This window comes from Achromobacter ruhlandii, from assembly GCF_902859695.1.
GTDB classification, from domain to species: domain Bacteria; phylum Pseudomonadota; class Gammaproteobacteria; order Burkholderiales; family Burkholderiaceae_B; genus Achromobacter; species Achromobacter ruhlandii.
The window spans coordinates 1-56,762 of sequence record NZ_CADIJL010000034.1 but is presented as its reverse complement, the minus strand read 5'-3'; the positions used below and the strand labels follow the sequence as shown (position 1 = coordinate 56,762).

The following is a 56,762-nucleotide window of genomic DNA, read 5'->3' as shown; positions in this document are numbered from 1 at the left end:
CGGAATTCGAACGCGCCGCCGCCATGACGCGCAACGCGCGTGAACGCGAGATGCTGCTGGCCCGGGCGCGGGGGCTGCCGGCGGCGGACTGAGCGCCGCCGCGCCCCCTCCCCCATCCCGGCGGCCGCGCGCCGCGCCCGCCCGGCAGGCCCCCACGCCGCCGGACACGCCGGCGCCGGACGTGCTTAAATCCCGCCATGGCCTCCCTCCAGCCCTCCGCCGGCGGCCTGCCCGCCGCCTCCGACGCGCGCCCCGAGCCGCCGCTCGCGGGGGTGCCGCAGGCCTTCGACCATCCCAACGACCGCGCCGAATTCCGCCGCCCGGCGCACCGCCCCGGCATCGAGCTGTACCGCGCCCACATCATTCGCCACGCCTTCGAGCCGCACACCCACGAGGCCTATGGCCTGGGCGCCATCGAAACTGGCGTGGAGCGCTTCCGCTACCGCGGCGCCGAACATCTGGCGCCGCCCGGCTCGGTGGTGCTGATGAACCCGGACGAACTGCACACCGGCCGCGCCGAGACCGCGGGCGGCTGGCGCTATCGCATGGCCTATATCGACCCGGACGTGGTCGCCGAAGTGGCCGGCGAGGCCGGCTGGTGGTTCGATTGCGCGGTGGGCCATGACGCCGCCAGCGCGCAGCGCGTCACCGCCCTGCTCGACGCCCTGTGGGGCGCGCGCGAACCGCTGGCGTTCGACAGCGCGCTGCACGCGTTGCTGGCCGAGTTCCGCCGCCATGCGCGCGTGCCGGCGCCGCCGCGGCCCGAAGGCGCGCCGCGCTTCGCGCCGGTCATCGACTATCTGCGCGCCAATCTGGCGCGCCGCCTGACGCTGGAGGAGCTGGCCGCCGTGGCTGGCCTCAGTCCGTTCCACTTCCTGCGCAGCTTCCAGGCCCAGTACCACGCCACGCCGCAGCAGACGCTGATGGCGCTGCGCCTGTTCGAGGCCAAGCGCCTGCTGGCCGCCGGCGAGCCGCCCGCCCAGGCCGCGCTGGCCGCCGGCCTGACCGACCAGGCCCACCTGACCCGCGCCTTCACCCGCCGCTACGGCGTCACGCCCGCCCGCTACCAGAGGCAGGTGCGCGCCTGAGCCGCCCGGCGCCGGGCCGCGAATCGGCTGCCGCGCCGGGCTGGCGGCCCGCAGCAATCTGGTACAAGACCGGCCGCCCCGGCCGCCGCTAGACTGCCCCGTCTATCAAATACCCGTTGGGAATCTTCATGTGGGCAGGAACCTTGTACGCGCTGGCGGCCGGACTGATGTGGGGGCTGGTGTTCGTCGGCCCGCTGCTGCTGCCGGAATACCCCGCCGCCCTGCAATCGGTGGCGCGCTATCTGGCTTTCGGCCTGATCGCCATCCCGCTGGCCTGGCTCGACCGCAAGGCGCTGCGCCAGCTCAGCCGCGCCGACTGGATCGAGGCCCTGAAGCTGGCCGCCATCGGCAACCTGCTGTACTACCTGTGCCTGGCCAGCGCCATCCAACGCGCCGGCGGCCCGGTGCCCACCATGATCATCGGCACGCTGCCGGTGGTGATCGCCATCTGCGCCAACCTGCGCAACGCGCGCCGCGACGGCCGCCTGCCCTGGAAGCGGCTGGCGCCCTCGCTGGCGCTGATCGCGCTGGGCATCGCCTGCGTCAACCAGGTCGAATTGCAGGCGCTGCGCCAGGAGGCCGACGCCGACCTGTCGCGCTACGCCATCGGCGCCGTGCTGGCGCTGGGCGCCGTGGCGTGCTGGACCTGGTATCCGCTGCGCAACGCCGATTGGCTGCGCGACCATCCGGGCCGCAGTCCGCGCACCTGGGCCACCGCCCAGGGCGTGGCCACCCTGCCGCTGGCGCTGGCCGGCTACGGCCTGCTGTGGGGCGGCATGGCCGCCACCGGCAGCGGTTTCGATATGCCGCTGGGGCCGCGCCCGCAGGTGTTCCTGGGCCTGATGATCCTCATCGGCCTGTTCGCCTCGTGGCTGGGCACGCTGTGCTGGAACGAAGCCAGCCAGCGCCTGCCGACCGCGCTGGCCGGGCAGTTGATCGTGTTCGAGACGCTGGCGGCGCTGGCCTACGCCTTCATTCTGCGCGGCAGCATGCCGCAGCCGTTGACGCTGGCCGGCATCGCCCTGCTGATGATCGGCGTGCTCAGCGCGGTGCGGGTCAAGCCCGAGCCGCTGCCCGCATAGACGGCGTCGGCGCTCAAGCGCGCGCCGGCAAGCGGACAAGGCCGCCAGGCCCTAGAATGCGAGGCGCTTTTTTTTGCGCGATCCAGGACCTGGATGGACCTGGATGCCATCACCCGGATCGGGACCATGGCCTGGCGCCGCCGGGCCGGCCGAGCGGGACGCAGATCGATACCACACGCCTTCATGAAAACAACAACGATTGCCCTGGCCGCGCTGGGATTTTCCGCGCTGGTTCAAACTTCGCCTTCCCATGCCGAGAACATCAACGGCAGGAATCTGTTCCAGCAACGCTGCGCCATGTGCCATGGCGCGGACATCAAGGGAAGCGGGCCGCTGGCCAGGAAAAGCAACCCGCCCACCCCGGATCTGACCACCGCCGCCTTCAGGAAGCGGCTGATCGACTATCCGGGCGTCATCGTGTCCTCGGTGATCCTGCGTCCCAACGTCGACCTGATTCCCAGGACCTTGCGCGAAAACGGCGTGAAGGTGCCGCCGCACGCCTGGACGGTCAAGGATTTCCGCGACCTGAATGAATACATGACCGGCGTGATAGCCAAGAGCCGCTGACGCATGATCCGCCGCCCTCGCCGACGCGCGCCGGTGGCAATGCCATGGCGGCGCGCGCACGACCGCGGCTAGATGATCTCCGACAGCCGCCGCAGGTCGTCGATGACCTCGAACGCGCCTTCGTCCAGCAGGCGCTTGCGCTGGTCCGGCCCGTTGTGCGAGGCGCCGATGTAGCCCACCGCGCGCATGCGCGCGGCGCGGGCGGCGCGCACGCCGGGCACGCTGTCCTCGACCACCACGCACTCCAGGATCGCGGTGCGCATCTGCCGCGCGGCGAACAGGAACACGTCCGGCGCCGGCTTGCCATGCGACACCTGCGCGGTGCTGAATACGTTGGGCGCGAATTCCTCCCACAGCCCGACCAGTTTGAGCGCCGCCTCCAGCTTGGGCGGCGTGCTGCTGGAGGCCACGCAATACGCCATGCCGCGCTGGCGCAGGGCGGCCAGGGTCTCGCGCACCCCGGGCAAGGCGCGCAGCTCCTGGCGGAAGGTGTCCTGCAGCCGGTCGGCGTACTGGCGCGGAAAATCCGCCGGCAAGGCGCGCGCGTTCTCGTCCTGCAGGATCTGCCACATATCGGCGTCGGGAATGCCGGCGAATCGCCGCGCCGCTTCCTGCGGCGTGATGGCGATGCCGTGTTCGGCCAGCGCGCGCGACTGGGCGCGGGCCGCGATGATTTCGCTATCGATCAGGACGCCATCGCAATCGAAGATGACCAGGCGCGGGGCGGGCGTAGGCATGGAGACTCCAGCGGGAACAATGCCCCATGATAGGCCGTTCGCATGACAGCCGCCGCATCGGCGCGCCGCGGCCGGATCCCGCCCTTACAAGCGGGCGCCGTGCAGCCGCCGCAGGCGCCAGGCGATGGCCACGCCGCCCAGCGCCGCCGCCGCCACCACCAGCGAGGCCTGCGCCCAGCCATAGCGGTCGATCACCCCGCCCACCGTCACCGGCCCGATCACCTGCCCCAGGTTGCTGCCCATCATCACCAGGCCGACCGTGGCCGCCGTCAGCGCGGGCCGCGGCGCCACCCGCGGCGCGGTGCCCAGCAGCGTCGCCGGGATCAGGCCGCCCACGGCCGAGAACAGCACGCACAGCAGGAAGGTCGGCATCGCCGGGAACACCGAGCGGAAAATCAGCAGCGCCACCCCGCCCATCGCCACGCTGGCGCAGGCGATCAGGGTCGAGCGCCGCCAGCCGCGCGACAACAGCACGCCGGCGCCCAGGTTGCCGATGATGTTGGCGGCGCTGGCGGCCGCGCTGTACAGCCCGGCGGTGGCCAGCGGCAGGCCGAGCTTGTCCATCAGCAGCACCGGCAGGAAGGTGAACAGCGCGAAGAACATCAGGCTGTAGAGCGTGAACGAAGCCGCCAGCAGCATCGGGCCGGCCGCGCCCAGCGTATCGGTGGTGTCCTGCCGCAGCCCGCGCCAGGACAGGCCGGCGCCGGCGGGCGTGGGCGGCGCCAGCGCGGCGACGCAGGCCAGCGCGATCACGGCGGCCGCGCCGGCGCACCACCAGTAGGCGTGCCAGTCGCCGAAGGCCTGCGAGGCCAGCATCGCGATCGCCATGCCCGCCGGCATGTAGCAGCTCCACAGCGCGAAGGCCAGGTCGCGGCTGGCGGGCAACACCAGGCGCTGCAAGGCCGCCGGACCGGCCACCGTGATCAGCAGGAACCCCAGGCCCTCGACCACGCGCGAGGCCAGCAGCACGGCATAACCTGGCGCCAGCGCGCCCGCCGCCGTGCCTGCCGCGACCGTCGCCAGGCCCGACAGCAGCATGCGGCGCGCGCCGAAACGCGCGATCACGCCGCCCGCCGCGATGCCGCCCAGCACGCCCAGGATCGAGAACACCGCCGTCAGCGTGCCGATCGACGCCAGGTCCAGCCCCAGGTCGCGCCGCAGCAAGGGCGCCGCGATAATCACCTTGCCGACCTGCAACGACGCCACCACGCCGGCGCCTACGATCGCCAGCACCGCCCCCCAACGGGTCGCCGCCGGCTGGCCGGCCCGCGCCGCGCCCTCCATCTTGTCCATCCGTGCCTCTCCTCGCTTGCAATGCCGCCAGCATGCCGGCCGGAACCGATTCTGATAAGTGATAATCTTTTGATGGAACCGATCTTGAAAATAGATCAGGACGCACGATGATAGACGCCCTCACCCTGGACCAGCTACGCGTGTTCGCGGCCGTGGCCGACACCGGCAGTTTCCGCGCCGCCGCTCGCCAGCTGGCGCGGGTGCAGTCGGCCGTCAGCCATGCCATCGCCAACATGGAAACGCAGCTGGGCGTGAAGCTGTTCGACCGGGGCGGCCACCGCCCTGTCATGACGCCGGAAGGCCAGGCGCTGCTGGCCAATGCGCGCGACATCCTGCTGCGGGTCGACGCCATGCGGGCCCGCGCCCAGGGATTGGGCGAAGGGGTCGAGCTGGAACTGTCGCTGGCGGTGGACACCCTGTATCCGATCGCCCAGGTCGGCGCCGCGCTGAACCGCCTGCGGGCGGCCTATCCGTCGGTCGCCACGCGCGTCGCGGTGCTGCCGCTGGGCGGACCGATCGCCGCGCTGCTCGATGGCAGCCACCAGTTGGGCATCATCGCCGGCGAACATTTCCGCCATCCGCGCATCGCCATGCAGGCGCTGTCGTCGGTGCAGATGGTGGCGGTGGTCGGCGCCAGCCATCCCCTGGCCGCGCGCGTAGCCGACGGCGCGGCGCTGAGCGCGCCCGATCTGGCCGATCACCTCCAGATGGTGCAGATCGATCCGTCCACGCTCAGCGCCGGCCGCGACTTCGCGGTGCTGTCGCCGCAGACCTGCCGCGTCAGCGGCCAGGACACCAAGCATGCGCTGATCCTGGCAGGCCTTGGCTGGGGCCGCCTGCCGCTGTGGCTGGTGGCGCGCGACCTGGCCGAAGGCCGGCTGCTGCGCCTGCCCACCGGCAGCCTGGGGCGCGGCAGCCAGGTGGCCACGGAGGTCTACCTGGCGCATCGCATCGACCAGCCGCTGGGCCCGGCGGCGCGCACGCTGGCGGCGGCGCTGGCGGGGGACTGAGCCGGCGCGCCTTATCGGCGACAAGCGCCCGCCTACAGCGCCCGGCGGCGCACCGACGCGCGCGCCGGCGACTGCCCCGCCCACCTCGGCGCCGACCATCGAAAGCGCGCGATCCCGGGCCCGCCCGCCTCAGGCGCGCGGCGGCTGCGCGTAGCTCACGCCCATGCCGGCGCGCACGTCGTTCTGGATGCCGTATGGCGGGATGGGATAACGCAGGCCATTGGCCGACAGCGCCTTCATCCCTTCGATCGCCATGGGCAGGTAGCGCGGCGGCAACGCCATCAGCATTTCCTCGTCCGGCACGCCGCCGTAGCGGCGCTCGGCATAACAGGGCAAGGACAGGCTGGGCTCGCCGGTGGCCAGCGCCCGCCCCCAGGAGTCGGCACAGGCGGTCTCGCCCACCACGCTCCAGTCGAAGCGCCGGTAGTTTTTCCACTGCAGGCCATTGACCAGGATGATCATCTGCCCGGGCGTCGCATAGATCAGGCAGATGTCGGGCGGATCGAGCCGGCCCGAGGCCAGCGGCGACACCACCATCGCCCGGTACCTGCCCGCCGGCACGCAGGACAGGGCCCCCTGGCGGGCGCGGGCGTCGGCCTCGGTGGCGTGCCACACGCCGACGTACTCCTTGCCGCTGCGCCAGGCCTCGTCCTGCGGCCCCAGGCCGATCACCGCGCGGCACTGCGCGCCGACCAGGTCGTCGCCGGTGATGCCAACGGTCCAGCCCAGCCGCGCCGCCATGCCGACGATCTGGTCGGTGGTATGGGTGGCCTTGGGCCGGCGCAGCCCCTTCACGCCGGCCAGCGCCGCCTCGTCCTCGTACAGCTTCATGCCGATGACCGTGGTCTTGAGCCGCAGCAGGCGGTTCAGGTCATCGACCAGCGCCGCCCAGTCGCGCGGCGCATCCTGCGTGGTCACTTGGGTTGTCTCTTCCATGCCCGTCCTTTGGACTTGTCGTTGGAACGGGCAAGACTACACGAGCGCGGCGCGCGCGCGCCAACCTGTGCGGCCGCAACCGCGCCGCCCGCGCTCAGGGGCGGCAGGACTTCATCAGGTACTTCGGCGATTCCTCGTAGCCCTGGCGGTAATAGAAGCGGTGCGCGTCAGTGCGGCGCTGGTGGCAGTGCACCTCGATGCGGTCACAGCCGCGCGCCCGCGCCAGCGCCTCGGCCGCCTCTTCCAGCGCCCGGCCCACCCCGCTGCCGCGCGCCGCGTCGCTGACACAGAAATAGGTGATGCGGCAGAAATCCCCGGGCAGCGCCAGTTGCGCCATGAAGTGCAGGCCGATGAAGCCCAGCAGCCGGTCGCCCTCCTCGGCCACCAGCAGCTCGGCATCGCGGTGCCCCAGCAGGCGTTCGATCTTCCCGGGCACGAAGCCCTCGGTGCCGGGATAACCCAGTTGGGCCAGCAGGTCAGCGATATCGGCGGCGTCGCCGGCCTGTGCATTGCGGATGATCATGGCGCCTCGCGCAAAAGCGTGGATGCTAGGCTGGCACGATGTCGCCGCGATGACCGCGCCCGGCCCCGCGCGCCGGGGCGTCAGACGCGGTTGTCATCCTGCCGCAACATCCCGAACAACGCCTGCACCGCCGGCGAGCCGGCCGCGCCCGGCGCCGCGGCCAGGGCAAAGCGCCGCAGTACCGGCGCGGCCAGCGGCAAGACGCGCAGGCCCCGGCGGTTCTCCGGCAGCGTCAGTTCCGGCACCAGCGCCACGCCAACGTTCTCGCGCACCAGCGCAAATGCGCTGGCCCATTCCATCACCGTGGCGCGCACATCGGCCAGCGCCAGCCCGGCGTCCGCCGCCACGCTGCCGGCATGCACGCTGCAACCGCCGGTGGCCAGCACGAAGGGCTGCGCCACCAGTTGCGCCAACGTCACCGACGCGCCGCGCGCCAGCGGATGCGCCGCCGGCAGCACCGCCACCCAATCGTCCTCGCCGAGCGGACAGGTGGCCCGGCCGGGGGGAGGATTCAACACCACGCCCACGTCCACGGTATCCGCCGCCAGCAGGTTCTCGATCTCGCTGTCGCTGGCTTCCAGCGGCACCACCTCGATGGCCGGATGCAATTGGCGAAAGCGCCGCAACACCGGCGGCAGGATGGTCGAGAACACCATCGGGAAACTGGCCAGCCGCAACACCCCGCCGGGCGCGCCGGACGCCTCCTGCGCCAGCGCGCGGATGCGGCCCAGCGCGGCCAGCATGACGCGCGCCTCCTGCGCCACCCGCAAGCCCAGCGCGGTGGGCAAGCTCTGGCGTCGCTCGCGGGTGAACAGCGGCGCGCCCAGGTGCTCTTCCAACTGGGCAATGGCCTGGCTGGCGCCCGACTGCGTCATGCCCACCTGTTTCGCGGCGTGCGTGATGTTGCCGGCGTCCACCACTGCCAGCAACAGCCGCCAATGGATCAGGTTCATCATGGCATCAGTTCAACTTATTTCATGTTTATGAAGCAGTAATTTTACGGATACTTCGGTAATAGGCATCCTGACGCTTCCCCCTTCCTGGAATGCCTTGCATGAAGCTCTACTACGCCCCCGGCACCTGCTCGCTGTCCCCCCACATCGTGCTGCGCGAACTCGGCCTGTCTTTCGACCTTGCGCGAGTCGACAACCGCAGCAAGCGCACCGCCGACGGCGGCGACTTCCTGGCCATCAACCCCAAGGGCTACGTCGCCGCGCTGCAACTGGATGACGGCCGGGTCCTGACCGAAGGCCCCGCCATCGTCCAATACCTGGCCGACCTGCGGCCCGAGGCTGGCCTGGTCCCGCCCGCCGGCAGCTGGGCCCGCAGCCAGTTGCACGAATGGCTGAACTTCATCTCGGCGGAAATCCATGGCGGCTTCGGTCCGCTGTTCAATCGCGATCTGCCCGAGGCGGCACGCGCGTGGTGGCAGGCGCGGCTGGAAAAGCGACTGGATTACGTCGCCGCCGCCCTGCGCGAGCGGCAGGCCCTGGTACAGGATCGCTACGGCGTGGCCGACATCTATCTGTACTCGGTGCTGCGCTGGGCGCCGCAACTCGACGTGGACCTGACGCGCTGGCCTGTCTTGATGGAATTCCAGCGCCGCGTCGAAACCCGCCCTGCCGTGCGAGCCGCGCTGGCCGCGGAAGCGCAGGGTTGAGCGGCAAGGGAACGGCGCGCCATCGCCCCCACTAGCCGCCTGGCCTGCGGCGCGCTATGCCCCGATGGTGCGCAGCGCCCGCTGGCAGATGCGCTGCGTCGCCGCGACCGGGCTGTGCGTCAGCCAGCGCGCGCACACCCGCCGGACCCAGTCGGGCTGGTCCTTGCTGGCGTCGTTCAACCAGTTCGCCACCGAATCCTGCACATAGACCGCCGGATCGGCGCGCAGCGGCTCCAGCAGCGGCAGCGCCCGCCCCGGATCCGCCTTGAGCGCGGCGATGTGCGCGCACCAGACGCCGCGTGGCCGCAGCGCCTCGCTGGCAAAGCGGCGCAGGCGCTCGGACGGCAGCGCCGTCCAGGGTTGCAGTTGCGTGATGGCCGCGTCCAGCTCGGCCGTCAACGCCGGCCGCAGCGCCAGCCAGGCCCATTCGCGCACGCCGAAGTGCGCGTCGTCGGCCAACGGCCGGATGCGCGCCAGGCGCTGCGCCAGCGGCACATCCGGCGCCGCCCCGATCATGAAGCAGGCCCAGCCGCGCGCGGTGTCGGACGCCTGCGCCGCCATCTGCGCGCAGCCGGCCGGGCCCAGGCGTTCATGCAGGATGCGCGCCGCCACCGCCATGCGCCTGGAGATGCCCAGCCCCGCCGCGGCCCGCATGGCGGCGATGCCATCGGCGCCCACCTCGGGCGCCAGCGCCTGCATCAACCGGGCAAAGTCCACCGCCAGGCACTCGGTCAGGTGCGTGGCCGGCGCGCCCGCGTTCAGCCGCGCCAGGCGGTCGGCGCCGATGTCCTTGACGCCTCGACGGGCGGCGCTCATGGCGCATCCTTCGCCAACGCCGCGCGCCCGCTGTCGGTGCCGCGCCATACCTTCGCCAGCAGTTCGCCGAGCTGGCGCCGCTCGGTGGGCGAAAGCGGGTCGAACAACGAGCCGATCCACTGCGTGTGCTCCTTGAACAACCTGGCCGCCGCCGTCCTGCCCTTGGGCGTCAGGACCACCGCGATCCGGCGCCGGTCGTCCTGCCCCGGCTGGCGCGAAACGAAGCCGTCGCGCTCCAGTCCATCGAGCAGGCCGGTGACGGTGGCGCGCGTCACGCCCGCGCGCGTCGCGAGTTCGTGCGGCGACAGGCCGCCCGCCTGACCGTGCAGCAGGAATAGCAGCACGAACTTGCCTTCCGATAACTGCCGCGGCGCCAGGCGCGCGGCGCAATCGCGGTCGATGGCGCCGGCCAGGGCCAGCACCTGCAAACACAACCGCATGCCGTCCGCGGATTGCAGCCCGCGGCGGGCGGCCTCGTCCAGCAGCGCGTGGTGCTTGGGTTCCAGCATGGCGGAAATAAGGGAAATGGCGGGTGGCATGGGGTTTCGGCATTTGATACGGCAGCATATGATAAGGCGACTAATCATATGAGGCAACCCGGCGGGACATGGCGACATCCCGCCGATCGATCGCCCCCGCGCGGCGCCCGCCTGGCGAAGTGCTAGCATCCGAAGCATGACTTCGATTCTGCACGCCCACCCCATCGACCCGGCCATCCGCGAGCGCGTCATGGCGACCCTGGAACACATCGAACAGCGCCACGATGTCCGCGTCCTGCTCGCCTGCGAATCCGGCAGCCGGGGCTGGGGCTTCGCCTCGCCAGACAGCGACTATGACGTGCGCTTCCTGTACGTGCACAAGCTGGACTGGTACCTGCGCGTGGCGCCCCAGCGCGACGTGATCGAGCTGCCCATCGACGACGAGCTGGACGTGTCCGGCTGGGAACTGCGCAAGGCGCTGCAACTGCTGCGCGGCTCCAACCCCACCCTGTTCGAATGGCTGGATTCGCCCGTGCTGTATCGCCAGGACGACGCCACCAGCGCCTGGCTGCGGCACTTCCGCAGCGAGTATTTCTCGCACATCAAGGGCCGCTGGCATTACGTGGCCATGGCCGGCCGCAACTTCCGCGAATCGCTGCAGGGCGACACGGTGCGGCTCAAGAAATACCTGTACGTGTTGCGTCCGGTGCTGGCCGCGCAATGGATCGACAGCGGCCGCGGCATCCCGCCGATGCGTTTTGCCGACCTGGCCGATGCCATGGTCACCGACCCCGCGCTGCGCGACGAGATCAACGCGCTGCTGGCCATCAAAATGCAGGCCGGCGAGGCCGAGCACGGCCCGCGCTTCCCGCTGATCCACGGCTATCTGGAAACCACGTTGCCGACCCTGGAAAAGGCGCCCTTCTTCGACCGGCCGGACGGCCAGACCGAGCGGTTGGACCGGTTCCTGTACGAAGTCGTGACCGGCGCGCCGCTGACGTATTGAACGCCGCCGCAATGCCGCCCACCCCGACCATCACCCTGCGCCGCCTGCGCACGGACGACGTACCCATGATCCTGGCGCTGGAATCCGACCCCGAGGTCATGCGCCACAGCACCGGCGTCAAACCCGCCACGCAGGCGCGCCGCCAGGAACTGCTGGAATGGTTGCGGACGCCGCCGGATGACATCGGCCATTGGGCCGTGATCGATCCCCACGATGTCGCGGTGGGCTGGATCAGCCTGACGCGGCTGGAGGACACGGGCGCGTTGCAGCTGGCCTACCGGCTGCTGCGGGCGGCGTGGGGTCGCGGCTATGCCACGCAAGCCGCGCGCCAACTGTGCGATTACGCCTGGCGCGCGCTGGACGCCACGGAACTGGTGGCCGTCACCTGGCCCGACAACCTGGGCTCACAGCGCGTGCTGGACAAGCTGGGCTTCACCTTCCGCGCCATTGAAACGCATTATGGCCGCGACACTCGCGTCTACGTGCTGGCGCGTCCGGGGCACTGATCGCCGACCTGAACGCCGCCGTTCACTCGCTTTGGCATGGCGCCACGCGATCGCGGCGGTCCGGTCGCGCACGAGCGATGCGCCGGCCAGCGCTTTGCGGGTACCCTATCGCCTTTCCATCACCCGCACAGTCCCTCATGTCCGACACCACGCAGCCCTTCGACGTTTCGAACTACATCGCCCAGAGCCTGGAAGGCATGCGGGCCGCCACCTCGGCGCACTGCGCCACCTGGCACCTGGACGAAGCCGAGCAATGGTCCTTGGACATGGACAGCGGCCTGATCGTGTTCCAGCTGCCCGGCGGCATCACCGCGCAAGCGCCGGTGCAGATCGTCGGCACCTCCAATAGCGAGGACAGCAGCTTCCTGTGGGGCTGGGATCACCCGTCGGTGCCCGCCGAACTGGCCGAACACGCCCAACTGGCGCTGGCCTTCGGCAAGGCCCACGGCCTGGAGGCATACACTCACCGCAAGGTGCCATGCGATGACGCCCTGGCCTGGGAATTCACCGCCGTGGCCATGCGGCTGGGCGAGGCCAGCGGCTCGTACCGCGCGCGGGCCTCGGAGACCGCCCACGTCTGGATGACGTTCGGCCAGGTGACCTTGTCCAAGGCCTGACGCGCCGGCGGCGCGCGCCGCCGCGCCGCCGTCAGGCCGCGTCCGGAAGAATCCCGGTATAAGCCGCGCGCGGCCGGATCACATCGGGGCTGCCGCGCTGCTCCAGGCCATGCGCCAGCCAGCCGATCGAGCGTCCCAGCGCGAACAGGCCGAAGGCCGCGCCCGGCGGCAGGCCCAGATGGCGCCGCACCGCCACCAGCGAGAAGTCCACCGAGGGCCGCTGCCCCGATAGCTCGAACGCCTGCTCGATCAATGTCTCCCACTCGGGGCGCCGCGGCAGTATCCGCGCCAGCAAGGCGCTGGCGCGCGGATCGCCCGCGGGGTAAAGGTGGTGGCCAAAACCCGGCATGTCTTCGCCCCGCGCCAGCCGCTCGCGCAAGCCCCGCGCCAGCCGCTGGCCGGCGTCCGCGCCGCCACCGCCACGTTCCAGTTCCTCCCACATCGCCTCGACGCGCGCGGTGGTGGCGCCGTGGCGGCCGCCCGTCAACGCCGCCAGCCCGCCCACAATACCGGCGCGCAGGCTGGCGCCCGTGGACGCGATGCAGCGCGCGGTGAAACTGGAGGCGTTCAGTTCGTGGTCGGCGCACAGCACCAGCGCCATGCGGATAAGATCCGCGCCCGCCGCGTCCACGCCCCATGCGCGGGCGCACTGCGCGTGGATCGGCGCGTCGTCCGGCGCGGTCTGCAGCAGGCAGGCCGCCAGCGTGCGCACCAGCGCGCCGCAGCCCTGCGCCTGGCGCTCGGGCGAGCGCTGCCACAAAGCGGTCGCATCGTCATCGCTGGCCGCCGTGAACAGCGGCAACAGCGCGGCCTCGGCGCGCTGGCCGCGATGGCGCGCGAACAGCGCCGCCAGATCTTCGGGCAACCGCGGCGCGGCCGCGCCGAACGCCATCGCCTGGTCGCATTGCCACAGATGCGCGGCCACCGCTTCCACCGAGGACGATTGCGCCAGCGCCACGGCGTTTTCACCGCGATAGAACAACTGGCCATCCTCGATCAGGGTGATGGCCGACTCCAGCACCGGCAGGCCCCAGTTCAGCGTCGCCTTGGCCACCTCTTTCGGCTTGCGGCCACGGGTGCGCTGCGCCGCCAGCCGTTCGACGTCCTCGGCCAGGTAGCGGCTTTCGCGCGGCGTGGCGCCAGCCTCGGCGTGCAGCAATCCCCGGCTGACGTAGGCGTACAGGGTCTGGCGCGACACCCCCAGGCGGGTGGCCGCGGCGGCGGAGGTCAGGTAATTGGGCATGGGTTGCGAGACGGGGAACGAAGGCAATGGGTTGATTATATTAATCAACATTGACAATTAATGCGGCAAGATGAATCCTGGCGTCATCGCTCAACGACCCGCAAGCAACATGTCCGCCATCCATCGCCCCCTCCCCCCCTCGCCCGCCACCGCCGACTACCTGCGCCAGTTCTGGCTCGCGGCGGGCGGCGATCCCGCCCTGCTGAGCCAGGTCGCCATCACCGGCCAGGGCGCCTTGCCCTCGGCCTTCGCCGTCACGGAATTCGCCACCGCCGCGATCGGCGCCGCCGGCCTGGCCATGGCGGAGTTCGTTGCGGCCGGCGCAGGCGCGGCCGGTGCGCCCGCCGTGCCGGCCGTCGAGGTCGACCAACGCCTGGCCTCTTTCTGGTTCGGCACCAGCCTGCGCCCCATCGGCTGGAGCATGCCGCCGCTGTGGGACGCCGTCGCCGGCGACTACCGCGCCGCGGACGGCTGGATCCGGCTGCACACCAACGCGCCCCATCATCGCGACGCCGCCCTGGCGGTCCTGGGCGCGGCCGCCGACCGCGACGCCGTCGCCCGCGCCGTGGCGCGCTGGCGCGCCGACGAACTGGAAGCGGCGGTAGTCGAACACAACGGTTGCGCCGCCGCCATGCGCGGCCTGGACGCCTGGCGCCAGCATCCGCAAGGCCAAAGCGTTGCCGCCGAACCCCTGCTGCACCGCGCCGCCAGCGGCGGCGGCGCCCGCCCTGCCTGGCGCATTTCGCGCCAGCGCCCGTTGCAGGGCCTGCGGGTGCTGGATCTGACCCGCATCCTGGCCGGCCCCGTGGCCACGCGCTTCCTTGCCGGCTTTGGCGCGGACGTATTGCGCATCGACCCGCCCGGCTGGGAGGAGCCCGGCACGGTGCCCGAGGTCGTGCTGGGCAAGCGTTGCGCGCGCCTGGACCTCAAGTCCGCCGAGGGGTTGGCCACGCTGCAACGCCTGCTGTCCCAGGCCGACGTGCTGATCCACGGCTATCGCGCCGACGCCCTCGCCCGCCTGGGCCTGGACGCCGAGCGCCGCCGCCAGCTCAACCCGACGCTGGTCGACGTATCGCTGGACGCCTATGGCTGGAGCGGTGCGTGGCGGGGCCGCCGCGGCTTCGACAGCCTGGTGCAGATGAGCACCGGCATCGCCGAGGCCGGCATGCGCGCCAAGGGTGGCGACCGCCCGGTGCCGTTGCCGTGCCAGGCGCTGGACCATGGCACCGGCTATCTGATGGCGGCGGCGGCGATCCGGGGCTTGACCGAACGGCTGGCCACCGGCGCGGGCGGCACCACGCGCGCGTCGCTGGCCCGCAGCGCGCAGCTGCTGGTCGCGCATGGCGGCTTGCTGGAAGGCGGGCCGGCATTGGCGCCGGAAAGCGCAGCCGACTGGTCCGAACAAATCGAGGCAACCGCGTGGGGCCCGGTCCGGCGCGTCAAGCCGCCGCTGCGGATCGCGGACACGCCGCAATCGTGGGATTACCCGGCAAGCGCCTTGGGATCCTCCGAGGCGGCCTGGCGCGATGGCTCGCGTTAGCCCGGGGCCGCCTCAAAGCACAAACGCGCGCAAGTTGGCGACCCGTTCGGCCAGGCCGTCCGCGCCCAGGTAATGGCCCAGCTTGCCCGCTCGCACGCGGCGCAGGTCTTCCTCGTAGCGGGCCGCCATCGCGTCGCGCGCCTCGGCATACGCCGCCGCGATCCCCTCGCCGGCGGCGGCGGCGATCACGCGCGCGGCCTCGGGCGACCCGCAGGCCACACAGCGCGCCACGCCCAGGCCGTCGGCCCGCGCCCCGCGCGCCAGCAACTGCGCCACCAGGTCGGCGGGCGGCTCGCGATCGAATCGATGGATCGCCTCCGCGCTGACCGGCGTGCCGGCCCGCAACAGCGCCCGCGCCGCCGCATAGGCGTGCTGCGTCAGCGCCACGTCCAGCGCCAGCGCGCTGCCGCGCAACGGCTGGTCAAAGCCCACGCCCTGCGCCGCCAATTGCGCCACCAGCGCGCCGTCGTCATGCGCCAACGCATGCCGCAAGGCCAGCCTGGCCAGCGTGGGCGACTGGCCCAGCGTGCCGGCCGCCAACGGCGCGCGCCAGTCCACCAGCGCCCGGCGATAGAACGCCGCCAGCTTGTCCGCCAGGGCCTGCGGCATGCCGTGATCGGCCACGCGCTCGTCCAGGTATTCCAGCACCCGTATGCCGGTGCTGTCGGGGTCCTCGATATCCTGCTCCAAGTAGAGCGCGGCAAAGGCCGCGCGCAGGTCCGCCGCGACGGTCGCGATGGCGTCCTGCTGCAACGCATGCGTCCAGCCCGGCAGCCCCTGCTTCCAGGCCACGATGCTGCCGGCCCGCGGGCCGGGCTCCACGCACACATAGATGCGGTCGCAGTATTCGAAGCCGCCGATCGGCAGATAGCGCAGCTTGCCGTCCCAGGCCTCGCCATGTTCCGCGGCGGCCTCTTCGGCGCATTCCTGCTCGTGCTCGATCCAGCCCGCCAGGTCGCGGTAATGGTCACTGCCGTCATAGAACAGCTCGGACCAGCTGAGGGCCTCTTCGTTGCCGTCCATGCGCGCATGCAGGTCGTAGGCCAGTTCGCCGCCAGCGGTCAGGCGCCACAAGTCGCGCAGCGCATCGGGCAAGGGGCCGGCACAGGCCGCTTCAATCTCGTCGATGCGCGCCTCGTCCAGGGGCGGCTGGACCGCGATCAGGACGCGATCGGCGAACACGGCAATGCCGTGTTGGCGCAGCGACTGGATGTCGTCGGCGGAAAAATGATGCTCGCTCATGTTCAGGTTTCCTGGGAGATGGCGGTTCGGATTCTACCCGTGGGGGATGGGGACGACGCCACGGCAGACGCAGGCGCCTTGCCGCATCGCCGACGAACTCCCCGCGCCCGCGGCGCGGTGGTAGATTGGCGGCATCCACGAATGGACGTGGCAACGGGGAACGGCAGCGATGGCGGGAGCGTCATGGACGGGCTGATCATGGCCGCGGCGCGGGCGCTGGCCAGCGGCGATCCGCTGGGCGCGTTGAGCCGGGTGGCACTGCGCGACGATGCGCCGGCGCTGGCATTGCGCGGCATCGCGCTGGCGCAGTTGGGTGACTTTGAACGCGCCCGCGCCCTGGTGCGGCGCGCCGCCCGCGCGTTCGGCGCCCGGGACCCGGTAGCGCGGGCTCGCTGCGTGGTGGCCGAGGCCGAGATCGCGCTGGCCGCGCGCGACCTGGGCTGGCCACAGACAGCGCTCGATACGGCCCGCGCCACGCTCGAGCAGCATGGCGATCGGCGCAACGCGGCCTATGCCGGCTATCTGGCCGGCCGCCGCCTGATCCTGATGGGACGGCTGGAGCAGGCCGAACAGGTGCTGTCGGAACTGAATCCCGCCCCTTTTCCGCCGGCCTTGCGAGCGGTGCACGAGCTGGCCCTGGCCGGCATTGCGCTGCGGCGCCTGCAGGCCACGGCGGCACGCGCCGCGCTGGACCTGGCCGCGCGCGCCGCGCAAGCGGCCGGCATCCCGGCGCTGCAGGCCGAGGTGCGCCAGGCGTCGCTCGCGCTGGAAGCGCCGGCCGCGCACCTGCTCCGCGCCGGCGACACGCAGGTGCTGCGCCTGGAGCAGGTGCAAGCGCTGCTCGCGTCCGACACGCTGGTGATCGACGCATGCCGTTATGCCGTGCATGGCGCGGGCCGCACCCTGGCCCTGGCCAGCCGGCCCGTGCTCTTCACCCTGGCGCAGGCGCTGGGCCAGGCGTGGCCGGATGACGCGCCGCGCGACGCCTTGATCGCGCAGGCGTTCCGCACCCGCCATCCGGATGACTCGCACCGCGCGCGGCTGCGGGTGGAAATCGGCCGGTTGCGGGCGGCCTTGGCGCCCTGGGCAGAAATCCGGGCAACGCGCCAAGGCTTTGCATTGATGCCGGCCGCGCGCGCCGTTGCCGTGTTGACGCCGCCGGTGCGGGACCGCCACGCCGCCGTGCTGGCGCTGCTGGCCGACGGCCAAGCCTGGTCCAGTTCGGCGCTGGCGCTGGCCACCGGCGCCAGTCAGCGCCAGGTGCAGCGCGCCCTGGAGGCGCTGGCGGCCTCCGGCCAGGCGCATTCGCTCGGCCAGGGCCGGGCGCGGCGCTGGCTCACGCCGCCCCTGCCCGGTTTCGCGACGACATTGTTACTCCCGGTCCCGCTGCCGAATGCCTAGCATGGACGTGTCATCCCCCTAACAAGGACAGCGTCATGAAAACCAAACCCGCGGAAATCCTCCGTGAATACGGCCCCTTCCCCGGCGTCACGGACGTGCACGGCGTTTCGTACGACGGCAGCCGCATCTGGATCGCGGTCGGCGACAAGCTGCACGCGCTGGATCCGGCCAGCGGCGACGTGGTTCGTACCATCGACGTCATCGCCCGCGCCGGCACCGCCTTCGACGGCAAGCACCTCTACCAGTTGGCCGACAGCATCATCCAGAAAATCGACCCGGCATCGGGCCGCGTGCTGGCCACCGTGCCGGCGCCCGAAGGCGGCGGCAATTCCGGCATGACCTGGGCCGAAGGCATGCTCTGGATCGCGCGCTACAAGGACCGCAAGATCCACCAGGTCGATCCCGCCACCGGCGCCGTCCTGCGCACCATCGCGTCCGACCGCTACGTGACCGGCGTCACCTGGGTCGATGGCAACCTGTGGCACGGCACCTGGGAGGACGACGCCAGCGAGCTGCGGCGGGTGAACCCCGCCAGTGGCGAGGTGTTGGAACGACTGGCGATGCCGCCCGGCGCGTACGTGTCCGGCCTGGAATCGGACGGCGGCGACGTGCTCTATTGCGGCGGCGCCACCAGCGGCCGGGTGCGCGCGGTGCGCCGGCCGCGCACCAGCGCCTGATCCGCCCCGATCCGCCCCCGCTTCCCCCGACCCACCCTGATCCTCCCCGATCCGCCCTGCCCCGCGATGCCCCGCCGGCCAGCGCGGCGGGCGTTCCTGTTTGCGGCGCGGGTGGTCCGCCGCCGGAGCCGCGGCGCCCGCGCCGCGAGTTTCCCGCGCCCCCTGCCGCCGCGCCGTCCTGACAAATTGTTGCAGGCATTGGCGCGGCGGCCCTTTTCCGACCCAGCGAGCCCCCGCCAGCGTGTAAACTCCCCCCTTTTTGACTCTGGTGGTATGTTGCAAGCCCCACAGCGCACAGGTTTAAGCGGCCCGACGCTCATTCGCTTGCTGACTCGCCTGACGGAAGTCGACGCGCCGGAATCCCGGCAGCCGTTGTCGGATCATCTGAGCCAGTGGCTCGGCTGGACCGACGCGATTGCCCTGTCCGCCGCCCTGAACAACCGCCCGCCGGCGATCGCGCCGGGCGCGCGCCAGTTCAGCAGCGCCGAGGAGCGCGAGTGCGAGCGCGTCCGCACCACGCTGGCCGATGCCATCGCCAGCGACACCGCGGCCACGGCCGCCAAGCGGCAGATGCCGGGACAGGTGTCCGCCAAGGTGGCGGCGCTGCAGGCCGACGACGCCGATTACTCGAATTTTCGTCAGCGTTATCTGTCGTTGCAGCACACGATGGAAACCAGCATCGGCAACCTGCGCAGCCGCCTGCGCGGCATGCTCGCGGCCAAAACGCCGGAGATGACGCGTCTGGCGGTGGTGGACGCCATCATGGACCGCGCCCTGCTGCCGCGCGAGCGGACGCTGCTGGGCGCGATTCCGAAGTTGCTGCAGGGGCATTTCGACCGGCTGCGGCTGGCCGAACAGGCCGCGCTGGAAGCGGCGGCGCAAGCGCAAGCCGAGGCCGGCGTGCCGGCCGGAACGGCGGACGAGCCGGCGGCCGATGCCCCAGCGCCGGCCGCGCCGGGGGGCAGCGCAACGGACGACGCTCCCGCCGCCGCGCCCGTGCAGGCGGCGGCCTGCGCGGCGCCGCAGCCCGCTTTATCCGCGCCCACGCCGGGCGCGTGGCTGGAGACGTTCCGCAAGGATATGCGCAGCGTGCTGCTGGCCGAATTGGATGTTCGTTTACAACCGGTGGAAGGGCTGCTTGCCACCCTTCGCGCCAGCTAACCGGGACACTATGTCCAAGTATCTGATCAATATCGTTGTTTTCCTCAGCGGCCTGGCCGTGGCCGGCTGGATCGGCGCGGGCTACGCGGGCACCAATCCCCTGGCGCTGGCCGTCACGCTGCTGATCTGCGCCTGCTACGTGGCGGGCGCGCTTGAATTGCTGCGCTACCAACAGGCCACCGCGTCGCTCAGACGCGCGGTCGGCAACCTGTCGGAAGCGCCCGCCAGCCTGGGCGGTTGGCTCGACCAATTGCCGGCCGGCCTGCGCAACGCCGTGCGGCTGCGCATCGAAGGCGAACGCGTGGGCCTGCCCGGCCCGGCATTGGCGCCCTACCTGGTCGGCCTGCTGGTGCTGCTGGGCATGCTGGGCACCTTCCTGGGCATGGTGGTGACGCTGCGCGGCACCGGCACCGCCCTGGAAAGCGCCACCGACCTGGCCGCCATCCGCGCCTCGCTGGCCGCGCCGGTCAAGGGCCTGGGCTTCGCCTTCGGCACCTCGATCGCGGGCGTGGCCACCTCCGCCATGCTGGGCCTGCTGGCCGCGCTGTGCCGGCGCGACCGCATCCAGGCGGCGCAACTGCTGGACACCAAGGCGGCCACCACGCTGCGCCTGTACAGCCAGGCGCACCAGCGCGAAGAAAGCTTCAAGCTGCTGCAGCGCCAGGCCGAAGTGCTGCAACGGCAGGCCGAGGCCATGCCCGCGCTGGTCGACCGCCTGGACGCCATGATGCGCAACCTGGAGCAGCAGAACCACACGCTGAACGAGCGCCAGCTCGCCAGTCAGGATGCGTTCCAGGGCAAGGCCGAGGCCGCCTACGCGCGTCTGGCCGCCGTGATGGAACAATCGATGAAGGAAAGCGTGGCCGAAAGCGCCCGCTCGGCCGGCGCGGCGCTGCAGCCCGCCGTCGAGGCCACCATGGCAGGCCTGTCGCGCGAGACCGCCTCGCTGCACGAAAGCGTGACCCAGGCGGTGCAGCGCCAGCTGGACGGCATGACCGCCGGCCTGCAGGCCGCCACCAGCAACGTGGCCGGCATCTGGAACCAGGCGCTGGCCGGCCAGCAGCGCGCCAGCGAAGCGTTGGCGCAGGACCTGCGCGATTCGCTGGACCGCTTCGCGCAGACCTTCGAGCAGCGCTCGTCCGCCCTGCTGGACAGCGTGTCCGAACGGCTGGAGGCGTCCTCGGGCAGCATGTCCGAAGCCTGGAACGTGGCGCTGAACCGCCAGGAGCGGGCCAGCGAGAAACTGGCCGGCGACAATCTGCAGGCGCTGACAGCCGCCGCCGCCAGCTTCGAGCAGCACTCGGCGTCGCTGCTGCGCACGCTGAACCAGTCGCACACCGCCCTGCAATCCGAACTGGCCTCGCGCGACCAGCAACGCCTGGCGGCGTGGACCGAAACCCTGGGCGCGCTGTCCGCCACCCTGCGCCAGGAATGGCAGCAGGCCGGCGCGCAGGCCGCCGAGCGCCAGCTCGAAATCAACCAGGCCCTGGCGCGCAGCGCCCAGGAACTGACCGAGCACGCGCAGACCCAGGCCGGCCTGCTGGAGAACGTGTCGGCGCGCCTGGAAAGCGCCGCCGGCAACGTCTCGGCGCAATGGCACGAGGCGCTGGAGCGCCAGTCGCAGGTCAGCGACAAGCTGGCGGGCGACAACCGCGAAGCCCTGGCCGCCGCCGCCGCCACCTTCGAACAACACGCCGCGACGCTGCTGCGCACGCTGGACCAGTCGCACGCCGACCTGCAGGCCGCCCTGGCCTCGCGCGACGAGCAGCGCCTGGCCACGTGGGCCGGCACGCTCGGCGCCCTGACCGACAAGCTCGGCCGCGAATGGGAACAGGCCGGCGCGCAAGCCGCCGCCCGCCAGCAGGAAGTCAGCCAGACGCTGGCGCGCACCGCGCAGGACCTGGCCTCCCGCGCCGACGCGCAGGCCGCGCTGCTGGACACCGTGGCCGCCCGCATCGAAACGGCCGCCACCGGCGTGACCCAGGCCTGGACCGAGGCGCAGGTGCGCCAGGAACTGACCAGCGAGAAGCTGGCCGGCGACACGCAGCAGGCCCTGGCCACGGCCGCCGCCGCGTTCGAACAACATTCCGCGTCGCTGCTGCGCACGCTGGACCAGTCGCATGCCGAGCTGCAGGCCGCCCTGGCCTCGCGCGACGAAGCGCGCCTGGCCGCCTGGCACGCCTCGCTCGGCGCCATGGCCGCCGACCTGGGCCGCGAATGGCGCCAGGCCGGCGAGCAGACCGCCGCCCGCCACCAGGCACTGGAACAACTGCTGGCGCGCACCGCGCAGGACCTGACCACCCAGACCCAGGCGCAGGCCGCGCTGCTGGAAAACCTGTCGGCCCGCCTGGAAACGGCGGCCGGCGGCGTGACGCAGGCCTGGACCGAGGCGCAGATACGCCAGGAACTGGCCAACGAGAAACTGGCCAGCGACAACCAGCAGGCCCTGACCACGGCGGCGTCCGCCTTCGAGCAGCATTCGGCATCGCTGCTGCAGACCCTGGGCCAATCGCAGGCCGGCCTGCAGGCCGAGCTGGCCGCGCGCGACCAGGAACGCCTGGCCGCCTGGACCGGCGAGCTGGGCCGCATGGCCGAGGCGCTGCGCCACGAATGGGAACAGGCCGGCGCCCGCAGCGCCGCCCTGCAGCAGGAAATCTGCGCCACCCTGGCCCAGACGGCGCAGGACATCGCCACCCAGACCGAGGCCCACGCCAGCGGCACCATCGCCGAGATCGGCCAACTGGTGCAGGCCGCCTCCGAAGCGCCGCGCGCGGCCGCCGAAGTCATCGGCGAATTGCGCCAGAAACTGTCGGACAGCCTGGCCTACGACAACGCCATGCTGGAAGAACGCAACCGCCTGCTGGACACGCTGGCGACGCTGCTGGATGCCGTCAACCACGCCTCCAGCGAACAGCGCAGCGCGGTCGATGCGCTGGTGTCGTCGTCGTCGGACCTGCTGGACCGGGTCGGCGCGCAGTTCACCGAGCAGGTCGAATCCGAAACCGCCCGCCTGGACGACGTGGCGGCGCAGGTGACCAGCGGCGCGGCCGAAGTCGCCAGCCTGGGCGAAGCCTTCGGCGCCGCGGTGCGCCTGTTCGGCGAGTCCAACGACAAGCTGGTGGCGCACCTGGAACGCATCGAGGCGGCGCTGGACAAGTCCATCGCCCGTGGCGATGAACAACTGGCCTACTACGTGGCGCAGGCGCGTGAAGTGGTCGACCTGAGCACCATGTCGCAAAAGCAGATCGTCGAGAACCTGCGCGAACTGGCCAGCCAGCGCGCCGCCACCGCCGGAGCGCAGGCGGCATGAGCGCGGGCGAGGACATCGACGGCGGCGTGGAACCCGCGGTGCCGACCTGGGCCGTCTTCGGCGACCTGATGTCGGTGCTGCTGGGCGCCTTCGTGCTGATCCTGGTGAGCGTGGTGGCCGTGCAGCTGGAGCTGTCGACCCAGCTGGAACGCGAAGTCAAGCAGCGCCAGGAAGAGACCCAGCGCCGCCAGACGCTGGAGCAGGCCCTGGCCGCGCCGCTGGCGGCCGGCCGCGTGACGCTCATCAACGGCCGCATCGGCATCAGCGGCAGCGTGCTGTTCGCGCTCAATTCCGACCAGTTGCAGCCGGAAGGCCGCGAGGTGCTGAAAAGCCTGATCGAGCCGCTGTCGGCCTACCTGAAGGCCAATGACGAGATCCTGATGGTCAGCGGCTTCACCGATGACCAGCAGGTGCGCGAGGGCAACCGGCGCTTTGCCGACAACTGGGACCTGTCGGCGCAGCGCGCCCTGACGGTGACCCGCGCCCTGATCGACGAAGGCGTGCCGTCGTCGCTGGTGTTCGCCGCCGCCTTCGGCGCCGAGCAGCCCGTGGCCTCGAACGCCGATGAAGACGGCCGCGCGAAGAACCGCCGGGTCGAGATCACCCCCATTCCCAAGCCGTCCAACAGTGCGGAGCCAGCGCGTGGCCAGTGACGGCGGCCTGGGCCCGGCGCTGACGGCCGGCGCGGATGCCGCGCCCGCCGACGCCACGCTCGCCACCTTGCAGGCCTGGCGCGAGCGCGGCGACGACCGGCTCGATCCGATCGCTTTCCATTTCATCGAGGCGCTGGCCCGGCGCGCGGCCGCCCACGCCGGCGCGGCCCGCGCCCGGCTGGACGAGCGGCTGGCGCAGTTGCTGCGGGCGTATGCGGCGCGCGTCGCCGCGGCCCGCGCGGCCAACGCCGCCGAAGCGCTGGACGATGCCGCCACGCCCGATGCCAGCCCCGCACCGGCCACGGCGGCTCCCAAGCCCGCGCGCGGGCCGCTGGCGGAACTGGCGGCGTATCTCGCCTACCCCGGCGCGCCCGGCGAAGACCCCGACGCCATCGCCGCGCAGGCGCGCCGCGATGCCTACCCGGATCTGCCGGTGCTGGATGGCCTGCGCGAGATCTGGTCCGGCCTGAGCGCCGACCGTCAGGTGCGCCAGTCGCAGGAGCAGGTGCACAAGAACGCCGGCCCGCTCAATTCCAACCAGCTGGTGCACCGCGCCCTGTCGCTGATGCGCGAGCTGTCGCCGGGCTATCTGCAGCAGTTCGTGACCTACACCGAGACGCTGGCCTGGATGGAACAGATCACCGCGGCCGCGGCGCCCCCGTCCAAGGAAGCGCCGCGCGCCGCCGCCAAGAAAAGCGCGCGCGCCAAGAGCCGCTAGGGCACGACGGCCCGCGCGGCGGGCGGAGCGGCATTGCCCATGCCGCATCCCTACCCTGCCCGCAGGCGGCCATCACCCGTCGCCTGCTGGCGCGTGAGACGCCCCGACGCCCCGAATTCACGCCTCCCGCGGCAACCACGCGCCATGAAAACCCGCCGGAATCCGGCGCGGCAGGCGCACCGTGGCCACCGGTCCGGCGCCGATGTCGCGCCCATCCAGCACCACCACATCGCTGCGGTCGCCCTCCTGCCGGTAGACACACACCAGCACCCAACCGTCATCCTCGTCCCGCGCGCCGGGGCGCGGCACGAACACCGGTTCGCTGTTCTGGTCGCCCGGCGGCACCGAATACCTCTGCCGCGCGCCCGTCTCCAGGTCATAGCGCAGCACCCCGCGCATCTCGCGATTATTGGGCTGATGCACCGCATAGGCGTAGCGGTAGGCGTGGCCGGCGCGGCTTTCGTTGATGCGCGGCAATTCGATGCCGGCGTCATCGAGCGCGCGTTCGCTGACGCGGCCGCCGGCCAGGTCGATCACGTAGCGCCACAGCACGCCCAGCGGGTTTTCCTCGAACGCGGCGCCGTCGCGCGCCAGCCGCAGGTAATGCGGATAGCGCACCACGTCCAGCACCAGCGTGGCGTCATCGACCTCATGGGCGTTGACCACGTGCTGGATGAAACACGGCGCCACCTCGAACCAGCGCACCGGCCCGCCGTGGCGCGGGATCACGCCCAGGCGCGATTGGCGCTCGTCGTGCCAGCGCAGCGGCATGCGGTGGCCGCGCGACAGCATCGAGAAGTCGTAGGCCACGTTCAGGTCGAGCAGGATGCTGTGGCGGGCGGTGATGGCCATGTCGTGCATCATCGACGGCCCCGGCACCTCGATCAGCTGGTCCAGCAGCGGCTGGCCGTCGACGCCCGTCACGCCATAGCGCAGCCAGGGGCGCTCCCAATGGGCGCGAAAGCTCATCAGCTCGCCTGTGACGGGATCGATCTTGGGATGCGCGGTCATGCCGCCGGCCAGGCCAGGATGGCGACGGCTGGCGCCCAGGAAGTCCAGCCCCGCCGTCATCGCCAGCGGCGCGCCGCCTTCGGCCAGCGCCAGGGTCTCGCCGGCATGGCGCAGCACGTTGACGTTGGGATTGGTGTCGGGCAGGTCGGCGGCCTGCGCCGGCGCGTATTCGCGCGCCCAGAGGCGGGTGCGGGCCCAGCGGTTGCGGTAGCCGGTGGCGCGGCCGTCGCGGAAAACGATGGCGTGCAGCATCGCCGGTTGCGGCCACCAGGACAGCACGTCGTTGCCCTCGAAGCGGCCGCGCAGGGGGTTGGGACCGTTGCGCACCAGCGCGCCGTCCAGTTCGGGCGGCAGCGCGCCTTCCACGGGCAGGTCGGTCAGGTCGGTTTCATCGGCAAGCGGCGCGGTGGCGCCGGTGTTCAGGTCGAATAGGGTCATGCCTTGCATCCTTCGGGTGAGAGAAGGATGCAATTTTTACCCGGATCAAATTACGCTGTCAATATTACCCGGATTTAATTAGCGCAAGTCTTCGGGATTCATCGACGCGTCGCGGACATACGGATCGCCCGGTTCGGGCCGCAGTGTCGCCTCGATCTCGGGCGGAAACGCCGGGATGTTGCTGGTGCGCATGACGGCCCAGCGCATGATCGCGTGCAGGTAGTTGAAGGGCGCCAAGATCAGGTAGGCCAGGCCCGGCTGCTGCGCGTCGTTGGCGAAGATGCGCTCCTTGCCGAAGGCAAAGCTCTCGCGCTTGCCGTCGACCGGCATGCAGAACAGCACCGCGTCCAGAACGGCCTGCGGCCCCTCTTCCATGTAGCGCCGCAGGAACTCCCAATGCGAGTAGGCATTCTCGACGCGGCTGGTGGCGATGCAGAACGCAAAGGTCTCCTTGACCGTGACCCCGTCGCCATCGAGGATCAACCCGCGGATATCCCAGTTGAGCCAGCCGAAGGTGCCCTTGCCTCGTCCCAGGGTGAAATAGATCTTGTCCCACGGCGCGGTCAGCACAGTGCCGTCCAGCCGGAAGACGTGCACCAGGCGGCGCTTGCGATCCAGGGCGATGGGGTAGTAGGTCCAGCGGAACATCTCCTTGCAAGCGACCCAGGCGCCGGCGGCGCCCAGCGCCGCGCACATACCCATGCCGATGAAGATGGCTTCCCACAGGCCGTTCTCGTTGGGCAGTTCGCCCACCACCAGGATCCAGGCCAGCATCAGGATGCCGCCGACGCCGAACGCCACGCCTATCGCCCCCAGCAGCGCTACGAAGCCACGCCAGGCATACCAGCGGTCCACCGACAGCAGGCTGCCGGCATTCATCCTCACCACGCACAGCTGCGCCAGCAGCGGCACATCCAGCCGTTTTTTCTGCAGTAGCCGGTGTTCGCGCTCAAACGCCGTCAGCGGACGGTCATTGGGGAACCTGGGCATCAGCCCGGTGAAATCCATCAAGACCCTCCCAGGGCCACGCGCAGGCTGTTCACTTCCTGTTGCACGCCATAGTAATAATCGGCCCCCGACACCCCCTGCAGCTTGCCCCACAGGCAGCGCTTGAGCCATTCGTCGATCTTGTTGCCCTTGAACTTCTCGATCAGCACCGCCACGATGATCAGGAACACCGCGGCGATCAGGCCCACGACCGTATACGACAGCGCAAACGCGCCGATGACGACCAGGCTGAGAATACCCGAGGCCAGATAAAGGCCGCCCATCAGGCCGTTCTTTTCGATCATGAACTGGTCCTTGCTGGACTTGAAGTCGAACACCGCCATGATGATGCCGGTCACCACCCCGATCCGCCCGCCCCAGCGCACCAGCAGCGTGCTGGTGGTTTCAATGCCCAGGCCCATGCCCAGCCGCATGCCGGCGGCCTGACGCCCCTTGAGCGCCGTGCCCAGCACGTCGGCCACCGAACCGCCGGCCGCCGCGATGCCGACCACGAATTTCCAGCTGGCGTCGCCTCGCTCGTGCGGCATGGCCGATTCCAGGTCGCTCCAGAGCTTGTACACCGCCACCGTCTGGAACAGGCAGCCGACCACGCCGACCCGCACATCCGTGTTGATCGCCGTGCGCCAGCGCGACAGCTCCTTGGCCTCGTATTCCTCGATCGTCATGGTGGCCTGCGCCAATGCGCGCGCCCGGTCGCCCGCCCGCAGATCGGTCGGCACCCTGCCGGCGGCATCCCTGTCCACCATCATGAACCAGCGTTTCTTGTCGCTTCCTTCCAGTTGCTCGCCGCGCACTTCCAGGCGCCGCAATTCGTCCGCCACCGCGCGCTCCATCTGGCGCATGTCCACCTTGCCGCCATGCTGGCGCAACAGTTCGCGGATCAGCGCCGCGCGGAAGGTCTTCTTGCCGCCTTCAACCTCGACGATCACGACATTCTGCCGCGCCAACAGCCCCAGGTACATGGCCAGCTTGCGCGCAATCGAACTGTCCACGCCCAGCCTGAGCACATGCACCACCGGGCCCATGATCTGCTCGAGCAGGCGCGCGGTCTTGTCCATCTGCCCTTCGCTCAGCACCTTGAGGCCGGTCTTGTAGGCCTCGTGCAGATTGCCCCAGGGAATGGCCTTCCAGTCCAGGGCCGCCTCATGCGCCTCGACCACCTTGCTGACCACGAAATCCTGGTTATGGAACATGGCGCGCAGCAACAGGTTGCGCGTGTCGGTCGGGTCGCCTTGCAGCCAGTCGGCGTACTGCTTGAAGCAGACCCGCTTGTCCTGGGTGCCGTCGATGCACAACGCCAGCACGGTCTGGTAGACCTCGCCGCTGTCGGCGTTCTTGACGTCGTAATTGCACTGGAACGATTCGCCCGTCTTCTCGCAGGTGAGCCAGGCCACGTGCGCCTTGGCCATCGGCACGATGGTGGCCGCGTCGAATTTGGTCAGGCGCTCGTCGAAATCCTTCTGCCACGCGCGGCGCGCGTTTTCATCGTAGTTGTCGAAGTACTTCTTCCAGGCATCCCAGCGCACCGTCTGGCGCTCCTGCTCGGTCGGGTGGCGGTAGTTGTCCGCCTGGGCCATGCGCTCTTTCCGATTGTCCGGGTTGATCCAATCCATCAGCAGCTGGGCCACCGCCAGGCCGCCCGCGCCCGAGCCTCCGGGGCCGGCCCCCATGTTCGGGGTGCTCGTGCCATAGACGGCGTGGTTGTTCGCCTCGTCGCCGCGCTGGCGCAGGAAATCGCTCTCGGCCGACTGCATGATGATTTCGCTGAGCGATTCGATCGACTTGGACACGGTCAACGGCCGCACGTCCTGCGGATTCGAGACAAAGTCGTCAAAGCGCATGCGCATCAGCCGCGCGAGGTCCTGCAGGATGCCGGTGCTATCCGGCAGGGCCAGCAACAGGCCCTTGCCGGGCTGGAACGCCTCCGCCGCGTCCTGGATCATGCCGCCCATCCAGCGGCTCGAGTCGTAGTAGCCGACTGTGCTCCAGCCCAGGAACCTCTTCTTCTCGAACTCTTCGACGCCCGTGCGGCGATACATCACGTAGTCGGCGGCCGTGTCGTTCAGCGTCTTGATGCTCTTGGCGCTGGCGTGCCTGCCACTGTTGAGCCAGGCCTGCACGTCGAACTTGAACATATGCCGCTGGCGCATCTCGGCGCCCTTTCTGCCCTTATGGGCCTTGCAGATGTCCTTGGTCCATTGCACATCCGAGAACGCGAGCCAGACGTACGTCGCTTTCCTCGCATCGGGAATCGTCAACAGCGAGGCTTTGGCCTGGTGGTCCATGGTGCAGGTGAACGTCCGGTCGCAGGCCTCGACCGGTTTGTCCAGGTCGAAGTTGTACAGCGTGCTGTTCTCGTTGACGTAGTAGCCCTTCAACTCGGAGCGCGCTTCGTCATAGACATACAGATAGCCGGGACGCAACAGGCGCACGCCATAGCGCGCGCCGTCGCCCAGCGGCCGTTCGGCCATTTCGGGCAGGAGCATGTCGCCCGCCAGCGCCGGCGACGTGTCGTCGCTTCTCAGCACCGCATAGCGCAGCGGCATGATGGGCAGGCCGATCCGGTGAAACGGGCAGTCTTCTTCGCAATCGATCGACGAGCGCTTCTTTCCGCAGCTCTTCACATCATCGGCCATCGGGCTCTCCAGTTCGTTCCAAGTCCCTGCGCACGTCGGCCCAATCGTCATCCGTCAGGTCCTGCGTCGCGGCAAGGTAGGGGTAATCATCATCCGGCCGCCTCGCGGCCAGGCAAGCGCGCACCCGTTCGTGGCGATGGAAGGCGGGGTGCACCTCCAGGCCGTGGCGGGCGAACGCCTTGCGTTCCTGCGCCGTCTCCAGGCCCAGGTCGCGGGCCGTGCGGAAATGGTCCATCACGGTCTTGCCGAGCGCGACGCGGCCGCCAGGCGCCAGGCTGTCCAGGCCGGCAAGCACTTCATTCAATGCCTGCAGCTGGGTCAGCGCGAACGATTGCTCGGCCGACAGCCGCGGGCGCGGCGCCGCGGCCACGTCCGGCCGCTCCAGCGCATGCCATTGGCCATCCAGGTGGAACAGCAAGCCCCGCACCGGCCCGCACAACCAGGCCAGTTGGTCGGGATCCAGTATCCACGACAATTGCACCAGCACGCGCGGATCGAAAAAGCGGAAAAAGCACGGTCCCTGCCCTTCGATATCGACGATCATGCGCGAACGGCAATGCGCCGCCACCGCGTCCACGGGCCGGTCCGACCGCAGCAACAGCGCCAGCCACGGGTCCTCGCCGTCCTGCGCCGCCTGATTCAGGCTGGCCAGCGCCTGTACCCGATCGGCCGCGTCCAGGGCGGACAAGTCCACCAGCCGCGGCATCAGGCCGGGCATTTTCCGCAGCGCGGGCGGCACCAGCGCCTGGGGCTGCGCGAACGCCGGCACGCCGCGCGTGCGCTCGTCCTGCACAAGACCGAATCCGTAGGAACTGAAAGCCTGGTAATCGAGCATGCCAACGTCCATGTCTAGCCCAACGGCACGACCGCGCCGCCGCGTTGGGCCGCGCCGCGCACCCGCGCTTCGCACAAGGGACTGGCTTCATTGAAGGCCAGGTTGGCCTGGGCGGTCTGCGGGCCGACCCAGCTATGCGCACTTGCCTTGAGCTCGACCTTGCCCGGCGCATGCAGCTGGATGCCGCCGCCCTCCAGGCGCAGGTAGGCGCCGCCGGCGGTGGCCAGCACGCGCTGCCTGGCCTGCACCATCACGGCCGCGCTGGCCGAGGCGAAGGTCACCGCCTTCTCTGCCGTCAGCGTCATCTTGGCGGCCTGGCTGTGCAGGCGCAGCTTGCCGCCCGCCGCGTGCAACCGCAGGCCACGGTCCTTCACCGGGCGGCCGCCGCCCGCCTCGTGGCCCGCCGTGAATAGCACCACGCCGGCCGCCACGCCCACCGCCAGGTTGGCGCTGCTGACCCAGTTCACGTCCGGCGCCACCTGTGCCAGCGTGCCGCCGGCCACCAGGAAGGCGTCGCCCGGGGTGTATTGGCCGATGCCGCTGGGCGCGCTGACCTGGATGTGCGGTTCGCTATAGGCCGCGACCTTGGTCCCCTGGGCGCCGGGGTCGTCCTGGGTCGCCTCGACCACGTCCCGCACATGCGCCAGCGCCTCGTGCGCCGGCAGCGCCTGCGGATCCCCCTCCAGGAAAGCCTTCTGCTTGACCGCGATGTCGCCCAGTTCCCTGGCCGATTCAAGGGCGGCGTCGATCTGCTTGGCCGCCTCGGCGCTATCGAGCAATGCGCCCTCGGCGTTCTCGCGCAGGTCGGCGCTGATCAACAGCCCCTGGCCGCCCCGCAGCGCCACGGCCTCCCTGGTCGACAGCTCGGCGCCGTGGCCCAGGTCCTGCAGCCGTTCGTTGTCGCGCTGTTGTTTGACGTGGCCCAGGTTCAGGCGGGAATCGGCCTGCGTGGTGGAGGCGGTCAGGCGCGACTGGCCCGGCGTGTCGTCGTGCACCAGCTGGTTGTAGCCACCCGTGCCCGCGCCGCTGGTCGCCAGCGCCTGGGTCTTGAAGCCGGACATCACCGCGTTGTGGGCGTGGCCTTCGCTGCCGCCCGCGAACCAGGCCGGCGCATTGCCGGTGGCGTTGGCGCCACCGGCCTGCACCTGGTTGTGCGAGGCATCCTCGGCGCCCTCGCCGTTATACAGGGCGCCCACCACCACCGGACGGTCGATATCGCCGTGCAGGAACTCCACCAGCACTTCCTGCCCGACGCGCGGCACGAAATGGCCGCCCCAGTCGCCGCCCGCAACCGGCTCGGCCACGCGCACCCAGGTGCCCAACTCGTCCTTGGCGGGCGCGTTCTCGTCGCCCGACGGGTGCGCCAGGCGGCTGCTGGAGGCCTTGCCGCGCTGCCAGTGGAACTGCACCTTGATGCGGTGGTCGCGGTCGGTGTGCACTGGCCCCTCGGCGCCCACCACCAGCGCCGTCTGCGCGCCAAATACCGTGGGACGGGGATGCAGGCGCTCGCCATGGCCGTCCCGGGTCGCGGGACGGAATTCGGTATCGCTGCCGATGCAGGTGAAGGTATTGCGATAGAACTCCGTGTCGTCGCCGTCGCCCCCCTGCGCCTCGCTTACGGCGCGGCCGAGGTCGGCGTCGAAGTTGTTGCGGGCCTGGTGGGTGATGGCGATCACCACGAAGGCAGACGGGCCGCCTTGCTGGTAGTGGCCGGTCAGTTCGAAGCGCTGGCCCGGCGCCAGCGTGCGCACGGTGCCCCCGCCCTCGACGCTCTGCTGGCGCACGCGCAGCGCGGCCAGCGCGTTGTGCGCCAGTCGTTCGCCCTGCGCGCTGTCTTCGTAGGCGTACTGGCCGGGGTAGTCGTCGCTGACCAGGTCCAGCGCGTTGGCCAGCTTGCCGGTGTCCGCCTGCGCCGACACCGGCCGCGCCTGGGCGCTGCGATAGTCCCAGCTGGCCATGCGCACGGCATTGGTCTGCCAGCGGTGGCGCGGGCTCCAGTGCTGGATGCTGTCTTCGGTCTCGGTCACGTCGGCGCGCGCAAAGCGCACGCTGGCCTGCGGGCCAGCCTTGAAGGCGTCGTTGTGGTCGGCAATGACCAGGGTGTGGCCGTCGTCGGCATGCTCGACCCAGTAGAACAGGCCCTCTTCGGCCAGCAGGCGTTCGATGAAGGCGTAGTCGGTTTCGCGATACTGGATGGTCAGGCTGCGCTTGGCGTAGACAGCGCGGTCCTTGACCTCCCAGCGCCACTGCGGCGCCAGCGTGCCCTGGCCCTTGTAGTCGCCGAAGATGCTGTCGACGATGTCGATCACCGTCTTGTCCTGATAGGCGAAGCTGTCGCGCCGCGCCCGCAGGAACGCCAGCCACGGCTCCACGGTCAGCCCATAGCGCGCCAGCCCGCCGTTGGCGCCCAGGTAACGCACCGCCGTGGCGTGGCCGTGCCACAGGCGCGGCTGCTCGCGGTCCAGCGCGGTCTGCAGGCGCAGGGTGACGGGCTGGCCCATCAGGGCCTTCAACGGGATATGCGCGTCGTCGGACAGCGCGGTGATCTCCAGGCGATAGGCGCCGCCGCTCAATTGTTCGGTGGCCGACAGGGTCTCGGCCACCAGGCGGTTATCGCCCAGCGGCGTGCGCAGGTCCAGCAGGCGGTTGGCCTGCGCGATAGCGGCGGTCGACAGGCGGGACAATCCGGAAGCATCCTGGGGCATGGTCTTGGCTCCGGGCTCAGGTCAGGCGGTAACGGAAGTCGCCGTTCTTGCCGGCCGTGACGCGGATGCGCGCGATCGCTTCGCCCTGCGCCATGCGGCCCAGCACCTGCTCGGCGATCTGCGGCAACAGCGTGCCGTTCAGAATGTGGTCGACGTTGCGCGCGCCGGTGTCCACCTCGGTGCAGCGCGCCAGCACGGCCTCGACCAGCGCGTCGTCCCAATCGAACACGGCGCGGTGGTTGGCCTGCACCCTCTCGGCGATGCGGGCCAGCTTCAGGCCGATGATGCGCGCCAGGGCGTCGTCATCCACCGGGTAGTAGGCGATGGTCTTCATGCGGCCCAGGAAGGCCGGCTTGAAGGCCTTGTACAGCTGCGGCGCCAGCAATTCCTGCAAAGCGTCCGGATCCGGCCGCTCCTCGGCGCTCTTGTTCAGGCAGGCCTGCATGATGGTCGACGAGCCGACGTTGGAGGTCAGGATGATGAGCGTGTTGCGGAAGTCGATCTCGCGCCCCTCGGCGTCGTCCATCACGCCCTTGTCGAACACCTGGAAGAACAGCTCCAGCACGTCCGGGTGGGCCTTCTCGATTTCATCGAGCAGCACCACGCTGTAGGGCTGGCGCCGCACGGCTTCGGTCAACACCCCGCCTTCGCCGTAGCCGACGTAGCCGGGCGGCGAGCCCTTCAGGCCCGAGACGCTGTGGGCCTCCTGGTATTCGCTCATGTTGATCGTGACCAGCTTGCGCTCGCCGCCGTACAGGATGTCGGCCACCGCCAGCGCGGTCTCGGTCTTGCCCACGCCCGACGGGCCGACGAACAGGAACACGCCCTTGGGCTTGTTCGGATCTTCCAGGCCGGCGCGCGCGGTGCGCACGCGCTGGGCGATGGCGTGCAGCGCGTGGTCCTGGCCGATCACGCGTTCGGCCAGCAGCGGCTGCAGTTCCAGCACGGTGCGGATCTCGTCGTTGACCATGCGGCCCAGCGGGATGCCGGTCCAGGCCGAGACGATCTCGGCGATCACCTGCGCATCCACGTAGGCCGGCACCAGCGGCGCCTCGCCCTGCAGGGCGCGCAGTTGCTGCTGAAGCTCGGCCAGTTGCGCCTGGGCGGGCGTCGGCTCGGCGGCCTTGCCGGCGCGGCGCTTGCCGGCGGTTTCGGGCTCGGGCTCCTGGCCCGCGGCTTCCAGCTCTTCGCGCAGCGCGTGGATCTGCCGCACCAGCTCGCTTTCCTGGGCCAGGCGCGCCTCGGCGTCGGCCAGCTGCTGGCGGGTGGCGGCCATTTCCTCGTCCAGTTCGCGCAGGCGGGCCGACTGCGCGGCGCCGGTGGCGGCCTCGCGGCGCAGCGCCACTCGCTCGGTCTCCTGGCGCGCCAGGCGGTGGCGGGCGTCGTCGATCAGGGCCGGCGTGGCGCTGCGGCCCAATGCCACCCGGGCGCAGGCGGTGTCCAGCACGCCGACCGCCTTGTCCGGCAACTGGCGGCCGCTGATGTAGCGGTGCGACAGGCGGGCGGCGGCCACAATCGCTTCGTCCAGGATGCGCACGCCGAAATGCTGTTCCATCAGCGGCGCCATGCCGCGCAGCATGCTGGCGGCAAGCGTCTCGCTGGGCTCTTCCACCTTGACCACCTGGAAGCGCCGCGCCAGCGCGGCGTCCTTCTCGAAGTACTTCTTGTATTCGCTCCAGGTGGTGGCGGCGATGGTGCGCAGTTCGCCGCGCGCCAGCGCCGGCTTGAGCAGGTTGGCCGCATCGTTCTGGCCGGCCTGCCCGCCCGCGCCGATCATGGTGTGGGCCTCGTCGATGAACAGGATGATGGGCGTGGGGCTTTGCTTGACCTCGTCGATCACGCTTTTCAGGCGGTTCTCGAACTCGCCCTTGACGCTGGCGCCGGCCTGCAAGAGGCCCATGTCCAGCGTGCGCAGCGCCACGCCGGCCAGCGCCGGCGGCACGTCGCCGGCCACGATGCGCAGCGCCAGCCCCTCGACCACCGCGGTCTTGCCAACGCCGGCCTCGCCGGTCAGGATGGGATTGTTCTGGCGGCGCCGCGTCAGGATGTCGATCATCTGGCGGATCTCGGCATCGCGGCCGATCACCGGGTCGATCTTGCCTTCGCGGGCGCGTTCGGTCAGGTTGGTGGTGTATTGGTCCAGCGCCGGCGTCTTGGACAGGCCGGCGGCGGGCGTGGCGGCCTCGCCCTGCGCGGCGTCATCGCCCAATGCGACGGACTGGCCGGCCTCTTCCGAGCCGGCCGTCAGGGCCGCGAAATCGTGCTTCAGCTCTTCCAGCCGGAACGACTCGAACAGGCGCGAGCCGCGCCGCGCCAGCGCCGCCAGATCGGGCTCGGTCAGCAGCGCCAGCAACAGGTGGCCAGAACGGATGCGGGTGGTCTGCGTGTCCAGCGAGGCGATCAGCCAGGCATGCTCGAACAGGCGCGGCAGGTGCGGCGAAAACACCGGCGTGCGGGTATTGCCGTTCTTGAAGCCGCGGATCTCGGCGTTCAGGTCGGCCTCCAGCACCGAGGCCTCGATGCCGCTGCGGCGCGCCACGATGCTGAAATCGCTGGCGGGCTTTTCCAGCAGCGCCAGGAACAGGTGTTCCAGGTCCACCTCGTAGTGGCCTTGCGCCATGCACAGGCTGGCGGCGCGCTCGGCGGCCTGGCGGCAGGTCTGGTTCAGTTTCCCGATCAGGGTTTTCAGGGGAGTGGCCATGTTCTGGGTTGTCTTGTTCTTAGTGGATGGTGTGCAGTTCGTAGCTGGCGTCGTCGCGGTCCGACGCCGACGGTTCGGTGCAGAGAAAGGAATTCCAGCCCAGGCGCGCGCCGCCGCCCTCGGCGTCGCCGCCCAGCGCGCTGCCGGCGACGTCCTCCTTGGCCATGACCAGGCGCACCTCGTATTCGAAGCTGAGCCCGCCGAACATCGTCAGCAGCTTTTCCAGCGCCTGGGCGCGGGCGCCGCCGGGCAGGAAGTCGGCGAACGCCGACTTGGACAGCGGGCCGATCCACAGCCGGATGCGCAGGTCGCGCTGCCAGATGCGGTCTCCGGCCATGGCCGACACGCCCAGCACCGCGCCGGGCCGGCCCAGCTGGGTGCGGTTCTCGGGCGGCACGTGGTACCAGCGGCCGACAAACTGTTCGACCCGCAAGGCCACCCGGAAGTAATCGGCCAGCACCCGCTGCAGGTACGCGGCCGACACCGGCCGCTGCCGCGCCGCCGCCGCGTAGTGCGCCAGCGACTCGTCGAACACGCGGCCTTCGCCCGCATGCAGGCGGTCGCGCAGCGCCGGATGGCCGACGCCGCCCAGCGCCAGCAGCAGCGGCAGGTAGTGATGGTCCTGCTCGGTCTCGTGCCGCAGCGGCATGCGGTACTTCTTCCAGGCCGCGTAGAACAGCGCGGCGGCCCGGTTCGAGAAGATGTCGAAGAAGGCGCGCGCGCCGCGGTCGCGCGTGGCGCTTTCGCGGTGGCTCAGGATCTCGGAGTAATGCAGCGGCAAGGCGCCCTGCCCGCCCAGCAGGCCGAAGAAGGCCGGCTCGATCTCCACCCGCCCCAGCGTGCCGGCCGCCAGCGCCGCCAGGCGCGCCTCGGCGTCGTGCAGGGCCTGGCCGTTCTTGTCGAAGGCCGTCAGCCCGGCGATCTCGCTGGCCGGAAAGCCCAGCGACGAGGAGTTGACGAAGCGCAGGTGCGCCGGCACGGCATTCCTGGCGCGCGTGCCTTCCTGGCGCGCGAACCACAGTTCCAGCACCCGCACGGCCTGGAAGAACTTGAAGCGCTGCGGCTCGGCCAGCAGCGATTCGATTACGCTAGGATCGCGTCGCCGTTGCATGGAGCACACCGTAGGATTTCTTCCGCGCCGCGGCGCGACAGCACCACCAACTGCACGAAGCTGTTGGCGTGCACGTAAAGGCCGAAGAAGCGGTTGAGCACCGCCACGAAGGCATGCAGGCTGGTGCCCACGAAGTTTTCTTCATTGATCGTCAGCCGGATCTCGATGCCGCGCACGAAGGTCGCGAACGGCTCGCCCGGCATCCAGTGGGTGGCGGGCTTGTAGTCCAGCCCGACCAGCCCTTCGATCTGGCGCGCCGCCACCGCCGCGTGCGACAGGTCATACAGGCGCAGCGTTTCCTTCAGCGCCGGCAGGCCGCTGTGCACCAGCGACAGGTGGTTCAGCGCCAGGTGCGAGATCAGGCGCCAGTGCGCCGCGCGGCCCTGCTGGAAGCGGTGCGTGTGGGTCGGGCGGCGCAGCATGCGGATCTCGCGCGCCACCGAACCGCCTTCCAGGAACAGGTCGCCGCCCGGCTGGCCCACCGCCAGGTGCGACGGCAGGTCGCGGTTGGTGCAGGTCAGTTCCAGGCTCAGCGTTTCGGTCTGTGGCAGGGCCGGGTTGAAGTCGATGTCGACGATGGACATCTCCATTTCGTAGCCCGGGCTGCGCTCGGCCACCATCGCGTCGCGCCGCGCGGTCCAGTAATGGCTGGCGCTTTCGGGCGTTTCGCCGTGATGCAGCGAATAGAACGGCCGGAACTCCACCACCGAATCGCCCTGCGCGTTCTGCCGCACCAGCCGCACGCGGTCGATGGAATAGACCTCGTAGCCGTAGGCACGGCGCGCATCGGCCACGACCGGATACGACGCGGCCGCATGCGTGACGCGGATGGGATCGGCGCGCTGCTCGAACAGGTTGATCACCGGCGTGCAGCCCAGCCGGAAGTTGTCCGCCGACGCCGACTCCAGCAGGCGCGCGGTATTCGAATCGGCGCGCAGCCCCTTGACCGGCAGGTGCAGCGTGAACTCGCGCACCGGCCCCACCGCGCGCCGCAGCGCCGCCAGGTCGATGTCGACGAAGTTGAATTTCTCGGAAAAGACGAAGTACTCGGCCAGCAGCCGGTAGGCCGGATGCGAGCTGGCCGGAAAGTCGATCAGCGCATCGTCCTCGGCCAGCCCCACCTGCGCCAGCGGCACCTCGGGCAGCCGGTTCCAGCGGCCGGGCTGGGTTTCGACATAGGCCGCCGCGGTGCGCAGGAACAGGCAGTCGCGCAGCGCCGCCACGAATGACGGCTCGCCATGCAGATAGACCCGCAGGCGGTCCACCGCCAGCGTGGCGAAGCTTTGCGTTTCGGCCAGGCAGGCCAGCGTCAACGACAGCCGCCCGGTCACGCCGGCAGGCAGCTGCGTGGACGACGGCGCGTTGGCGGTCGACGCGAACACGGCCTGGCGGATGGCCACCGGCGCCAGCGTCACGTCGTAGGCCGTGCGGAAGCGGCAGGCCACCCCGCGCACGGCATGCGATTTCAATTCGGTGCCCCGCGCCACGCGCACGGGCGCGGTCAGTTGCGCCGCCACCCCGCCCATGTCGAACTGCGCGATCGAACACGACGGAAACGGCCGCAGGTAATGCGGGTACATCACTTCGAACAACGCTTCCGTGAATTCCGGATAGTCGTCGTCCAGCTTCTTGTTGATGCGCGCCCCCAGCAGGGCGAACGATTCGATCATCCGCTCGACGTGCGGATCCTCGCAGGTCTCTCCCGACAGCCCCAGGCGCGCGGCGATCTTCGGATAGCGCTGGGCGAAGTCCCGCGACGAGCCGCGCAGGAAGCCCAGTTCGCGTTCGTAGTACGGCAGCAATTCTTCCATCTTTCCCTTCCTCGCCGGCGGCTGGCCGCCGGCGCCCGCGTGCGTTTATGTTGTCAGGCGGCCGCCGCGGCCTTGGCCCAGCCCTTGCTGACCGAATACTGCAGCGTTGACGGCTGCAGGGTCGCGTCGAACGTCACCGGCTCGTGGGCCGGGCCGACGTCCAGCATCGCGGTGATCGCGAAATACAGTACCGACGTGGCGCGGCTGTCGACCTGCAGCACCACCCGCACGTGCGTCAAGCGTGGCTCGTGGCGCGCGATGGCCTGCTCCAGCGACCGGCAGATGAACTCCCGGTCATAGTGGCTGGCCAGGCTGAGCCCGGAAAAATCCGACAGCCCGTAGGTCAGGATCGACCGCTGGCAGTTCGGATAGCGCTTGAGCGACGCCTCGGTGAAGACCATGCGGGTATTGAGCAGGGCCTCGATGTCGCGCGCGACGGTTTCCTTGATTTCCTCGACGGACAGCCGGCGCAGCGCGTGCGGCGCCGGGCCTTCCGCCTCGAACAATTTGTCGAACAGGCTGGGTTCGAATCCCTTCATCACGGACCTCTTTCAGAAAACCGCGGCCCGCAGACGGGCCGCGGCCTTCGCCTTGTCGCGCGGTCGGGATCAGACCGAGTAGGTCTTGTCGTTCTTGGTCAGGCTCCAGGCGCCCTGGGAATTGCCGCCCTGGTTGCCGCCGACCTTCTGCTGCGTGTACTTCCACTGCACCGCGGCGTACTTCAGCGAGAACGATTCGTGCGGCAGGCCTTCGCTGACCACTTCCGGCGCCACGCGCGAGATGATCACGTACTTGAGCTTGATTTCCAGGTACTTGACGCGGTTGCCCTCGCCGTCGGCGCGCAGGAAGTCGATGGTCACTTCGTCAAAGGTGGTGCCGCCCGAGGCATGCTGATACAGCAGCGGGCTGACCACGTCCAGGTCCTTGGTGAAGACCATTTCGCCGTGCTCGGTGCGCTCGGCGGTGTGGCCGCCCGAGGTGGAGGCGGTGGCCGAACGCGGCTGGATGATCTCGTGGCGCCACGAGCCCACTTCGATCCAGTCCGGGTGGTCCTTGTCCTGGGACTCGCCCTTGAGCGCGGGATTGCCGAATTTGACGTAGATGTCCTTCATTAAAGTACTCTCCGGTTAAAAGCTTTGGATCAGACGGTCATCACGATTTCTGGGCCTGGGCGGGCAGTTCCGCAACCAGACGCAGGGAAATCGACAGCTCGTCGAGTTGGAAATGCGGCCGCAGGAACGCCACGGCCCGGAACACGCCAGGACGACCCGGCACTTCGGCTACTTGCACCGATGCTTCCCGCAGGGGGAATTGCGCTTTCTGCTCCTGGTTCGCGTTGTCGTCCAGCAGCACGTACTGCGAGACCCAGCGGTTCAGGAAGCTCTCGACGGATTGCGCGGACGCAAAACTGCCGATCTTGTCGCGCATCATGGCTTTCAGGTAGTGGGCCACGCGCGACACCGAAAAGATGTACTGCAACTGCGCCGACAGCACCGCGTTGGCATTGGCGCTGTCGGTGTTGTACTTCTTGGCCTTCTGCACCGACTGGGCGCCGAAGAACGCGGCGTAGTCGGAGTTCTTGCAGTGCACCAGCGGAATCAGGCCGAGGTCGCTCAGTTCCTTCTCGCGCCGGTCGGTGATGGCGATTTCGGTCGGGCACTTCAGCGCGATCTCGCCGTCGTCGGTCTTGAAGGTGTGGGTCGGCAGGTTCTCGACCAGGCCGCCGCCTTCGACGCCGCGGATCGCCGCGCACCAGCCGAAGTCGGCAAAGGCCGCGGTCAGGCGCGCGCCAAAGGCCCAGGCGGCGTTGCACCACAGGTACTTGGAATGGTCGGTGCCGTCGACGTCCTCGACGAAATTGAAGCCTTCCACCGAGGTGCCCTCTTTCGGGTCGTACGGCAGGCGGCCCAGGAAACGCGGCATGGTCAGGCCTACATAGCGCGAGTCCTCGGAATCGCGGAAGCTGCGCCACTTGGTGTATTCGACGGTGTCGAACACCTTGGCCAGGTCGCGCGGCCGGCCCAGGTCGGCAAAGCTGTCCAGGCCCAGCAGCTCGGGCGAGGCCGAGGCGATGAACGGGGCGTGCGAGGCCGCGGCCACGTGCGACATCTGCTCGATGAAGTACATGTCCTCGGGCTGGCGGGTGATCTCGAAGTTGCCCAGCAGCGCGCCGAAGGGCGAACCGCCGAAGGTGCCGAATTCCTCTTCGTAGACCTTCTTGAACATCAGGCTCTGGTCGAAGTCGATGGCGGTCTGGAAGTCGCGCACCAGGTCGCGCTTGGTGACGTTGAGCACCTTGATCTTGAGCATCGGCCCGGTATTGCTCTCCTGGCACAGGTAATGCAGGCCGCGCCAGGTGCTTTCGAGCTTCTGGAACTCGGCCCCGTGCATGACTTCGCTGAGCTGGGCGGAAATCAGGCGGTCCAGCTCGGCCACGCGGGCGTCGAGCATGGCGGACAGGTTGTCCGACACCACCACGGTGCCCTTCATGACTTCGCGCGCCAGCTCGCCGATCAGGTCCTTGGCGCGATCGTGCTCGGCGGTGGATTTGGCCACCCGGCTCTGCTCGACGATCTGGTCGAGCAGGCCCGAGTCGGCGGCGGCGGCCGGGGCGGATGCGTTCTGCGCGGCGGCGGAATTACTCATTGCTGCCTCCCTTGCCGTCCTTGCCGGCTTCGCTGGTCAGTTGCTGCAGTTTTTCCGTGCTGCTGAGCACTTCGCCCAACAGGTCTTCCAGCTTGTCGTTGCCGGCCAGCTTATTGCGCAGGTCGGCCAGCTTGGTGCGGATCTCCAGCAATTCCTTGAGCGGTTCGATCTGTTGCACCACCGCCTCGGGCCGGAAGTCCTCGATCGAGCGGAACTTCAGGTCGACGCCGAAGGTGCCGCCCTCATCCGTCAGGCGGTTCTTCACGCGGTAGGCGGCGCGCGGTTCGAGGCCGCGCATCACGTCGTCGAAGTTGTCGACGTCGATGTTGACGAACTTGCGGTCCTTCAGGCGCGGCAGCTCGGCTTCCGACTGCGCGCTGAAGTCGCCCACCACGCCCACGACGAAGGGCAGTTCCTTTTGCTCGATCGCGTCGCCCTTCTCGACGTCATAGGTCAACTGGACGCGCGGCGGGCGTACTTTCTGGAGTCTTTTCTGAACGCTTTCTTTCTTAGCCATGGGGGCTCCAAGCGGATGCGTATTGACGATGGCAAGCGGACCCGGCCAGCCGGGTCCGGCGGCCGATCAGGGTTTGTTGAAGAGGTTGCCGAACGGATCCGGCGCGCGGCCCGATGCGGGCGGAGGCGTCTGGGTGGACGACGTGGCGCCGCCCGCCTGCGCCGGCTTGGCCGCGGGCGTCACGGGGGTGTTGGCGGCCGAGGCCGGCGCGCCGCCCGTGGCGGGCATACCGGCTGCGGGCGTACCGGCTGCGGGCGTGCCAGCGGCGGGCGTGCCCGTGCCGGCGGCGGCGTCGTTGCGCGGCTTGGGCGGACGCGTGCCGCCGCCGCGCGGCGGCTTGCGGCCCTCGGGGAACAACACGTCCTGGCCCAGCGTCTCGCGCATGGCGGCGGCCAGGGCCACCGCATCGCTGCGGGCATTGCCGGCCAGCAGCGCGTCGGCGCGCAGGTCCGCCAGCGACTGCATCGCGACCCGCAGGCCGCCCACGGCGCGCACCGTCTTGGCGGTGAAATCGTTCGAATCGCGGTTCAGCGCCTCGTCGGCGGCAACGATGGCTTCCCCGTACTTCTGCTCGTCAAAGCGGATCTTGGCGATATACGACCAGGGCTCGCCGCGCGAGGGGTTGCGTTGTGCGATTTCCTGGAATTGGGCCACGGCCTCGTCGCCGCCCTTGTTGGCCAGCGTCTCCGTGGCCTGGGTGATCGACTGCTTGTATTCAGCGTCCGTCTGGGGCTTGCTGGTGGTGGCGCAACCGGCCATTAACGCCACCATGCCACCTATGAGGAAATACCGGGAAAGTTGCATTTTTTGGGCACGTGTCTGATGTAACCAAGGGCCGCGTATTTCAACAACTTTTTGTTAGTACACCACTACAGGGCATTACGTCATGTAACTCACGCCGAAATGTCGCTCAACGTGCCGTCATCTGTATGCCGTCGCAATGATCCGGTATAAAGAGCCATGTCAAAACATCTCAATTTATCGCGATGCCTGGCCGCCACGATGCTTATCGCGGCAGCCCCCGTCATTACTGGTTGTGCGGCGGTTTCCGCCCTTGGCGCGGTGGCCGGAATCACCGGCACGGCGCTCGATGCGGCGGGCCTGAAAAAGGACCCGAATGCGCCCACGGACGTGAAATTGGCGATACACGCCGGAGAAAATTTGAATGCGAGCAGCGGCCAGCCAACCGCCGTCGTTACGAAAGCATACTATTTGAAGAATGCCGAGGCATTTCAGCGCGCACCGCTCACGCAATTGGTTGATACTGCGCAGGAAAAGGCGGCATTGGGCGACAGTCTGATCGCGTCGCGCGAAATCACCCTGACTCCAGGCCAGCGTTTCGAAAACGTCGAGAAGGTGCCGAAAGGCGCCGCGTATATCGCCGTTGCCGCCTTGTTTTACGCGCCCGCGCCGCAGCGCTGGAAATATGTGTTCGAGGTCAAAGAGGTCGAGGACACCGGCATCGTCCTGGGCGCGCATGCCTGCGCCATGACGGTCGCCACCGGCAAGATCGTGGTGCCGCCAGGCATGCCCGCGTTCGATCCGTCCCGGCTCGGTTCGTTGCAATGCCCGAACTGAATCCGGCGCGAGCCGGATGCGTTCACCGAAACGTCCTCTTTATATATAGATAGTCAATAACGAGAGCCCGCCAACGTGAGTTATTCAGCGAAGATTTTGTGGGGAGAGGGGCTGTTCCTGCGGCCCCAGCATTTTCAGCGCCAGGACGCCTACCATGAGGCCCGCCTGGCGGAAATGAGCCGGGCGCTGCACCCCTATTCCTGGGGCCTGCGCGCGGCGCGCTTCGATGCCGCCGCGCTCGCCAACGGCATGCTGCGCGCCACCGAGCTGTCGGCGATCTTTCCCGACGGCGAGATCTACAACGCGCCGCACAACGACGACCTGCCGCCGGCCGTGGCGCTGGACGGGCTCGACGGCGCCAGCGAGGCCGTGTTCTACCTGGCCCTGCATCCGATGAAGGACATCGGCGGCAACTACCGCGACGCGCAGCAATCGCAGGGCTTCGATGCCCGCTACGCGCACCAGGACAGCCCGGCGCCGGACCTCTACACCAACGCCAGCACCGCCGACCTGGCGTTCCTGCGCAAGAACGTGCGGCTGCTGTCCGAGCACGAACCGCGCGACGCGCTGCTGACCCTGCCGGTGGCGCGCGTGCGCCGCACCGCCAGCGCCGGTTACGAACTGGACACCAGCTTCATCGCCCCCAGCCTCACGGTGCAGGCCTGCGGCGCGCTGTTCGAGCAGTTGCGCCGCCTGCTGGACGCGCTGCAGGCCAAGGTCAATGCGCTGTACGGCTTTCACCGCGAACCCAACAAGAACATCATCGAGTTCCGCTCGGGCGACGTGGCCTCGTTCTGGCTGCTGCATACCGCCAACGAAGCCTATTCGGCGCTGTCGCACCTGTTCCACAACCCGCAGCTGCATCCGGAGCGCCTGTTCCAGGAAATGCTGCGGCTGGCCGGCGCGCTGATGACCTTCTCGAAGGTGCACACGCTGGCCGACCTGCCGGTGTACCGCCACGAACAGCCCGGCGCGGCCTTCGCGCAGCTCGACACGATCCTGCGCGACCTGCTCGACACCGTCATCTCGACCCGCTACTTCTCGATCGTGCTGGAAGAACTGCGGCCGTCGTTCCACGTCGGCCGGCTCGATTCCGACAAGCTCGACGAAACCACCGCGCTGTACCTGTCGGTGTCGGCCGCGACGCCCGCCAGCGAATTGGCCGAGACCGTGCCGCTGCGCTTCAAGGTCGGCGCGCCCGACGACGTCGAGAAGCTGGTGCTGTCGGCCATGCCGGGCGTGCAGCTGGCCTACACGCCGCAGGTGCCCCCGGCGGTGCCGGTCAAGCCCGGCGCCTGCTATTTCGCCTTGCAGACGCGCGGCTCGCTGTACGACCGCATGCTGCAGGCGCGCAGCATCGCCATCTACGCGCCATCCGGCATACCCGAACTGAAACTGGACCTGATCGCCGTCACCCGCTGACCGGCGCCCATCCGCCCCGACGCCACCCCGACGCTTACTGAAAGAGCCCGCCATGACCGCCGCCGCGCCCTCTCTGATGCCCGGAGCCTCGCTCCCTCCCCGTGCCGCCGATTTCTACGGCTCGCGTCCCGCCAAATCGCTGCTGGACCTGCTGTACGACGGTTTCCTGATGCTGTTCCTGCTCAAGAGCGGGCAGGAGCCGGCCAGCGCCGCGTCGTTCTCGGCCCGGGTGCAGCAGTTCCTGGCGGACTTCGAACGCAGCGCCAAGAAGCTCGACATCCCGGCCGAGGACGTCTACGCCACCAAGTACGCGTTCTGCGCCGCCGTGGACGAGACCGTGCTGAATTCCGGTTTCTCGATCCGCGACGCGTGGATGCTGCAGCCGCTGCAACTGACGCTGTTCGGCGAACAGCTGGCCGGCGAGAACTTCTTCACGCGCCTGGAGGACCTGCGCGCCCAGGGCGCGCCGCGGCTGCAATCGCTGGAAGTGTTCTACATGTGCCTGCTGCTGGGCTTTCAGGGCAAGTACATGATCGAGGGCCAGGAAAAACTCGGCTACCTGACCGCGCGCCTGGGCGACGAGATCGCCCTGCTGCGCGGCAAGCGCGCCGGCTTCGCGCCGCACTGGCCGCTGCCCGACAAGATCGCCCACACGCTCAAGCGCGATGTGCCGCTGTGGAGCATCGGCGCGCTGTTCGCCCTGCTGGGCCTGCTGGCCTACCTGGGCATGGCCCACTTCCTGAACGGCGACATGCAGACCGCCATGGCGCCCTATCACGACATCGTCAAGCTCGGGCCCCGCGCCGCCCACCTGACCATCTCGCTGCCCTGAAGGTTCACGCACACCGCCACGCACCATGATCGATCGCTCCTCCCCGCCCGCGGGCTATAGCAGCCTGAATGTTGCCTCGCTGTCCCAGAACGCCCGCCTGCTGCGCGTCGAAACCCCGCTGGGCGAGGCGCTCGCCGTCGAACGCATGCATCTGCGCGAAGGCGTGTCCGAGCTGTTCGCGCTGACGCTGGACTGCCTGTCCTCGTCCGCCGAACTGGATATCGAATCCCTGCTGGGCAAGGAGATCAGCGTCGGCCTGCTGCTGGCCGATGGCGGACAGCGCCGCTGGCACGCGGTGGTGGAAGGCGTGGATGCGCTGGGCGCCGACGGCGGGCTGGCGCGCTACCGCCTGCACGCCGCGCCCTGGCTGGCCACGCTGCGGCTGCGGCGCGACAGCTTCGTGTTCCAGGACAAGTCGGTCACCGACATCCTGACCGACGTGTTCGCGGACTACCCGCTGGCCGCGTTCGCCTTCGAGATCACCGAACCGCTGGCGCCGCGCCCGGTGCGCACCCAGTACCGGGAGACCGACCTGGACTTCGTGCTGCGGTTGATGGCCGAGGCCGGCCTGAGCTTTCGCTTCGACCACCAGCAGGGCGACGGCCAGGCCGACGGCGGCGGCGCGCGCCACCGCCTGGTGGTGTTCGACGCCCGCGCCGCGCGGCCGGCCAACCCCGCCGCCTCACTGCGCTTTCATCGCAGCGACGCCACCGAATCCGAAGACAGCGTCACGCGCTTTGGCGCGGCGCGCGCGCTGCGCGCCAACACGGTCACCCGCGTCGCCTGGAACGACCGCGCGTTGCTGGCGCACGGCGCTCATGCCGAATCGGCCCTGGACGCCGGCGCGCTGCCGCCGCTGGAAGACTACGACTACGACGGCCACGGCCGCCATCCCGACGATGCCACGGCCGAGCAGCTGGCCAGCCGCGGCCTGCAGGCGCACGAAGCGCGCGCGCTGCAATTCGAGGGCGGCGGCTCGGCCCGCCAGATGCTGCCGGGCCACGTCTTCGCGCTGACCCAGCACGACCGCTACGCGCAGGGCGATGCCGCCCCGGGCGACGAGCTGGGCGGCAACCATTACACCCTGCTGTGGGTGGAGCACGAGGCCGCCAACAACCTGGGCAGCCAGGCCGCCCAGGCGCTGGACACGCCCGATCTGGAGCACGGCGCCTATCGCAACAACTTCGGCGCGCAGCCGGCCGCCGCCGCGCTGCTGCCGGCCTGGCGCGCCCGGCCCACGGCCCCCGAGGGCGTGACCGCGCTGGTGGTGACGGCGCAGGACGCCAGCGTGACCACCGGCCGCGACCTGCGCGTCAAGGTGCAATTTCCCTGGCAACGCGGCGAACGGCCGCTGCCGGGCGGGCTGCGCCACCGCAGCCACGGCGACGACGCCGGCAACGCGCCCGGCGACGACCGCTCCGGCACCTGGCTGCGCGTGGCCGGCGCGCAAGCGGGTCCGAACTGGGGCGCGCACCACCTGCCGCGCCAGGGCACCGAAGTCGTGGTGGAATTCCTCGACGGCGACATCGACCAGCCCGTGGTGGTGGCGCAGTTGTACAACGACAGCGACCTGCCGCCCTGGAGCGCGGGCGTGGACGCCGATGCCAACCATCCCGGCACGCTCAGCGGCTGGCACAGCCAGGGCCTGGACGGCAGCGGCCACACCCAGTGGCTGTTCGACGACACCGCAGGCCAGGTGCGCACGCGCCTGTCCAGCTCCATCGCCGCCTCGCAATTGGGGCTGGGCTATCTGGTGCAGCAAGGCGCCGACGACGCCTCGCGCGGCCAATGGCGCGGCACGGGCTTCGAACTGCGTTCCGACGCCTGGACCGTGGTGCGTTCGGGCCAGGGCATGCTGCTGTCGGCCAACGCCCGCGAAAGCGCCCGCTCCACCCAGGCCGATGCGCAGGAAGCGCTCCTGTTGCTGCGTGGCGCGCAACATGCCGCGCAGCGTATCGACAACCTGGCCACGCAGAGCCAGGCGCGCGCGCTGGCGGCCAACGAACAATTCAACCCGCTGATCCAGGCGCTGGACCCGAAGGCCGACGGCCGCTATGCCGGCAGCGTCGGCGGCCAGCAGGCGGTGAAGGCCAGCGCCAACGAGCGCAGCGGCACCGACCCGGTCGAACGCATCGATGGCGCCCGCATGCTGGTCGATGCGCCCTCGTCCCTGAACCTGGCGACCCCCGCCAGCGCGATCCTGCATGCCAGCGAAAACCTGCACGCCACGGCCCAGGCCGACGGCCACGTCGCGGCGCGCCAGACCTTCGCCAGCGCCTCGGGCCGTTCCACCAGCCTGTTCGTGCAGGACGGCGGCCTGCGCGCCATCGCCGCCAACGCACCGGTGTCGATCCACGCGCACACCGACATGCTGGAAATGCTGGCGGGCCAGGACATCACCATCACCTCCACCACCGACAGCATCGAGATCCTGGCGAACACCCGCATCACCTTGCAGGCCGCGGGCGGCGCCATCGTCATGGACGGCGGCGACATCCTCTTCAAAGGACCGGGCATGTTCTCGGTCAAGGGCGCGTCGCACAACCTGATCGGCCCGGCCAGCGACGCGGCCGCCCTGCCCGCGCTGCCCTCCAGCCAGGTCGGCGACCCGATGCTGGTGACCGCCGAACTGGTGCACCGGCCCGCCGCGCTGCTCCAGGCCCTGAGCGGTTCAGGCAAGGCGCTCAATGCCGCTGGCGCTTCGGACGCCCTAGCCGCCGCGCCGGCCGCCGCCGATGCGACTTCCGCGGGCGGCCCCGGCTCGGCCCTGGCCGGTGGCGCCAGCGCGCTTTCGAGCGGCCTGACGGCCGCTTCCGGCATGCTGGCCAAAGCCAAGTCAATGGCCGGCGCCGTGCTCAAGCCGGTGCAGGACCTGGGCGCGATGGCCGGCAAAGCCATGGGCGCCGTCACCGAAGCCGGCTCCGGCCTGGTCTCGGGCGTCGCGGCCAAGGCCGGCGGCATGGCGCAGTCCGCGGTGAGCGCGGTCACGCCGTCGCTGATGAGCGGCGGCACCCCGTCGCTGATGGGGCGCGCCGCTTCGGCCGCCGGCAATGCCACGCAATCGCTGGTAAGTGAAAGCGCCGCGTCCCTGACGCAAGGCGCCGGCGGCGCGCTCGCCAGCGCCGTGCCCATGCCTGCCGGCCTGGCCAACGCCGCCGACGCGGTCTCCCAGGCCGGCGCCATGGCCGGCCAGGCCACGGCGATGGCATCGCAGGCCGCCGCGCTGGGTTCGAAAGCCGGCGGCATGTTGTCCGGCGCCTCGGACGGTGCCGCTGGCGCGGCGGGTGCCTCGGCATCCGCGGGTGGCGCGGCGGGCGCGTCGACATCCGCTGGCGGCGTGGGCGCAGCCATCGGCCCGATGATGACCCAGGCCATGAGCGTCATGGGCGACCGCGGCGCGGCGCTCGGCTCCACCGTGAACACGCTGCTGTCGATGCCGGACGTCACCCAGGGCAACCTGCCCGCCGTGGCCGGCGCCATTCTCAGCACGCCGGGGCTGACCCACTCCGCGGTCCCGGCGGTGGTGGGCGCCATCCTGCAATCGCCCAGCATTTCCAGCGTGACGCTGCCCAAGGTGGCGCAAGCCATCATGAACATCCCCGCGGTGGCCAACTCGCCCTATCCGGGCCTGGCCCGGCGCGTGATGGAAGCGGCCGGCATCAACCTGCCCGGCGCCGCGCGGGTGCCCGGCGGCGCCACCGGCGAACCGGCGGGCGACACGCCAAGGCCAGCCACCACGGTGGCCTCGGCCTACCAGGCGCGTAGCGGCGCCAAGCTGCAATACGTCAACCTGCCGCAGGCCGAGGAACGCTGGAACGACGGCCAGGCGCTCACCAGCCTGGACCGCCAGACCAACAAGCCCAAGATCCGCGTGCGCTTCGACAAGGCCGGCCAACACCGCTTCACGGTCAAGGTCAGCCCGCGGCCGGGCAATGCGGTGTACTCGGCGCGCGAACTGAGCCGTCAGCCGCTCTACCGCGAGCCGAACCAGCGCTCCTACAGTTACGTCACCGATCCGGACGGCACCAAGATCGTCGACGATATCGCGCTGCCAGCCGCCGGACTGAACACTTATCTGTTCGAGGTGGTCAACGACAAGAACCAGATCATCTCCACCGAGGTCGTGGAAACGGTCAGGCGCCTGTACATCCAGGAAATCATGCTGCCCGGCCCCGAGCCGATGCAACGCCCCCACGGCTTCCAGCCGACCGCGACCGAGTACGCGCGGCACGGCGTGGACGTGGTGCAGTTGCCGCCGCTGACCACGCGCGGCCAGGCCAATTACGATGTGATCTACGACAACAGCGCTGACGATGCCCGCCTGCGCAGCGCGGCACGGTCGGTCTACGCCCAATCGCAGGGCGCCGAGCGCGAGCCGTACACCATCGTGGCCTGCCACGTGGACCGGCTCGCCACGCCGAAGCCGGTGCAACCCTTTTACATCCGCGCCAACGCGGGCCCGGGCGCCGGCAGCACACAGGTCCAGTTCGCCGACGCCGCCGGCGACGTCAGCTTCCTCTGGTACAACATCGATCCGGCCCAGGACTGGTTCCTGGAATGCCTGTTCGAGTACACCGACCCGGCCGCCGGCGTGCGACGCGCGGAGGTGTCACGCGATCGGGTCACGCCGGTCCCCTACGATCCGGCCCAGCCCAAGGCCTGCCATGCGGTGAACGTACGCCTTGAGGGGCTGCTGCCCGTGCCCACGGCCGGCAAGATCGTGTTGCGCGTGCGACTCATGGAAAGCGCGGCGGCCGGTCTCGCGTTCTACAACACCAACCTGCTGTGCGTGGCCGCGATGTCCCCCTGGGACCCGGTGACGATGAACTACCAGCAGGAGACCTTCGTCCATGAAATCGGCCACCTGATCGGCATGACGCCCAGCGGCCCGGAATGGGTCCAGGCGCATCCGGACGAAGCCGACATGGACTCGTCCAAACTCGACAAGGGGCCGTTTTTCTATTCCAAGTGGGGCAACCACTGCCATCAGGGCCTGCCTGCGAACCGGTTCAGCGATGCCGACACTGGCGCCTGCGTCATGTTCGGCGCCGACTGCATGAGCATCCGCTTCTGCGTCCATTGCGCCAAGGCCGTCCGCAAAGTGGATATGTCCGGTGGCTGGCCCACGTTCTGACGGCTGGCGCCGCGCGGCGCCGGCCCTGGTTTTGCTGCTCGCGGCCGCGCTCTCCGCCCTGCCCGCGTCGGCGCGGACCGTCGGCGGTCCGCGCGCCCCCTCTCAACCCGCTACCCAGACCGCTTCCATGACCACCGACTGGATTGACCCGCCCGCCTTCGCCACCGCCCCCATCGGCACCGTGTTGGACCACGCCTGCATCCCGCCCAACCACGGCAGCGATGACCAACTGAACATCGCCGCGCCCACCCGCGTGCGGCCGCAGGCCACCGGCGCCTTAGTGATCCCGGTATGCGCGCAGGGCATCATCCCCGTCTCGCAAAATCAGAAGTTGCCGCGCTTCGTGGCGGTCAACACCCAGACCGGCAAGACCTACGAAGGCGTGGCCTACGAATACAAGCGCCGTCCGCCCCGCGCCGGCGTCGAGGTCGACGAGATCCCGGGCTCGCGCCCGCCCAAGGGCATCCCGATCAGCCCGGGCATCAGCGTCGGCACGCAGTTCAGCACCGACCTGGCGGCGCAGGTGGGACTGCCCACGGAGCCGGCGAAATACGAGGTGTACATCGAGTCCAACGGCGTGCGGTCCAATACCGTCACGATCGAAGTGCAGGCGGCGCCCTAGCCCTGGCGCGGCGCTGCCCCCGGCTGAGCATGTTCCCGCTCGAAATCCTTCTGCTCATCGGCGGCATAGCGCTGGCCGTCGGCATCGCCGCGCTGGTGGTGGCGATCCAGGTCCTGCGCTTCATCCACTGGGGGTACTGGGCCGACGATGCGACCCACGGCGAGCGGCCCCATTTCACCGGCCCGCTGCTGGCCCTGGTGTTCAGCCTGCTGGCCGCCAGCGAAATCCTGCCGTTTCACCCGATCCTCGACCGGATCCATGAATTGAATCCGGTGCCGCCCTGGGCGACGGATTATTACGTGGTGGCGATGCTGGGGTTGATGGTGCTGTCCTGGGCCTATGGAGGCAGGGTCAAGCACTGGCTGTGGAACGGGTTGCGGCGATGGCTGCGGTGCTCAGGGGCGCAGTCCGAATCGTGAATACGCGGTAGCCCGAGCGTTGCGACCGCGTCGGCTTCAACCATTCTTGTCGCCCGGCGGCGTGCCCTGGGCTTTCAAGCGTGCGATGGTCGCCACCGGCAATGCAGCGACGGCCTTGGCGAAATCGCCTGGCTGGCGGCCGGGTTGCGACAGCAGCGCGGCGATTTCCGGGTCGGTATCGAAGTCGGAGGCGACGGTGAAATACAGGCGCATGTATTGGCGCATGTCTTGCTTCTCCACGATGCGATACTTGATCCAGGCCGTCCTGGCGACTTTGCCAAGCACACGCAGGACCTCATCGCCATCCCGATAATCTTCGAATGCGCCTCGGTATTCCCGGTAAAGCCAGTCCGTCGTGTCGACCAACGGGAAGCGTGTCTGGCCGAGCAGTTTGCGGCTCAGGGCCAGCTCCATATGCTCATCGGGGTAGATGTGCAGTTCCAGGTACAACGGCCCATTGCCAGCGGGTATGGGCGTCGGGTCGAGATGGACCTTGGTTTCCTTGCGAAACAGCAAGCTGTCCATCGTACCGTCATAGAGATGCTTGATCGCCTCTTCACCATCCAGACCTGACCATCGAACCGTGAACTCCGTGCCCTTCAAGGTGTAGCAACAGGTCACTGATCCCTCGCCGCCGCCAACACCCATGGCGCCGCTGCTGGCGGTCCGCCCCGCTTTGTCGGAAATGAGGATGGTGTCGATGTCCCACGGCGTGTAGTTGTAGGCGATCAGGTTCAGACCACGATACTCGGGCTCGCCGCCACAAGCGGCCGATGCCGCCAGCAATGCGATTGCGAAAACCCGGCTTGCGTGCCGCCGCTTCATGGCCGGGCCGGCGCCAAACTATCCAGGTTCGCCCGCATCTGGTCCACGCGCGCCGCCGCGGCGGTGTCGCTCTTCATCTTCGCCTCCTCGGCCTTGAAATCGGTCTTGCCGAAAATGTCCTTGTCGCGCGTGCGGAAGTACAGCGTGGTGCTGGCCAGCAGGTGATCCGGCCAACTGCTCAGCATGGCGTCGTGCACCAGGAAGTCGAACAGCGCCATGACCTTGGGCGGCAGCGGATTCTTGCCGGCGCTGGCTTCGCGCCATACGTTCAGCAGGCGCTGTTCGGTGGCCCGCCTTGCCTTCATGTCGGCGAACGGGTCCTTGGGCTGGTCTTCGTCGGTCAACTTGCCGCCATTGCGCACGATGATGTCGTTGCGCATCTTTTGCATATCGCGCGGGCCCTGGTTCACCTGCTCGATGCGGCGCACCAGCTCAGGATTGGTGCGGCGGAGTTCGTCTTTGCGCCGCTCGTTCTCGGCATCCTTGCGCTCGGCATCTTCCAGCGCCCGGTATTCCTCCTCAAGCCGCTGCCACAACGGCTTGAACCGCTTGGGCGGCAACTCGCCACGGCTGGCCGCCGCGCGCTCCCAGCGTTCGTCCTTCAGCGCCTCCAGTTCTTTCAGGCGAGCCGTGTTTTCGGGCTTTGCCCGCTCTTCGCGGGACAGCGCCGACACGCGGCGGAGTTCTTCGTTGTATTCCTGTTCGGGCGTGAAGAAATCGCGATCCTTGATCCACTTTTCCGCGGGATCAGACAGTTCGCTCTTGAAGACGGGGTCCTGGTAGCGGACGGCGAGCCAGCGCAGGAAGACTTCCATGTGGGGCATGAAGTCGATGCCGGGCTCGTATTTCACGACGCTGCGATAGGCATCAACCAACTCGTTGATATGGTATGTCTGGCCGCCATCCTGGATAGACGCAGCCATGCTGAACTTGGCATAAGTCAGCGCCCGCTTGTCGAATAGTTGCTCCATGCTGTAGAAGCCCACGCCGTGGCAGAGGCCAAGATTCAGCATGTCGCGCAACGGCACCCGCGACAGCTCGCCGCGTGATCCAAGCGACCCCTCGGGACTGACACCCGTGACATCCCCGCTCGACCCGGGGTAGAGATACTGCTCACCCCGGGTTTTCTCAAGGCTATCCACACGCTGGTTGGCACGCAGCTCCTGCGCGGCGGCAAAGTGGACGCATTTTTCGACTGCGCCTGGCACCGTCAGCGTACGATCCTTGTGAGTCTGTTTGATCAGATCCGTAAATGGCAGAAAACCCAGGAAGGTATTCTCATCCATGATCGACGAGACGGAATCGAGCAACCCCAGGAAGCGGATGCGGATTTCAGCCTCGCGCGCGCCATTCACGCCCGGAAAGACGAGATCCTTGTCATGGCGACGGCGGTACTTCTTGACCACGTCGTTGATGAACTGGCGTGCCATGACGCCTCCCCGATCGCCGCCAAACACCGAAATCTCGATCCGCCGCACGTTATTCATTTCGGCGCTTACCGCCTCATGGACCGCACGCAACTGGCGCAGCGCCGCATCGACCCGCACGTCAACACCGGTTCCCATCAGGTAGGCCACGGTTTCGTTGTCACGAATGACGGGTACGCCTTCCAGCGCCGTGGTCTTGGCGACTTCCTTGGCCGCGGTCCAACCAACTTTCAAGGGATTTTTCTTGAAGCCTGCCCAGAAACCACGCACCGTACCCTTGGCTCGATTGACCAGGCGTTCCGGGTCCCAGGCATTCCAGATCCGCACCACCTTGTCGGGAAGCGTCTTGACGTCCTTCACCACATCCTTGTACGCCTTGACCACCGGCTGAAACGAGCCCTCTTTGATCATCTTCTGGGTAGCGCTGCGCAAGCGCTTGAGCGCATCCGTCTCCGGAATCTCGTCGGTGCGGGTGATGTTCTTGGCAGCGTTCTTGGCGTTCTTCGCGGCTTCGCTCAGGATTTTTTTTCCGGCGGTGGTCGCTCCGTATATCAAATCGTCATTCTTGGCGTCCGCATTCAACTCCGTGCCCAGTCCTGAATAGTAGAACCGGAACCAATACTGATTCACGGGGCGATCTTCGTCGTCATGAGCATAGTGCGCTTCCCAGAGCCGACAGATATTCGAGTAGAACGTGGGATGCTTGTTATCGACATCGCGGCTGCGGCCGAACCCGTCGAAGAAGAACCCGATGCGGATCACGGCGCCACATTCCTGGCAGTCCTGCTTCGGATAGGCGGCCTCGTTCTCGGCCATTTTCTTGAGCACGGTGGCGGGGGTGCGATCCACCGGCGACAGGCGGTCAGCCATTCTTGTCTCCCGGAGCGGTTCCCGTAGCTTTCAGATGCGCGATCTTGTCCGCAGGCAAGGCCTGCACGGCCTTGGCAAAGTCGCCCGGCTGGCGACCAGATTTGGCCAGCAGCGCCGCGATGTCCGGGTCGGTGTTGAAGTTCGATGCCACGGTGAAATACAGCAGCATGTATTCCTGCAGGTCCTGCTTATCCTCGAGACGGTATTTCGTCCAGGCCGTTTTGGTCACCTTGGCGACAACCCTGCGAACCTCGGCACTACTGCGATAGTCGCCCAGAGCGTCACGATGCTGGGCATAGAGCCAACGCGTAACCTCGACGATCGGAATGCGTACCTGCCCCAGCAACTTGCGGCTCAGTGCCAGCTCCATATGCTCGTCGGGGTAGATGTGCAGCTCCAGATATAGCGGCCCATCACCCGGCGGAATCTCGGCCGCGGGAAAACGGACGGGCGTCTCCTTGTTGAAGATCACCTCCTCCAACTTGCCGTCAAACATGTGTTGGCGGGCCTCCTCCGCGTCCGCCCCACGCCATTGCACCTTGAAATCGGTGCCCTTGAGGTGATAGCAGCAGGTCACCGAACCTTCCCCGCCACCCGCGATGATGGCACCTGTAGTGGCCGAGTTTCCCTCTTTATCCGTGACCTCGACACGATCCAAATCCCAAGGCGTGTAGTTGTAAGTTACGAACGAGAGTCCCTTGTAGCTAGGCTCGCCATTGCATCCCGCCAGCATCCCCAGCCACATCAACAGAATGACCAAGCCCTTACGCATTCAAAACCCCCTGTTCCCGTTCCTGCTCCGCCCGCAGCAGCCCATCCCACACCGCGTCGGGCACATGTGCCAGCGCCTGCGACAGCCCCTCGCCCTGGAAGGCACGCAGCGCCGGCGCAATCGCCTCGTGTTCGTCAAAGCGCGGGGAAATCGTGATGCCCCACGCCACATAGTCCAGCATGTCGCGCTCGCTGGCGATGCCGTATGAGCGCGCCCGCGCCATCTGTTCGGTCACGCGCTCGACCAGTTCATCCTGCCGCAGTTCGCCCAGCACGCCCAGGTAGATGCGGCGGATCTGCACCGCCAGCTTGTCCGGATAGTCCAGCTCCAGCAGCGCCTGGTGCTGCGCCAGCGTGAACGGTTGCTGTCGGGGCGCATCGTCGGCCGGCCGCTGGCCGGGGCCGGTCCACTGCGCCAGGGTGCCGTCGCGGCGCGGGTAGCGCAGCAGATTGAACGGCGCCAGGAAACGCGCGCGCTCGGCCGGCGTCCACACCTGGAAGGCGCGGTCCAGGATGCGGCTGTCGTACAGGTGCAGGTAGTACTCGCGGCCATCGGGCAGGCCGTACTCCCCGTAATAGGCGAAGTGCGCCATCAGTTCGGCCAGCGGCAAGGGCGACACCAGATGGGTCAGCGCATACGCGCCGCTATCGCTTTGGTGCAGCCGCTTCAGCAGGCGCAGCAATTCCGAGGTACGCGGCTCGCCCGGGTCGCGCGACAGTTCGAAACGGGTCAGGTCATCGACCTCGATCAGCAACGGCGCGATGTCTTCGTAGATCGCCAGTTCGGTGCCAACCCAGATCGAGCCATGGCTGAGATCCGCGCTGGCCCGGATCGGCGCTGCCAGTTCGGCGTGGCCGCGAAAATCCACCAGCAGAAAGGTATTCAACGCGGCGCCGACATCGGCGGCCAGCTCAATGGCCTGGGCCAGCGTGTCGCTCAGGCGCGACTCCCAATTCATCATGCCGCCCCTCATGCTTTGTCGGTGATCGACTGCACGCCATCCTGCGCGTCCAGCACGCACTGCTTGCAGACGGTGAACTGGGGGAAGGCATACGGCAGGCGGTCGGGCCCGGCGAACTGCTTGTTGCCGGTCTTGACGTCGATGCGGCCCGGCGCGGTGACGGTGATGTTGCCGCCTTCGAGCACGATGCTGGCGCCGGCCGCCGTGGCGATGCGG

49 protein-coding genes (1 of these 49 running past the window's edge) are annotated in these 56,762 nt (G+C 69.2%); 22 read left to right on the top strand and 27 right to left on the bottom strand.

All coding sequences use genetic code 11. The features are described 5' to 3' along the window. The 4 genes from HV742_RS26935 to HV742_RS26920 form a co-directional block, all read left to right on the top strand. Window positions 1–92: the final stretch of an RNA polymerase sigma factor gene (locus HV742_RS26935; protein ID WP_175146829.1), read on the top strand. It extends 1,201 nt beyond the left edge of the window; the window shows 92 of its 1,293 coding nt (coding positions 1,202–1,293); its start codon lies off the left edge, out of view; its stop codon occupies window positions 90–92. Window positions 93–197: 105 nt separating this feature from the next. Continuing rightward, complete coding sequence (locus tag HV742_RS26930) at window positions 198–1,088, top strand: AraC family transcriptional regulator (protein WP_404798837.1); 891 nt, start codon at window positions 198–200, stop codon at window positions 1,086–1,088. 128 nt (window positions 1,089–1,216) lie between these two features. Then, a complete protein-coding gene (locus HV742_RS26925; protein WP_059270943.1) occupies window positions 1,217–2,170 on the top strand; it encodes a DMT family transporter in 954 nt (317 codons plus the stop codon). 183 nt (window positions 2,171–2,353) lie between these two features. Next, on the top strand, window positions 2,354–2,737 hold the full coding sequence (locus HV742_RS26920) for a c-type cytochrome (protein ID WP_175146835.1): 384 nt from the start codon (window positions 2,354–2,356) through the stop codon (window positions 2,735–2,737). Between the two features lie 68 nt (window positions 2,738–2,805). Here HV742_RS26920 and HV742_RS26915 read toward each other — a convergent pair whose 3' ends face one another. Both HV742_RS26915 and HV742_RS26910 read right to left on the bottom strand, forming a co-directional pair. Then, a complete protein-coding gene (locus HV742_RS26915) occupies window positions 2,806–3,474 on the bottom strand; it encodes an HAD family hydrolase (RefSeq protein WP_175146828.1) in 669 nt (222 codons plus the stop codon). An 84-nt stretch (window positions 3,475–3,558) separates the two neighbouring features. Continuing rightward, window positions 3,559–4,767, bottom strand: coding sequence for an MFS transporter (locus HV742_RS26910; RefSeq protein WP_175146827.1), 1,209 nt, complete (start codon window positions 4,765–4,767; stop codon window positions 3,559–3,561). A 107-nt stretch (window positions 4,768–4,874) separates the two neighbouring features. On the opposite strand from HV742_RS26910, the gene HV742_RS26905 reads away from it, so the two are divergent. Then, a complete protein-coding gene (locus tag HV742_RS26905; RefSeq protein ID WP_175146826.1) occupies window positions 4,875–5,777 on the top strand; it encodes a LysR family transcriptional regulator in 903 nt (300 codons plus the stop codon). Window positions 5,778–5,906: 129 nt separating this feature from the next. Here the strand turns inward: HV742_RS26905 and HV742_RS26900 are convergent, their stop codons facing one another. From HV742_RS26900 to HV742_RS26890, 3 genes are all read right to left on the bottom strand, one after another. After that, window positions 5,907–6,713, bottom strand: a complete 807-nt coding sequence (locus HV742_RS26900; RefSeq protein ID WP_175146825.1) for a DUF169 domain-containing protein — start codon at window positions 6,711–6,713, stop codon at window positions 5,907–5,909. A gap of 94 nt (window positions 6,714–6,807) precedes the next feature. Continuing rightward, entirely contained in the window at window positions 6,808–7,236 is a 429-nt protein-coding gene (locus tag HV742_RS26895) for a GNAT family N-acetyltransferase (RefSeq protein ID WP_100505578.1), read from the bottom strand. 80 nt (window positions 7,237–7,316) lie between these two features. Next, a complete protein-coding gene (locus HV742_RS26890) occupies window positions 7,317–8,192 on the bottom strand; it encodes a LysR family transcriptional regulator (protein WP_175146824.1) in 876 nt (291 codons plus the stop codon). 98 nt (window positions 8,193–8,290) lie between these two features. Here HV742_RS26890 and gstA point away from each other — a divergent pair, with 98 nt between their 5' ends. Further along, entirely contained in the window at window positions 8,291–8,896 is a 606-nt protein-coding gene (gene gstA, locus HV742_RS26885; protein WP_175146823.1) for a glutathione transferase GstA, read from the top strand. Between the two features lie 54 nt (window positions 8,897–8,950). Here gstA and HV742_RS26880 read toward each other — a convergent pair whose 3' ends face one another. After that, entirely contained in the window at window positions 8,951–9,712 is a 762-nt protein-coding gene (locus HV742_RS26880; protein ID WP_175146822.1) for a DNA alkylation repair protein, read from the bottom strand. Then, window positions 9,709–10,251 (bottom strand): MarR family winged helix-turn-helix transcriptional regulator, encoded by a 543-nt coding sequence (locus HV742_RS26875; protein WP_175146821.1) that lies wholly within the window; start codon window positions 10,249–10,251, stop codon window positions 9,709–9,711. The genes HV742_RS26880 and HV742_RS26875 overlap by 4 nt, the downstream gene beginning before the upstream one ends. A 136-nt stretch (window positions 10,252–10,387) precedes the next feature. Here HV742_RS26875 and HV742_RS26870 point away from each other — a divergent pair, with 136 nt between their 5' ends. From HV742_RS26870 to HV742_RS26860, 3 genes are all read left to right on the top strand, one after another. Beyond that, window positions 10,388–11,197 carry a nucleotidyltransferase domain-containing protein gene (locus HV742_RS26870; RefSeq protein WP_175146820.1) on the top strand — a complete coding sequence of 270 codons (810 nt, stop codon included), beginning with the start codon at window positions 10,388–10,390 and terminating at the stop codon, window positions 11,195–11,197. A gap of 11 nt (window positions 11,198–11,208) precedes the next feature. Beyond that, window positions 11,209–11,703, top strand: coding sequence for a GNAT family N-acetyltransferase (locus HV742_RS26865; protein ID WP_175146819.1), 495 nt, complete (start codon window positions 11,209–11,211; stop codon window positions 11,701–11,703). A 137-nt stretch (window positions 11,704–11,840) separates the two neighbouring features. Then, entirely contained in the window at window positions 11,841–12,320 is a 480-nt protein-coding gene (locus HV742_RS26860) for a DUF6882 domain-containing protein (RefSeq protein ID WP_100505585.1), read from the top strand. 31 nt (window positions 12,321–12,351) lie between these two features. Here the strand turns inward: HV742_RS26860 and HV742_RS26855 are convergent, their stop codons facing one another. Further along, window positions 12,352–13,563 carry a citrate synthase family protein gene (locus HV742_RS26855; protein ID WP_175146834.1) on the bottom strand — a complete coding sequence of 404 codons (1,212 nt, stop codon included), beginning with the start codon at window positions 13,561–13,563 and terminating at the stop codon, window positions 12,352–12,354. A 109-nt stretch (window positions 13,564–13,672) separates the two neighbouring features. On the opposite strand from HV742_RS26855, the gene HV742_RS26850 reads away from it, so the two are divergent. Continuing rightward, a complete protein-coding gene (locus HV742_RS26850) occupies window positions 13,673–15,103 on the top strand; it encodes a CoA transferase (protein WP_175146818.1) in 1,431 nt (476 codons plus the stop codon). Window positions 15,104–15,115: 12 nt separating this feature from the next. On the opposite strand, the gene HV742_RS26845 is transcribed toward HV742_RS26850, so the two are convergent. Continuing rightward, entirely contained in the window at window positions 15,116–16,345 is a 1,230-nt protein-coding gene (locus tag HV742_RS26845) for an SMI1/KNR4 family protein (RefSeq protein ID WP_059270964.1), read from the bottom strand. A gap of 183 nt (window positions 16,346–16,528) precedes the next feature. Here HV742_RS26845 and HV742_RS26840 point away from each other — a divergent pair, with 183 nt between their 5' ends. The 6 genes from HV742_RS26840 (at window position 16,529) to HV742_RS26815 (ending at window position 24,265) form a co-directional block, all read left to right on the top strand. Continuing rightward, window positions 16,529–17,746 carry a helix-turn-helix domain-containing protein gene (locus HV742_RS26840; RefSeq protein ID WP_175146817.1) on the top strand — a complete coding sequence of 406 codons (1,218 nt, stop codon included), beginning with the start codon at window positions 16,529–16,531 and terminating at the stop codon, window positions 17,744–17,746. 35 nt (window positions 17,747–17,781) lie between these two features. Then, on the top strand, window positions 17,782–18,423 hold the full coding sequence (locus HV742_RS26835) for a Vgb family protein (RefSeq protein WP_175146816.1): 642 nt from the start codon (window positions 17,782–17,784) through the stop codon (window positions 18,421–18,423). Window positions 18,424–18,696: 273 nt separating this feature from the next. Next, on the top strand, window positions 18,697–19,584 hold the full coding sequence (locus HV742_RS26830; protein ID WP_175146833.1) for a DUF3348 domain-containing protein: 888 nt from the start codon (window positions 18,697–18,699) through the stop codon (window positions 19,582–19,584). Between the two features lie 10 nt (window positions 19,585–19,594). Continuing rightward, window positions 19,595–22,894: a DUF802 domain-containing protein gene (locus HV742_RS26825; RefSeq protein ID WP_175146815.1), complete on the top strand. Its 3,300-nt coding sequence runs from the start codon at window positions 19,595–19,597 to the stop codon at window positions 22,892–22,894. Further along, a complete protein-coding gene (locus tag HV742_RS26820) occupies window positions 22,891–23,547 on the top strand; it encodes an OmpA family protein (RefSeq protein ID WP_054416608.1) in 657 nt (218 codons plus the stop codon). The genes HV742_RS26825 and HV742_RS26820 overlap by 4 nt, the downstream gene beginning before the upstream one ends. Next, a complete protein-coding gene (locus HV742_RS26815) occupies window positions 23,537–24,265 on the top strand; it encodes a DUF2894 domain-containing protein (protein WP_437340605.1) in 729 nt (242 codons plus the stop codon). The genes HV742_RS26820 and HV742_RS26815 overlap by 11 nt, the downstream gene beginning before the upstream one ends. A gap of 117 nt (window positions 24,266–24,382) precedes the next feature. Here HV742_RS26815 and HV742_RS26810 read toward each other — a convergent pair whose 3' ends face one another. The 13 genes from HV742_RS26810 to HV742_RS26750 all read right to left on the bottom strand — a co-directional run bounded on the left by HV742_RS26810 (window position 24,383) and on the right by HV742_RS26750 (window position 42,488). Then, a complete protein-coding gene (locus tag HV742_RS26810; protein WP_175146813.1) occupies window positions 24,383–25,714 on the bottom strand; it encodes a carotenoid oxygenase family protein in 1,332 nt (443 codons plus the stop codon). A gap of 78 nt (window positions 25,715–25,792) precedes the next feature. Then, a complete protein-coding gene (locus HV742_RS26805) occupies window positions 25,793–26,722 on the bottom strand; it encodes a DUF6708 domain-containing protein (protein WP_175146812.1) in 930 nt (309 codons plus the stop codon). Next, entirely contained in the window at window positions 26,722–29,358 is a 2,637-nt protein-coding gene (locus HV742_RS26800) for a T6SS effector BTH_I2691 family protein (protein WP_175146811.1), read from the bottom strand. The genes HV742_RS26805 and HV742_RS26800 overlap by 1 nt, the downstream gene beginning before the upstream one ends. Then, window positions 29,348–30,193, bottom strand: coding sequence for a DUF4123 domain-containing protein (locus HV742_RS26795; protein WP_172803055.1), 846 nt, complete (start codon window positions 30,191–30,193; stop codon window positions 29,348–29,350). Before HV742_RS26795 ends, HV742_RS26800 begins: the two co-directional genes overlap by 11 nt. 14 nt (window positions 30,194–30,207) lie before the next feature. Continuing rightward, window positions 30,208–32,898, bottom strand: coding sequence for a type VI secretion system Vgr family protein (locus HV742_RS26790; protein WP_175146810.1), 2,691 nt, complete (start codon window positions 32,896–32,898; stop codon window positions 30,208–30,210). 16 nt (window positions 32,899–32,914) lie between these two features. Continuing rightward, window positions 32,915–35,599: a type VI secretion system ATPase TssH gene (tssH, locus tag HV742_RS26785; RefSeq protein WP_175146809.1), complete on the bottom strand. Its 2,685-nt coding sequence runs from the start codon at window positions 35,597–35,599 to the stop codon at window positions 32,915–32,917. 19 nt (window positions 35,600–35,618) lie between these two features. Continuing rightward, window positions 35,619–36,719, bottom strand: coding sequence for a type VI secretion system baseplate subunit TssG (tssG, locus tag HV742_RS26780; RefSeq protein ID WP_175146808.1), 1,101 nt, complete (start codon window positions 36,717–36,719; stop codon window positions 35,619–35,621). After that, window positions 36,683–38,521: a type VI secretion system baseplate subunit TssF gene (tssF, locus tag HV742_RS26775; protein ID WP_175146807.1), complete on the bottom strand. Its 1,839-nt coding sequence runs from the start codon at window positions 38,519–38,521 to the stop codon at window positions 36,683–36,685. Before tssF ends, tssG begins: the two co-directional genes overlap by 37 nt. Window positions 38,522–38,574: 53 nt before the next feature. After that, window positions 38,575–39,060, bottom strand: a complete 486-nt coding sequence (gene tssE, locus HV742_RS26770) for a type VI secretion system baseplate subunit TssE (RefSeq protein ID WP_054416617.1) — start codon at window positions 39,058–39,060, stop codon at window positions 38,575–38,577. Between the two features lie 69 nt (window positions 39,061–39,129). Continuing rightward, a complete protein-coding gene (locus HV742_RS26765; RefSeq protein ID WP_006384074.1) occupies window positions 39,130–39,633 on the bottom strand; it encodes an Hcp family type VI secretion system effector in 504 nt (167 codons plus the stop codon). A 40-nt stretch (window positions 39,634–39,673) separates the two neighbouring features. Further along, window positions 39,674–41,167, bottom strand: coding sequence for a type VI secretion system contractile sheath large subunit (gene tssC / locus HV742_RS26760; protein WP_068959502.1), 1,494 nt, complete (start codon window positions 41,165–41,167; stop codon window positions 39,674–39,676). Then, the gene (gene tssB / locus HV742_RS26755; RefSeq protein WP_006384072.1) at window positions 41,160–41,684 is read right to left on the bottom strand and encodes a type VI secretion system contractile sheath small subunit; all 525 of its coding nucleotides are present in this window, start codon (window positions 41,682–41,684) and stop codon (window positions 41,160–41,162) included. Before tssB ends, tssC begins: the two co-directional genes overlap by 8 nt. Before the next feature lie 66 nt (window positions 41,685–41,750). Then, entirely contained in the window at window positions 41,751–42,488 is a 738-nt protein-coding gene (locus HV742_RS26750) for an outer membrane protein assembly factor BamD (protein ID WP_254601265.1), read from the bottom strand. Between the two features lie 156 nt (window positions 42,489–42,644). Here HV742_RS26750 and tssJ point away from each other — a divergent pair, with 156 nt between their 5' ends. The 6 genes from tssJ to HV742_RS26720 all read left to right on the top strand — a co-directional run bounded on the left by tssJ (window position 42,645) and on the right by HV742_RS26720 (window position 51,691). Further along, window positions 42,645–43,262 (top strand): type VI secretion system lipoprotein TssJ, encoded by a 618-nt coding sequence (gene tssJ / locus HV742_RS26745; protein ID WP_231132838.1) that lies wholly within the window; start codon window positions 42,645–42,647, stop codon window positions 43,260–43,262. 75 nt (window positions 43,263–43,337) lie between these two features. Beyond that, a complete protein-coding gene (gene tssK, locus HV742_RS26740; RefSeq protein ID WP_054416621.1) occupies window positions 43,338–44,684 on the top strand; it encodes a type VI secretion system baseplate subunit TssK in 1,347 nt (448 codons plus the stop codon). Between the two features lie 52 nt (window positions 44,685–44,736). Continuing rightward, a complete protein-coding gene (gene icmH / locus HV742_RS26735; protein ID WP_054416622.1) occupies window positions 44,737–45,516 on the top strand; it encodes a type IVB secretion system protein IcmH/DotU in 780 nt (259 codons plus the stop codon). 25 nt (window positions 45,517–45,541) lie between these two features. After that, window positions 45,542–50,650, top strand: a complete 5,109-nt coding sequence (locus HV742_RS26730; RefSeq protein ID WP_175146806.1) for a type VI secretion system Vgr family protein — start codon at window positions 45,542–45,544, stop codon at window positions 50,648–50,650. Window positions 50,651–50,777: 127 nt separating this feature from the next. After that, window positions 50,778–51,272: a hypothetical protein gene (locus HV742_RS26725; protein WP_211485659.1), complete on the top strand. Its 495-nt coding sequence runs from the start codon at window positions 50,778–50,780 to the stop codon at window positions 51,270–51,272. 29 nt (window positions 51,273–51,301) lie between these two features. Further along, window positions 51,302–51,691, top strand: a complete 390-nt coding sequence (locus HV742_RS26720; protein ID WP_175146805.1) for a hypothetical protein — start codon at window positions 51,302–51,304, stop codon at window positions 51,689–51,691. Between the two features lie 36 nt (window positions 51,692–51,727). Here HV742_RS26720 and HV742_RS26715 read toward each other — a convergent pair whose 3' ends face one another. From HV742_RS26715 to HV742_RS26695, 5 genes are all read right to left on the bottom strand, one after another. Continuing rightward, complete coding sequence (locus HV742_RS26715) at window positions 51,728–52,516, bottom strand: DUF3304 domain-containing protein (protein WP_063580025.1); 789 nt, start codon at window positions 52,514–52,516, stop codon at window positions 51,728–51,730. Next, entirely contained in the window at window positions 52,513–54,813 is a 2,301-nt protein-coding gene (locus HV742_RS26710) for a T6SS phospholipase effector Tle1-like catalytic domain-containing protein (RefSeq protein ID WP_175146804.1), read from the bottom strand. The genes HV742_RS26715 and HV742_RS26710 overlap by 4 nt, the downstream gene beginning before the upstream one ends. After that, a complete protein-coding gene (locus HV742_RS26705) occupies window positions 54,806–55,585 on the bottom strand; it encodes a DUF3304 domain-containing protein (RefSeq protein ID WP_063580023.1) in 780 nt (259 codons plus the stop codon). Before HV742_RS26705 ends, HV742_RS26710 begins: the two co-directional genes overlap by 8 nt. After that, window positions 55,578–56,546: a DUF4123 domain-containing protein gene (locus tag HV742_RS26700; protein WP_175146803.1), complete on the bottom strand. Its 969-nt coding sequence runs from the start codon at window positions 56,544–56,546 to the stop codon at window positions 55,578–55,580. Before HV742_RS26700 ends, HV742_RS26705 begins: the two co-directional genes overlap by 8 nt. An 8-nt stretch (window positions 56,547–56,554) precedes the next feature. After that, window positions 56,555–56,762: DUF2345 domain-containing protein (locus HV742_RS26695; protein ID WP_175146802.1), on the bottom strand; the 208-nt coding region annotated here is incomplete at its 5' end.

Bases quoted from the DNA above. Each gene is read 5' to 3' on its own strand.
- HV742_RS26710 (WP_175146804.1), bottom strand. From the start codon at position 54,813: ATGGCTGACCGCCTGTCGCCGGTGGATCGCACCCCCGCCACCGTGCTC.
- HV742_RS26805 (WP_175146812.1), bottom strand. From the start codon at position 26,722: ATGGATTTCACCGGGCTGATGCCCAGGTTCCCCAATGACCGTCCGCTG.
- gstA (WP_175146823.1), top strand. From the start codon at position 8,291: ATGAAGCTCTACTACGCCCCCGGCACCTGCTCGCTGTCCCCCCACATC.
- HV742_RS26865 (WP_175146819.1), top strand. From the start codon at position 11,209: ATGCCGCCCACCCCGACCATCACCCTGCGCCGCCTGCGCACGGACGAC.
- HV742_RS26925 (WP_059270943.1), top strand. From the start codon at position 1,217: ATGTGGGCAGGAACCTTGTACGCGCTGGCGGCCGGACTGATGTGGGGG.
- HV742_RS26915 (WP_175146828.1), bottom strand. From the start codon at position 3,474: ATGCCTACGCCCGCCCCGCGCCTGGTCATCTTCGATTGCGATGGCGTC.
- HV742_RS26800 (WP_175146811.1), bottom strand. From the start codon at position 29,358: ATGGCCGATGATGTGAAGAGCTGCGGAAAGAAGCGCTCGTCGATCGAT.
- HV742_RS26870 (WP_175146820.1), top strand. From the start codon at position 10,388: ATGACTTCGATTCTGCACGCCCACCCCATCGACCCGGCCATCCGCGAG.
- HV742_RS26830 (WP_175146833.1), top strand. From the start codon at position 18,697: ATGTTGCAAGCCCCACAGCGCACAGGTTTAAGCGGCCCGACGCTCATT.
- HV742_RS26835 (WP_175146816.1), top strand. From the start codon at position 17,782: ATGAAAACCAAACCCGCGGAAATCCTCCGTGAATACGGCCCCTTCCCC.
- HV742_RS26855 (WP_175146834.1), bottom strand. From the start codon at position 13,563: ATGCCCAATTACCTGACCTCCGCCGCCGCGGCCACCCGCCTGGGGGTG.
- HV742_RS26850 (WP_175146818.1), top strand. From the start codon at position 13,673: ATGTCCGCCATCCATCGCCCCCTCCCCCCCTCGCCCGCCACCGCCGAC.
- HV742_RS26845 (WP_059270964.1), bottom strand. From the start codon at position 16,345: ATGAGCGAGCATCATTTTTCCGCCGACGACATCCAGTCGCTGCGCCAA.
- icmH (WP_054416622.1), top strand. From the start codon at position 44,737: ATGACCGCCGCCGCGCCCTCTCTGATGCCCGGAGCCTCGCTCCCTCCC.
- tssF (WP_175146807.1), bottom strand. From the start codon at position 38,521: ATGGAAGAATTGCTGCCGTACTACGAACGCGAACTGGGCTTCCTGCGC.
- HV742_RS26725 (WP_211485659.1), top strand. From the start codon at position 50,778: ATGACCACCGACTGGATTGACCCGCCCGCCTTCGCCACCGCCCCCATC.
- tssB (WP_006384072.1), bottom strand. From the start codon at position 41,684: ATGGCTAAGAAAGAAAGCGTTCAGAAAAGACTCCAGAAAGTACGCCCG.
- HV742_RS26900 (WP_175146825.1), bottom strand. From the start codon at position 6,713: ATGGAAGAGACAACCCAAGTGACCACGCAGGATGCGCCGCGCGACTGG.
- HV742_RS26795 (WP_172803055.1), bottom strand. From the start codon at position 30,193: ATGCTCGATTACCAGGCTTTCAGTTCCTACGGATTCGGTCTTGTGCAG.
- HV742_RS26905 (WP_175146826.1), top strand. From the start codon at position 4,875: ATGATAGACGCCCTCACCCTGGACCAGCTACGCGTGTTCGCGGCCGTG.
- HV742_RS26705 (WP_063580023.1), bottom strand. From the start codon at position 55,585: ATGCGTAAGGGCTTGGTCATTCTGTTGATGTGGCTGGGGATGCTGGCG.
- HV742_RS26720 (WP_175146805.1), top strand. From the start codon at position 51,302: ATGTTCCCGCTCGAAATCCTTCTGCTCATCGGCGGCATAGCGCTGGCC.
- HV742_RS26930 (WP_404798837.1), top strand. From the start codon at position 198: ATGGCCTCCCTCCAGCCCTCCGCCGGCGGCCTGCCCGCCGCCTCCGAC.
- HV742_RS26890 (WP_175146824.1), bottom strand. From the start codon at position 8,192: ATGATGAACCTGATCCATTGGCGGCTGTTGCTGGCAGTGGTGGACGCC.
- HV742_RS26810 (WP_175146813.1), bottom strand. From the start codon at position 25,714: ATGACCCTATTCGACCTGAACACCGGCGCCACCGCGCCGCTTGCCGAT.
- HV742_RS26730 (WP_175146806.1), top strand. From the start codon at position 45,542: ATGATCGATCGCTCCTCCCCGCCCGCGGGCTATAGCAGCCTGAATGTT.
- HV742_RS26880 (WP_175146822.1), bottom strand. From the start codon at position 9,712: ATGAGCGCCGCCCGTCGAGGCGTCAAGGACATCGGCGCCGACCGCCTG.
- HV742_RS26895 (WP_100505578.1), bottom strand. From the start codon at position 7,236: ATGATCATCCGCAATGCACAGGCCGGCGACGCCGCCGATATCGCTGAC.
- HV742_RS26875 (WP_175146821.1), bottom strand. From the start codon at position 10,251: ATGCCACCCGCCATTTCCCTTATTTCCGCCATGCTGGAACCCAAGCAC.
- HV742_RS26920 (WP_175146835.1), top strand. From the start codon at position 2,354: ATGAAAACAACAACGATTGCCCTGGCCGCGCTGGGATTTTCCGCGCTG.
- HV742_RS26700 (WP_175146803.1), bottom strand. From the start codon at position 56,546: ATGATGAATTGGGAGTCGCGCCTGAGCGACACGCTGGCCCAGGCCATT.
- HV742_RS26715 (WP_063580025.1), bottom strand. From the start codon at position 52,516: ATGAAGCGGCGGCACGCAAGCCGGGTTTTCGCAATCGCATTGCTGGCG.
- HV742_RS26820 (WP_054416608.1), top strand. From the start codon at position 22,891: ATGAGCGCGGGCGAGGACATCGACGGCGGCGTGGAACCCGCGGTGCCG.
- HV742_RS26860 (WP_100505585.1), top strand. From the start codon at position 11,841: ATGTCCGACACCACGCAGCCCTTCGACGTTTCGAACTACATCGCCCAG.
- tssJ (WP_231132838.1), top strand. From the start codon at position 42,645: ATGTCAAAACATCTCAATTTATCGCGATGCCTGGCCGCCACGATGCTT.
- tssC (WP_068959502.1), bottom strand. From the start codon at position 41,167: ATGAGTAATTCCGCCGCCGCGCAGAACGCATCCGCCCCGGCCGCCGCC.
- HV742_RS26910 (WP_175146827.1), bottom strand. From the start codon at position 4,767: ATGGACAAGATGGAGGGCGCGGCGCGGGCCGGCCAGCCGGCGGCGACC.
- tssH (WP_175146809.1), bottom strand. From the start codon at position 35,599: ATGGCCACTCCCCTGAAAACCCTGATCGGGAAACTGAACCAGACCTGC.
- HV742_RS26750 (WP_254601265.1), bottom strand. From the start codon at position 42,488: ATGCAACTTTCCCGGTATTTCCTCATAGGTGGCATGGTGGCGTTAATG.
- HV742_RS26790 (WP_175146810.1), bottom strand. From the start codon at position 32,898: ATGCCCCAGGATGCTTCCGGATTGTCCCGCCTGTCGACCGCCGCTATC.
- tssE (WP_054416617.1), bottom strand. From the start codon at position 39,060: ATGAAGGGATTCGAACCCAGCCTGTTCGACAAATTGTTCGAGGCGGAA.
- HV742_RS26840 (WP_175146817.1), top strand. From the start codon at position 16,529: ATGGACGGGCTGATCATGGCCGCGGCGCGGGCGCTGGCCAGCGGCGAT.
- HV742_RS26765 (WP_006384074.1), bottom strand. From the start codon at position 39,633: ATGAAGGACATCTACGTCAAATTCGGCAATCCCGCGCTCAAGGGCGAG.
- HV742_RS26825 (WP_175146815.1), top strand. From the start codon at position 19,595: ATGTCCAAGTATCTGATCAATATCGTTGTTTTCCTCAGCGGCCTGGCC.